The 43731-nt window shown below is 51.1% G+C and carries 45 protein-coding genes and 1 pseudogene (1 of these 46 cut by a window edge); 4 read left to right on the top strand and 42 right to left on the bottom strand.

Annotated elements, in window-relative coordinates; all coding sequences use genetic code 11:
- Positions 1-286: 286 nt before the first annotated feature.
- The 3 genes from H569_RS0108480 to H569_RS0108470 all read right to left on the bottom strand — a co-directional run bounded on the left by H569_RS0108480 (position 287) and on the right by H569_RS0108470 (position 2115).
- Positions 287-466: a hypothetical protein gene (locus H569_RS0108480; RefSeq protein ID WP_027364651.1), complete on the bottom strand. Its 180-nt coding sequence runs from the start codon at positions 464-466 to the stop codon at positions 287-289.
- A 60-nt stretch (positions 467-526) separates the two neighbouring features.
- A complete protein-coding gene (locus H569_RS0108475) occupies positions 527-1198 on the bottom strand; it encodes a methyltransferase family protein (protein ID WP_034629990.1) in 672 nt (223 codons plus the stop codon).
- 65 nt (positions 1199-1263) lie between these two features.
- Positions 1264-2115: a MerR family transcriptional regulator gene (locus tag H569_RS0108470; protein WP_027364649.1), complete on the bottom strand. Its 852-nt coding sequence runs from the start codon at positions 2113-2115 to the stop codon at positions 1264-1266.
- Positions 2116-2462: 347 nt separating this feature from the next.
- On the opposite strand from H569_RS0108470, the gene H569_RS0108465 reads away from it, so the two are divergent.
- Positions 2463-2813, top strand: a complete 351-nt coding sequence (locus H569_RS0108465; protein WP_407638050.1) for a helix-turn-helix domain-containing protein — start codon at positions 2463-2465, stop codon at positions 2811-2813.
- A 168-nt stretch (positions 2814-2981) separates the two neighbouring features.
- Here the strand turns inward: H569_RS0108465 and H569_RS19725 are convergent, their stop codons facing one another.
- The 3 genes from H569_RS19725 to H569_RS22190 form a co-directional block, all read right to left on the bottom strand.
- Positions 2982-3680 carry a JAB domain-containing protein gene (locus H569_RS19725; RefSeq protein ID WP_051273466.1) on the bottom strand — a complete coding sequence of 233 codons (699 nt, stop codon included), beginning with the start codon at positions 3678-3680 and terminating at the stop codon, positions 2982-2984.
- A 1-nt stretch (position 3681) separates the two neighbouring features.
- Positions 3682-3918, bottom strand: coding sequence for a hypothetical protein (locus H569_RS0108455; RefSeq protein ID WP_027364647.1), 237 nt, complete (start codon positions 3916-3918; stop codon positions 3682-3684).
- A 127-nt stretch (positions 3919-4045) separates the two neighbouring features.
- Positions 4046-5569, bottom strand: coding sequence for a peptidoglycan DD-metalloendopeptidase family protein (locus H569_RS22190; RefSeq protein ID WP_207637535.1), 1524 nt, complete (start codon positions 5567-5569; stop codon positions 4046-4048).
- Between the two features lie 237 nt (positions 5570-5806).
- Here H569_RS22190 and H569_RS22735 point away from each other — a divergent pair, with 237 nt between their 5' ends.
- A complete protein-coding gene (locus tag H569_RS22735; protein ID WP_169726460.1) occupies positions 5807-6076 on the top strand; it encodes a hypothetical protein in 270 nt (89 codons plus the stop codon).
- 3 nt (positions 6077-6079) lie between these two features.
- Here H569_RS22735 and H569_RS0108445 read toward each other — a convergent pair whose 3' ends face one another.
- The 4 genes from H569_RS0108445 to H569_RS0108430 all read right to left on the bottom strand — a co-directional run bounded on the left by H569_RS0108445 (position 6080) and on the right by H569_RS0108430 (position 9518).
- Positions 6080-6487, bottom strand: a complete 408-nt coding sequence (locus H569_RS0108445) for a DUF6075 family protein (protein WP_027364645.1) — start codon at positions 6485-6487, stop codon at positions 6080-6082.
- Positions 6488-6562: 75 nt separating this feature from the next.
- The gene (locus H569_RS0108440; protein ID WP_027364644.1) at positions 6563-8899 is read right to left on the bottom strand and encodes a VirB4-like conjugal transfer ATPase, CD1110 family; all 2337 of its coding nucleotides are present in this window, start codon (positions 8897-8899) and stop codon (positions 6563-6565) included.
- Entirely contained in the window at positions 8892-9257 is a 366-nt protein-coding gene (locus H569_RS0108435) for a PrgI family protein (RefSeq protein WP_027364643.1), read from the bottom strand. The genes H569_RS0108440 and H569_RS0108435 overlap by 8 nt, the downstream gene beginning before the upstream one ends.
- 63 nt (positions 9258-9320) lie before the next feature.
- Positions 9321-9518, bottom strand: coding sequence for a hypothetical protein (locus H569_RS0108430; RefSeq protein ID WP_027364642.1), 198 nt, complete (start codon positions 9516-9518; stop codon positions 9321-9323).
- Between the two features lie 225 nt (positions 9519-9743).
- Here H569_RS0108430 and H569_RS0108425 point away from each other — a divergent pair, with 225 nt between their 5' ends.
- A complete protein-coding gene (locus tag H569_RS0108425) occupies positions 9744-10154 on the top strand; it encodes a hypothetical protein (protein ID WP_027364641.1) in 411 nt (136 codons plus the stop codon).
- A 31-nt stretch (positions 10155-10185) separates the two neighbouring features.
- Here the strand turns inward: H569_RS0108425 and H569_RS0108420 are convergent, their stop codons facing one another.
- From H569_RS0108420 to H569_RS23105, 6 genes are all read right to left on the bottom strand, one after another.
- On the bottom strand, positions 10186-11025 hold the full coding sequence (locus tag H569_RS0108420; protein WP_027364640.1) for a hypothetical protein: 840 nt from the start codon (positions 11023-11025) through the stop codon (positions 10186-10188).
- A 64-nt stretch (positions 11026-11089) separates the two neighbouring features.
- On the bottom strand, positions 11090-11317 hold the full coding sequence (locus tag H569_RS0108415; RefSeq protein ID WP_027364639.1) for a hypothetical protein: 228 nt from the start codon (positions 11315-11317) through the stop codon (positions 11090-11092).
- 5 nt (positions 11318-11322) lie between these two features.
- A complete protein-coding gene (locus H569_RS0108410; RefSeq protein ID WP_081410934.1) occupies positions 11323-11631 on the bottom strand; it encodes a TrbC/VirB2 family protein in 309 nt (102 codons plus the stop codon).
- Positions 11632-11651: 20 nt separating this feature from the next.
- Positions 11652-13415, bottom strand: coding sequence for a VirD4-like conjugal transfer protein, CD1115 family (locus H569_RS0108405; RefSeq protein WP_027364637.1), 1764 nt, complete (start codon positions 13413-13415; stop codon positions 11652-11654).
- Positions 13402-13593 carry a hypothetical protein gene (locus H569_RS0108400; RefSeq protein ID WP_027364636.1) on the bottom strand — a complete coding sequence of 64 codons (192 nt, stop codon included), beginning with the start codon at positions 13591-13593 and terminating at the stop codon, positions 13402-13404. The genes H569_RS0108405 and H569_RS0108400 overlap by 14 nt, the downstream gene beginning before the upstream one ends.
- Positions 13594-13605: 12 nt before the next feature.
- Entirely contained in the window at positions 13606-14112 is a 507-nt protein-coding gene (locus H569_RS23105; protein ID WP_238492504.1) for a hypothetical protein, read from the bottom strand.
- On the opposite strand from H569_RS23105, the gene H569_RS23590 reads away from it, so the two are divergent.
- Positions 14095-14535, top strand: coding sequence for a hypothetical protein (locus tag H569_RS23590; RefSeq protein WP_238492503.1), 441 nt, complete (start codon positions 14095-14097; stop codon positions 14533-14535). The genes H569_RS23105 and H569_RS23590 overlap by 18 nt on opposite strands.
- Here the strand turns inward: H569_RS23590 and H569_RS0108390 are convergent.
- The 26 genes and pseudogenes from H569_RS0108390 to H569_RS0108255 all read right to left on the bottom strand — a co-directional run.
- Positions 14515-15327: a PcfB family protein gene (locus H569_RS0108390; protein ID WP_027364635.1), complete on the bottom strand. Its 813-nt coding sequence runs from the start codon at positions 15325-15327 to the stop codon at positions 14515-14517. The genes H569_RS23590 and H569_RS0108390 overlap by 21 nt on opposite strands.
- Entirely contained in the window at positions 15278-16672 is a 1395-nt protein-coding gene (locus tag H569_RS0108385; protein ID WP_027364634.1) for a relaxase/mobilization nuclease domain-containing protein, read from the bottom strand. The genes H569_RS0108390 and H569_RS0108385 overlap by 50 nt, the downstream gene beginning before the upstream one ends.
- Positions 16673-16675: 3 nt before the next feature.
- Complete coding sequence (locus H569_RS0108380; protein WP_027364633.1) at positions 16676-17020, bottom strand: hypothetical protein; 345 nt, start codon at positions 17018-17020, stop codon at positions 16676-16678.
- Entirely contained in the window at positions 17013-17348 is a 336-nt protein-coding gene (locus H569_RS0108375; protein ID WP_027364632.1) for a plasmid mobilization protein, read from the bottom strand. The genes H569_RS0108380 and H569_RS0108375 overlap by 8 nt, the downstream gene beginning before the upstream one ends.
- Before the next feature lie 463 nt (positions 17349-17811).
- Positions 17812-19848, bottom strand: coding sequence for a UvrD-helicase domain-containing protein (locus H569_RS0108370; protein ID WP_027364631.1), 2037 nt, complete (start codon positions 19846-19848; stop codon positions 17812-17814).
- The gene (locus H569_RS0108365) at positions 19830-22115 is read right to left on the bottom strand and encodes an AAA family ATPase (protein ID WP_027364630.1); all 2286 of its coding nucleotides are present in this window, start codon (positions 22113-22115) and stop codon (positions 19830-19832) included. The genes H569_RS0108370 and H569_RS0108365 overlap by 19 nt, the downstream gene beginning before the upstream one ends.
- 422 nt (positions 22116-22537) lie before the next feature.
- A complete protein-coding gene (locus tag H569_RS0108355; protein WP_027364629.1) occupies positions 22538-22822 on the bottom strand; it encodes a helix-turn-helix transcriptional regulator in 285 nt (94 codons plus the stop codon).
- On the bottom strand, positions 22815-23171 hold the full coding sequence (locus tag H569_RS0108350) for a type II toxin-antitoxin system RelE/ParE family toxin (protein ID WP_027364628.1): 357 nt from the start codon (positions 23169-23171) through the stop codon (positions 22815-22817). The genes H569_RS0108355 and H569_RS0108350 overlap by 8 nt, the downstream gene beginning before the upstream one ends.
- 105 nt (positions 23172-23276) lie before the next feature.
- Positions 23277-24230: a DUF3991 and TOPRIM domain-containing protein gene (locus tag H569_RS0108345; protein WP_027364627.1), complete on the bottom strand. Its 954-nt coding sequence runs from the start codon at positions 24228-24230 to the stop codon at positions 23277-23279.
- 74 nt (positions 24231-24304) lie between these two features.
- Positions 24305-24634, bottom strand: coding sequence for a DUF6664 family protein (locus tag H569_RS0108340; protein WP_027364626.1), 330 nt, complete (start codon positions 24632-24634; stop codon positions 24305-24307).
- 81 nt (positions 24635-24715) lie between these two features.
- A pseudogene (locus H569_RS19710) lies at positions 24716-25687 on the bottom strand (DEAD/DEAH box helicase family protein); the annotation flags it as partial.
- Between the two features lie 108 nt (positions 25688-25795).
- Positions 25796-27445: a group II intron reverse transcriptase/maturase gene (ltrA, locus tag H569_RS0108330; RefSeq protein ID WP_027364625.1), complete on the bottom strand. Its 1650-nt coding sequence runs from the start codon at positions 27443-27445 to the stop codon at positions 25796-25798.
- A gap of 591 nt (positions 27446-28036) precedes the next feature.
- Positions 28037-34600 carry an N-6 DNA methylase gene (locus tag H569_RS19705; protein ID WP_456072955.1) on the bottom strand — a complete coding sequence of 2188 codons (6564 nt, stop codon included), beginning with the start codon at positions 34598-34600 and terminating at the stop codon, positions 28037-28039.
- Between the two features lie 13 nt (positions 34601-34613).
- Entirely contained in the window at positions 34614-34880 is a 267-nt protein-coding gene (locus tag H569_RS0108320) for a helix-turn-helix domain-containing protein (RefSeq protein ID WP_027364624.1), read from the bottom strand.
- Positions 34881-34911: 31 nt separating this feature from the next.
- Positions 34912-35385: a hypothetical protein gene (locus H569_RS19700; protein ID WP_051273464.1), complete on the bottom strand. Its 474-nt coding sequence runs from the start codon at positions 35383-35385 to the stop codon at positions 34912-34914.
- 10 nt (positions 35386-35395) lie between these two features.
- Positions 35396-35644, bottom strand: a complete 249-nt coding sequence (locus H569_RS19695; RefSeq protein WP_238492499.1) for a hypothetical protein — start codon at positions 35642-35644, stop codon at positions 35396-35398.
- 62 nt (positions 35645-35706) lie between these two features.
- Positions 35707-36321, bottom strand: a complete 615-nt coding sequence (locus H569_RS0108305; RefSeq protein WP_051273462.1) for a hypothetical protein — start codon at positions 36319-36321, stop codon at positions 35707-35709.
- 170 nt (positions 36322-36491) lie between these two features.
- Entirely contained in the window at positions 36492-36905 is a 414-nt protein-coding gene (locus tag H569_RS0108295) for a prepilin peptidase (protein ID WP_027364622.1), read from the bottom strand.
- Between the two features lies 1 nt (position 36906).
- Positions 36907-40056 carry a hypothetical protein gene (locus H569_RS22960; protein WP_027364621.1) on the bottom strand — a complete coding sequence of 1050 codons (3150 nt, stop codon included), beginning with the start codon at positions 40054-40056 and terminating at the stop codon, positions 36907-36909.
- Complete coding sequence (locus H569_RS0108285; protein ID WP_027364620.1) at positions 40049-40537, bottom strand: hypothetical protein; 489 nt, start codon at positions 40535-40537, stop codon at positions 40049-40051. The genes H569_RS22960 and H569_RS0108285 overlap by 8 nt, the downstream gene beginning before the upstream one ends.
- 24 nt (positions 40538-40561) lie before the next feature.
- Positions 40562-41044 (bottom strand): DUF4320 family protein, encoded by a 483-nt coding sequence (locus tag H569_RS0108280; protein ID WP_027364619.1) that lies wholly within the window; start codon positions 41042-41044, stop codon positions 40562-40564.
- Between the two features lie 44 nt (positions 41045-41088).
- Complete coding sequence (locus tag H569_RS0108275) at positions 41089-41298, bottom strand: hypothetical protein (RefSeq protein WP_027364618.1); 210 nt, start codon at positions 41296-41298, stop codon at positions 41089-41091.
- An 80-nt stretch (positions 41299-41378) separates the two neighbouring features.
- A complete protein-coding gene (locus H569_RS0108270) occupies positions 41379-41576 on the bottom strand; it encodes a hypothetical protein (RefSeq protein WP_027364617.1) in 198 nt (65 codons plus the stop codon).
- A gap of 107 nt (positions 41577-41683) precedes the next feature.
- The gene (locus tag H569_RS23085) at positions 41684-42589 is read right to left on the bottom strand and encodes a hypothetical protein (RefSeq protein ID WP_238492497.1); all 906 of its coding nucleotides are present in this window, start codon (positions 42587-42589) and stop codon (positions 41684-41686) included.
- Positions 42590-42605: 16 nt separating this feature from the next.
- On the bottom strand, positions 42606-43520 hold the full coding sequence (locus H569_RS0108260; protein WP_027364615.1) for a hypothetical protein: 915 nt from the start codon (positions 43518-43520) through the stop codon (positions 42606-42608).
- Positions 43517-43731: the 3' portion of an ATPase, T2SS/T4P/T4SS family gene (locus H569_RS0108255; RefSeq protein ID WP_027364614.1), read on the bottom strand. It continues 1180 nt past the right edge of the window; 215 of the gene's 1395 nt are visible here — the last part of the coding sequence; its start codon lies beyond the right edge, outside the window — the gene reads right to left on this strand; its stop codon occupies positions 43517-43519. The genes H569_RS0108260 and H569_RS0108255 overlap by 4 nt, the downstream gene beginning before the upstream one ends.

The raw sequence follows: 43731 nt of genomic DNA, 5'->3' as shown, positions 1-43731 counted from the left end.
AGGCCACGACGGTTTTTTTATGAACGTCAAGACCGCAGCAATGACTATAGACGACTTCCATGTGTTTACTCCTTCTACGGCAGCAAATTAAAGGGCTGGTGCAACAACCAACATTGGTTATTCTGTCCTGCGTGCTTCCCATAGGGAGCAACAATCTGTGGTGCACCTGGTCGTTGGGATCTGTCTAACTCACGGGCTCGCAGCACCAAGTTAAAACGACCTCCCTTCGCCAGCCGTAAGAAAGAGATTCGCTGTTATAAATTTTCATCCTTCTGCTGGTGCCGCGTTAGCGGCATGGGTGTCTAACTGCTTTTTTTAAAACATCTGCATCCAGGTGTTGATCGATTGCAATGACCGCCTGTATTTGTATATTTGAGTGTCCGTACTTATATAAATAATTAATTCGATCAAGTCCGGTTACCGGTTGTATGGTGGGAATTCCATCTTCCAATATACGTGTTTCCATTTTTCTAAAACCCCTTTCTTACTTAAGAACAAAAAGTAATACCTATATAAAGTCAAGATTTTACCAAACCGATGGTATTAAACGGTATGGTGTCTTTGTGCAATAATTCTGGTAGCCGGGGAGGTCTCTTAACAGCAGTTCCTCTTCGTTTTTTATCCTGAGGACCGTCCACGGTATAAATAGAAGACTAGGTATGAAAGCCCAATAGGAACCTAAAGCTAGGGGAGTTGACAACACCATCGTCAACAATCCGGTGTACATGGGATGACGTATTTTGGCGTAGGGGCCGGTTGCTATAACCCGCTGGTCTTCCTCAACCTTTATATTGGCTGAAGCGTAGCTGTTTTCCTTAAAAACCCTGATTATCAAAACATAACCCAGGAAAAATATGAGATTAGCTGCAACCACCACCCAAACAGGTACGTTTGACCAGTGAAAGCGAAAATCAAAACCAGGGATTATATAAGCGAGATAAAACAACTTAAAGAAAGCAGGTATTTTCCTCACCGTTTCCTGGTCTTTAGCCTGCCACCGACTGGCCAATAATTCGGGGTTTCTTTTGAAGAAATAGACGGTAATGAAAAGGGTGGGGATTAAAAATATCGTCCAATAAATCCAGGCCTGCCAGTATCTAAAGGAGCCGGCGGGAAGAAACAAGATCAGTCCAAGCACAATCATCATGATAGTAGGCATTATATACGCTTTTGACTTTGAGATAGCAGCATTCTCCATCATTCTCCTCCTTATAAGTCCCGGTAGCGCAAGACCTTATCCCAAACGTCAATCAGGTTGTTGCATCACTTAAATTTTGTCCTCGTTTTACCACCCGGTTGTTTATCAGATTCGGGATAGAGATACTGTTGGTAAAGCTGCTCAAACTTTTTCCGGGCGGGGGTGAGATTGTCGACAATCATTTTATTTCGTAAGCTGTTAAGAGGTGCGTATTGCGTGTCGAACTCACCGAACTCATCCAACAAACCTATACTTTTGTAAAATTCAGCTGTTTCCCGGGCGAGCTGTTCAATCTCAGGATCATCTTCGGACAGGGAGGCCAGCCTGGCACACCGTGCCGCATAGTCCAAAGCTATTTCATACTGTTCGGGATGTTTTTTCCAAAACTCGGCCAGGATCCGAAAACTATTCTGGTAATGCTCGCTCCATTGGAAATCATCCAGGATGCCATATAATTTTTGATGCTGGTTATAAATTTCCGGGCAGGTTTGCGCATATTTGTCAATTTGATCCGCTCCCAGGATTGCAGCCATCTTTTGAAAAGTGGGTGATTCAAAAGAATCTTGATCAAGGTGTACCGTGCCCTGATTCAGCATTTTATCAATCTTCTCTATGCGCTCTTCAATGTTTTTCTTATCAAGCGTGAGCTCACTTCGCAGCAACTGCAACACTTCCTGCAGGGTTGCATTATTGTTAACACCACCCAGTATCTCTTTGATGCGTTTGAGATCCAGCCCCAGAGATTTTAAATGTTTGATTAAGCGCATACGATTCAACTCTCCCGGTCCGTATAAACGGTATCCCGAGGCTGTTCGCTCCGGTTTAGGCAGCAAACCTATCTTATGGTAATATCTGACGGTTTTAAGTGTGCTTCCGGTTAATTTAACGAAATCGCCGATCTTTATCCGGTTCTCCATTGCCATACCACCTTTTAAGTAAAGTATAAACCAGGCCCCAAGGGCCGAGTCAATTTTATTTTTGAGAGCATAGATTAGGCTAACCCTAAGCAAATTTATCCATCATTCCATACAGTGATAATCATTTCATTGGATTGTAAATGCAATTTTTAGTTCTTCAGCTTATTTTACTTTTTCATTCTAATAATTAAACGGTGGTCTGCCAATCATGTAAACTTCGATAAACTTATGTCGGACACACTGTCGTCTTCATCGTCCCATATGATATTAAAAAGTACTTTATGTAACTTTCCATATCGTTTAGCTTTTGTTGGGTGATTTGTAAAATGATATAGGGTGATATGATAATGCGTAACGAAGGTAAATACGACTTTTCGGCTTTCGGGCAGGCTATAAAAGAAGCGCGGGAAAGTAGAGGCTGGACACGGGAACGGTTGGCGCAGGAAGTAGGACTTGCGCCCCGTTATCTTATGTCCATTGAAAACAAAGGACAGCATCCGAGCTTTCAGGTATTCTATGAGCTTGTCACCTTGTTTCACATATCGGTAGACCAATTCTTTTTTCCAGATACCGGTGCGAAAAAGACAACCCGCCGCCGCCAGCTTGAAAGTCAACTTGACGAATTAGGGGAAGCGGATTTAATTATCATGGCGGCTACCGCAAAGGGAATACAGGAAGCCAAAGGAACGGGGGAATAAAATCTCCCGCTTCCTTTTTAAAGAAATGTAGAAAACGCCGTAACCTTATAGATTGCGGCGTTTTTCCCTCGTATAAAATCAGAAAAACAATTTGTGTTCCTTTTGCCAAAAAGAACCTTCTAGCCCAGGAGAGATATATATTTTGTATCACGTTTTGGATTTCCGTCATTAGCGGGTATCTTGAAATCTATTTCGCTTTTCCGCTATGGGTATTGCGCCTAATGCAATCGGGTCATAATTTGCTTTATCTTTACAGTAGCCAAGCATGTTTCCTGTTTCCGCCATAGAAGAATAGTTTCCGCCGCCCACAATAATATGATCCAGGACTTTGATCTCCAGAGGATGAAAAATATCCACAATCCTCTGGGTCAAGGCTTTATCTTCCGGGGAAAAGTTCCGGGAACCTCCGGGATGGTTATGGGCCAAAATGACCGCATTGCAATCACAGGCCAAGGCGTATTTTAATATTTCCCTTGGATAAACGGCTGTCTGACCAACACTCCCTTCCGACATGGTTTTTATTTCGATTACGTTATTGCCCCTGTCTAAAAAAGCGACCATAAATCGTTCTTTGTCCTTCATCCCGCTTAAGAGGGCGTAAAAATGTTGGCCTGCCGCAGTTGATGAATTGAAGGTAATTTTTTCATTGCTCTCATAGATTTTCAAAAGGTTGTAGGAAGCAATGAACTCATTGAGCAGTCCGATCTTTTCGAGCTGCTTTTCATTTGGTTCCATAATGTGGGGATACTCCAAGATGTTAAAGGGGTTGTTTTGTTTTACATACTGCTGAAGCTTTTTGTAGGGCAGTCCTGTTAAGGTTGTCAGCCCTTTTAGAAATTTTTCGGTATGCAGTGTGTCTGACTTCATGTTATGACCGCCCCCTTTTGTCGTCCAATATCTCAATCAGGGCTTGTATACTTTGCAGTTTCCCGGAAGTCTCAGGGGCTAAGTCTGCCGATTCAAGATGCTGAAAAAAGTTTTTGATTCCCGTGCGTTGAAAGCATTTCAGAATTCTTTCTTCGGTATCCCCGTCCAAACCAAGCAATTCAGCCAGTAAACCCGCGCACTTTTTATATTCCAACTCCCTTAACGCTTCTAAATTCATTCTTTCTTCCACCTTTCGTATAATTTAGCACTAATAAAAAGCACGATGGCATGACAGCCAACCAATCGGCTATCACACCTCCGTTATCTTTTGGGTGGTCGTCGCAACTTTTTTAATCAACCAATACTTACCATGCCGCCGTATAATTGGAGAAATACAGCAGGGGGTCAACCCTGGTGCCGCCGACATAAACCTCAAAGTGCAAATGCGGACCTGTAGACAATCCTGTGCTGCCCACCAAGCCGATGGTCTGACCTTGCTTCACCGTCTGCCCGACACCGGCGCTCATTTGGCTCATATGGGCGTAAAGGGTCATATTGCCGTTGCCGTGATCGATGATGAGATAGTTTCCGTAGCCGCCCGCGTCGTAAGCGGCGGTTGTGACCACGCCGTCCGCGGCAGCCAGTACCGCCGTTCCGTATCCCGCTCCGATGTCAATGCCGGTGTGGGTTTTGTAGACGCCCAGGATGGGGTGCAGCCTGGTGCCAAAAAAGGAAGTTACATAGTCACTGGCGGCGCTGGGCCAGATATAAAGGCCCTCCGCGATAACCTCCGTTCCGTCCCCCAGGTGTCTCAAACCCGTGATCAGGGCTATAAAATACTGGTCGTATGCGCCGCTTAAAAGCTCCTCCAGCACTTCCCTCTGGTCGTCGTTAAAGCCGTAGATTTTCGCCTGCTCCCCTGCGGTTCGCTGGGTGATGACGATATGCAGAATGCGCTCGTACCATGTTCCTCCGTCGCTGTCGGTATGCTTCACGGTTTCTATCCAGTGGTCGATTTCCGTCATATCCCAAAACACTTCCCGGATAAGGTCAACGCGGGTCTGGTCGATGGTGAAGACATCCATGCCCTCGTCGGCCAGGGCGGTTTTGACGGCGAATGCGGCCAGAATGTCTATCCAGATATTGCCCCGGCTGCCTCCGGTGCCCACGTATTGAACATCCAGCGTGTCCCAGGTGTTGTCGTTCTTGATGTCCTCTATCCGCTGGTTGTATTCCTCGTTCACTTCCTGTACCACTACGGAAACGGGCGTTATCTCCGCGTCCTTGTTTTCGTCGGAAAAGAGAATGCCAAAGGGAGACGATAACAAGGCAGCCACGGCGATAATAATCAGGAACAGGGCAAGAACGGCCCCGCCTGAGCCTATAAGAGCAATCAGTCCCTTGGTCAGCACGGCGGCGGCTTTGACGGTCAGTTTTGCCATATGAATAGTGAATTTAGCAGTGGCCCTTGCGGTCTGCGCCGCCCGTTGCGCCGCTTTAGTGGTGGACCGTGCGGTTTTGGCGGCGGCTTTAGCCGCTGTCTGAGAGGTTTTGGCACCGGCCTTGGCGGTTTGCCCGGCGGTCTTGACCGATTTTTGCGCCGTTTTAATCGTGCCCTTGGCAGTTTCCTTGACCGCTTTACTGTCGGACCGGGCAGATTGCCGGACGGTGCGGCCAGTGCCGCCGATGCTGGTTTGGGCGGTACGCCATGTTGTTTTTCCGGTCGATCTAAACACGGGACTTGGGAGAGCCTGGGCGGTTTTGGTTTCCGCCGCCTGAATTTCTCTGTTTAGGGTAAACCGCGCCTTTGCCCGGCTCTGAACAAACCGCCGCTTTGCCAATTCGTTGGGCTTGGCCAGGGTATATTTTCGTTTACCTCTTTCCGTCACTTTGAATAGGACGGCTTTTCGCCGAGCCGATGGGTTGGCCTGCGCGGGAGATTGGGATTGTGCAGGTGCTTTTCCGGCCTTGGACGAGGCAGCTTGCTTTCCTTGAGGGGAAACGGCGCTCCGGCGCGCTTGGGGACGCCCAGTTTCGGAAGGGGAGGAGGTCTGCTCCGTAGCATGGCCGGCGGCAGCATCGGCGTGATGGCTGTATGAAGGGGAATTGCGGCGTTCCTTGATTTTTTGAACCGTCTTTTTGCCCTGACGCCCCATCGTGTGAGTAGCCTCATTGCCGACCGTTTCCACGCTTTCCTTTACCTTATCCTCGGCATACGCCACATAGCTGTCGTGTTCCGGCCCCTGCGTCCGCTCGGCCTGATCCTTGGTGCGGATAAAGGCGTTTTTCGCCCTGCGAGTCACATCGAGGCTTTTGTCCAGCGCCTTAATGTCCTTGACGGCAGCTTTGGTTTTGATGTCTTTCAACGCGCCCAACCTCCTTTCAGGGTTTACTGACTGCTACCGCGCCTTTGCGAAAATATGGGGCGCGGTGCGTTCCAAGCTCCGGCAATATTCGGGATAGCGTAGCCGGATGGCTTCAAAAAAGTAGGGGGCAAAGCCGCAGTCAAACAGCTCGTAAGGCGTGGAACGGTTTTCTTTTCCTTCCTCCGTCCAGCCGTTCCACAGGTTGAAGGCTAGGCGACACAGGCGGCGGGTTCCGCCCGTCTGCCACGCCGCCACAAGGCCCTCTGGTTTGATGCCGTCCTCCTTGAAGTCAAAGAGGGCATAAATATTGCGCCTCGTTTCCGCGCAGATGCCCATTGCGTAAAAAAACGCCTGGTGATAGGCGTCGCGATTGCGGGTTTTGGTCAGCATTTGATTATAAAAAGCCTTGTGTTCCCTGTCTGCAAACCGGATGATTTCCATTGTGTTTTCCTCCTTCAAAGTAAATGAACGGCTGGCCGGAAAATTACGGCCAGCCGTTGGTGCTTGGCAGCTTATTCAGCCCTGGGCCTGTTCGCCCGGCTTGGTGGTCATCAGGTTGTAGAGCTTGGTGTTGCGCGGGAATTGGTCGGTGAAGGGCACCAGGGAGCTGCCCACCTTAATGAGGCCGTTGCCCGCGTCCACGTTGGTGATATAGCTTAATTGCAGATCGGAGATGTTCAGAAGCTTAGCCAGCTCCATCCTGTCCGTAGAAGCCTGGTTGAGCATGACAATGAACTCGCTGTTGGCCAGCATGGTCCGAGCCGTGTGCGATTGCAGCAGGTCGTCCACGTTTTGGGTGATCCCCGTGCAAAACGCGCCGTACTTCCTGACACGCTTCCAGAGGGTGAACAGGAAGTTGGCGCTGTATTCATGTTGAAAGAGCAAATAGATTTCATCAATAATAATGAAGGTGTTTTTTCCTTTGGCCCGGTTCTGGGTGATGCGGTTCAGGATGCTGTCCAGCACCACCAGCATCCCGATGGGCAGGAGTTGCTTGCCCAAATCCAGAATGTCGTAGCAGATCAGGCGGCTGGTCACGTCCACGTTGGTGGCCTTAGCAAAGGTGTTCAGGCTGCCGGAGGTAAAAAGCTCTATCGCCAAAGCGATTTCCTGGGCCTCCGGCTCCGCCTGCTTTAAAAGCTCCCCGTGGAAGTCCTGCAAGGTGGGCGTTTTCCCCTTGAAATTGCTTTGCAGGTATTTTCGGTAGACATTGGCGGTGCAGCGGTCGATCAGGGATTTCTGCTTCGCGCCCAGGTTCTGGCCGCCGATAAGCTGTTCGCAGAGGGACAGGACGAATTCGGATTTCAGGATGACCGGGTTTGCGCCGTCGCCGTAGTCCCGGTTCATATCCATCGCGTTGATGTGGTTTTTCGAGGTGGCGGAGATATGGACGATCTCGCCGCCCAGCGCCTTGACCAACGCCGAATACTCGCGTTCCGGGTCGATGAGGATGATGTCGTCGTCACCGGCCAGCATTTGGTTGACGATTTCCCGCTTGGCCGTGAAGGATTTACCGGAACCGGAAACGCCCAGGATGAAAGAATTCCCGTTCAGCAATAATTTCCGGTTGGCAATAATCATATTTTTAGAGATCACGTTCTGCCCGTAGTAAATGCCGCCGCTGTGGGCAATCTCCTGCGCCCGGAAAGGAATGAACACCGCCGTGCTTTCGGTGGTCAGGGTCCGGATGGCGTGGATTTTGCGCAGGCCGTAGGGCAATACCGTGTTCAGGCCGTCCATCTGCTGCCAGGTCAGGGGGGAGAACTGACACAGGTGCTTTCTGGCCGTGGTCAGCAAGGTTTCCGTGTCGCTGTCAAGCTGCTCCTTGCTGTCCGCCACATGCACCATCGTCAAAACGGCGAACATCATGCGCTGGTCGCGGGTGGTCAGGTCGTCCAGAAACTCCTTGCTTTCCCGGCGCTGCTGCTCCATGTCGTAGGGCACGACGGCGGAAAAGTTATTATTTTGATTCTGTCTTCGTTGCCAGTTGGTGATGTTGGTTTCCACGCCCAGCAGCCGGTTTTCCACCTCCCGCACGGCCTCGTCCGTGGGAATGGGGATGATGTCCAAAGACAGCATCATGCTGCGGTTCAGGTCGCACAGTTCGGCTACCATGCTGTCCTTGATGAAGCTGGCGTATTCCCGCAGGAAGATGACGCGTCCGAACCTGTTACCCATGCGGAAATAATCGCGTTCAAACTCCAGGGTGTCGGGGCAGATGTAGTCCTTGAAATCATGCCCTTTGCGCATGGTTTCGGACAGGTCGAAACGAAAAAACGTTTCCTCCCCGGAGCGGAAAAAGTCGTGCAGGATTCTCAGGCGGTCGGTGGCGTCCAACTCCGCACATTTAGAGCCCAGGTGGGAAAAGTGGGTAATCAGGTCGGTGCCGATGCGGGAAAAATAGTTCCGCGCTTCCTCGATGCTTTTTTTCGCTACCGACACGGTGACGTATTTGTCCTGCACGATGCTGTTCGCGCCGGTGGCCTTCTCTAAAAGCATCCGGTTGTATTCCCGGCGGTACTCGTCCAGCCCGTCCTCCTGGAGGGGGATCAGAATAGAGCTTTCAAAGTCCGTCTTGTTCAGGCGGCGGTTGTTGATGGTGATTTTGGTGGTCGCCCCGCTGTCAAACGAATTCAAAAGCTCCGAATAGGACAGAAACATGGCTTCCTTGTCCTCCTTGGAGGCCACGGCGTAATTGATGTCCGCAAAGCGAAAGGTCCGGGAAAACTTGTTGCCTACCTGAAAAATCCCCTCCGGCCAGATGGCGCGGATGGGGATGGCCTGCTGCACGCCTTTGGGGACGACAAACCTTTCCTTGTCCTGCTTCATGATTTTTTGCAGGGTTTTAATCATGGTGTTTCCAAGCCTCCTTTTCGCGCTTTTCCAGGGCGGGCTTCAGGGCTTCGTAATAGATGTTGGTGGGGTGAAAGGTCAGGCGCTTGGGCAGAAGAAACTCCGACTTGACGTAGGCCCACAAAAACTGCTCCGCCGTCATGCCGTGGTATTGAATAAAGCCGAGGGCGGCGAAGGGGGCGGCCCCCAGAATGCACATCCAGCTTACGGTTTCCGTGCCGAAGAAGCTGCGCAGGCCGAAGTAGATGCCGACGGCCACGATGACGGCAAGGACAGAAAAAATGAACTGCCGCATGGACAGTCCAAAAAACAAGCTCTCGGTATAGTCCCGGATTTCCCGGTTGATCTTGACTTCCAAAATATCATCACCTCCACAAAAAAGATAGCGCCTCTTTCATGAAGCGCCAGCACACCGGTTGCCTTATCGTTCCCGCTGTTTTTTCCTGTTTCGTTCTTTCTCCTTAATTACCTTGACTACCAAAGCGTCAACCTTGCGGTTTTGCGCCATAAACGCCTCATCCTGGGTGAGGGGGATGCCGTTTTTCAAGGCTTCCTCCCCAAGCCTGTTGAGTTTTTCCTTCTCTTTTTCCAGTTCTTCATGGTAATTCACCCGTTTCACATTGAAGCCTCCTTTGCCTCGGTCGCTGCGGCATCCTTTCATTTCTTTTTTCCATGCGTGACAATGGAATCAGGAAGGAGAATTTATTCGTGCTGTACGTATCCATCTTCATTGCTACTGCCAAACTTCATGTTCAAGATCGTCACGGTTTTCCGGTCTTATTTGTATATTTGCGCCGCGTGATATAATGGAAATATATGGACTATGTGGAAAGGAGTGGCCATTATGGCAGCCGCGGCCCTTATTTCTCTTTGCCTTACGGTGGGATTGCTCATTCTTTCTTTCATATTCAAAGCAGCAGGAAAGCTCCGGCTGACGATTCCCGTTCTTTGCTTCCTGCTTTTCAGCACCGTGCTGAACAAGTGGGCGGTGGAACATGAGACTTTAGCGTATATCATCCTTTTCTCATTGCTCGGCCTGACCGTGTTAAGCTGGATTGTGTCTCTGATAAAAGCGATACGGCGCAAACGGGACGAGAAATACTTTGAAGATGACGTCGCGTGGCAGATCCGGCGGGCCAGAGAAATGGGCGTACCGCTTGACAAAGTTCAGTTTAACGAGCAGGGGGATTTGCTTGACCCCAGAACAGGAGAACCTGTTGTTTACGGGGATGGCGTTCAGTTCAAGGATATATGAGGATACCGGATTGTCATTGTCCGGTATCCTTTTATAATCCCATCATCTCTCGCACCACCCGGTCGGCCATCTTCACCGCGCCGACCAGTATCAGCATGTTGAAAACTAACTCTCCGATATAGCTCCACACCATCGTCACGGCGCTGGCGCTGGCGTCCACCACCGGAGGGGCGGCCGCAAAGACGGAAAAGATAACGCAGGCCAGAACGATAATGGCCCCCTCCAGGCAGACGGCGGCATAGCTTTTGAGAAAGGCTTTGCCGATGCTCTGGCTCGGCTCTCCGGCAAAGGAGGCCAGAGGTACGGGGGCAATGGCGGTATATAGGAACAATTTGAAAAAACGGCCGTACACCGACAGGATCATGATGAAGGACAGCACCGTGATAAACAGGCTGCCGATGATCGTCACCGCCCACAGGGGGATGCTCGCCAAGAAGCTGCACTCCTCGACGGCCTGCACGATGGCCTGCGGCAGAACGGCCTCGCTCGTGGTGCCGAAGCCCGCGCTGTACATGATGGTGGAAACGATCCCCTGGGCAATGTTAAAGAGCGCCATCATCAGCTCCAGCCCGTAGGTGACAACGCCTTTGGCCAAAGCGAAGCGGATAAACAGCTTCAGGGCGTGTTCCGGCTTTTTAACCTCCGCAAAGCTGCCGCAGGTTTTCACCACGCCGATGACAAAAAACAATACCAGCAGGGCTAGGCCGATGGCCTGCAACGCGCCGTGGATATCGGCAATGACGTGCCAGATGCCACCACCTCGGAATTCCGTGGGGGACTGGGCGACAAGCTGCCAGATTTCCGCCAGCTTTTCGTTCCAGGTTCCCAGGGCGCTATTCAGGTTCTCAATCACCCAGTTGCCGCTTTCCAAATAAGCTCACCTCGTTTCCAGGGCAAAGCCCGCGCTTGAAGCGCGGGCTTTGCTTCCGTGATCGTTACCGGCATGGTTCATCCCTGCCGGGCTTTTTGTCCTTGATGACGCCATACTTGTCATCCACATAGAAATGATTGACAAAGGGGTTGTAGATGGCATGGCACTTGACGCTGCCATATTCGGCAAGATAATCGTTGTCGCCCAGCCGCCCCAGGATGGTAGCTTTCCGCAGTTCGCCGTCCAGGGAATGAATGTGCATTTTTTCCGTGATGGGGAATTTGTTAAACATAACGATCAACCTCCTGTGATGAGATTAAGGATTTCCTTGGCAAAGGTGATGATGACGCCGCCCGCCAGGGTCAGAAAGCCGTTGGCCCGCTGGCTTGGGTCGTGGCTTTTCAGCGACAGGCCGATCTGCACGATGCCGAAGCCCAGCAGGATCATCCCGATGGCGCGGATCAGCCCGAAGATAAATTCGGACAGGTTGTTGACCACCTGAAGGGGGTCGTTGGCCGCGTATGCGGGGACGGCGAAAAGGGCCAGCATCAGCGCCAGCGCGCAGCAAACGGCAAAAAACCTTTTGGTTTTTCCAGACATATTCATACGTATCATTCCTCCTGTTTTTATGATGGGGATAGGCTTTCGAGTTCTTCCTCGGAAAGCAGCTCGTAATCGCCTCCTTCTTTTAAGACCACGGCTTTCCAGTCCAGGGCGTGTTCCGTGGTGCCGTGCCGGAAGGGTTGGCCGCCGCCGTCAACCGTCAGCTTCAAATTCGGATGCTTGAGAATATCGTACTTGTCGTCCATGACGGCGTGTTCGCCCCGGATGAACAGCAGGGCGTAGCGGTTGTCCAGCATCCGCACCTCGTCGGGGGTCAAAAGCTCCCGGCCTGACAACTGAAAATTGGTCGAGTAACTGCCGTTCCTGCCTGCGCTTTTTCCGTAGGTGTTTAAGTCGATGGTTTCCTTGCCTAAAAGCTCGGATACATACTTGTGGGTGCTTTGCTCGTTGCCGCCTAAATACAAAAACTCGTCGCAGTTGCCGACAATGGACTCCCAAGAATCTTTGAACAGGGCCTTTAGCTGGGCCAGGTTTTGCAGGATGATGGAGACGCTGACCTCCCGGCTGCGCATGGTGGAAAGGAGCTTGTCGAATTCATCCGGCAGGGCGACGTTGCTGAATTCGTCCATCACGATATGGACGTGGAGGGGCAGCCTGCCGCCGTAAACATGGTCGGCCAGGTAGTAAAGCTGCTGAAAAAGCTGGGTGTAGAGCATCCCCACGATGAAATTGAAGCTGCTGTCGTTGTCGGGGATGACGGCAAAGAGCGCCGTCTTTTTCTCCCCGATGGCGGGCAGTTCCATTTCATCCACCGTGGTGATGCCCGCGATGGTGGACAGGTTGAACTTTTCCAGCCGGACGCCCAGGCTGATGAGAATGCTTTTGGCCGTCTTTCCCGCCGCCAGCTTGAAGATGTTGTACTGCTTGACCGCCAGATGCTCCGGTTCCCGCATGGCCAGCCGCTCAAACAGCTCGTCCAGGGGGCTTTGGTAGGTTTCATCCTCTTCCCGCACCTCGGCGGCGGCGATCATCTCCATGACCATCGGGAAGTTTCGCTCATCCTCCGGCGCTTCGTAGAGCAGGTAGAGGATGAGTGCCTCTAAGAGCGCGGTTTCGAAGCGTTCCCAAAAGGGGTCGTTGGTATTGCTGCCCTTGGGGGTGGTGTTGCGGATCAGGTTGGTGACCAGCTTTAAGACATCCTTGTCGTCCTGCAAATAAGTAAAGGGGTTGTAGCAGTGGGAGAGGTGCATGTTGATAAGATCAAGCACCTTGATGTGATAGCCCTTGGCTTTGAGCAGGTTTCCGGTATCCCGCAAAATTTCCCCTTTGGGATCGAGAATCACAAAAGAGGTGTTGGCCTGCATGACATTGGGTTTCGCGTAAAACCTGGTCTTGCCGGAGCCGGAGCCGCCCACCACCAGGACATTCAGGTTGCGCCGGTGCTTCCGGCCGTCCAGCCCGATGCGGACATTCTGTGTCAGGATTTTGTTCTTCTGCGGATTCTTGTCCCGGTATTTCTTATCGACAGCCGCCGCGCCGCCCCAGCGGGCGCTGCCGTGCTCCTCCCTATGGCGGTAATTGCGCTTGGTGGACAGGTAAATCCCGATCCCCATACCGTAGGCGGCGAGAAAGAGCAAAACGCACTTGGGCGAATTATCCACCCATTGGATATGAAACGGATCGTTCAGCGCCGCCGTGAGGTTTTCCAGGATTTCGGGCAGCCCGCCGGAAAGGGAGGGGGCGGTGAGCAACGCCGCCCACACCACCGGAATTAAAAAAACCGCCAAGAGGATGAGATTACTCTTGGCGGTTTCAGCGCGCTTCATCGTGGTCCCTGCGCTTCTGCTTTTTGGTCGGGGCGTCAATGGTTTTCAAAAGCAGTTCATCCACGGCGTCGGTGGGCCGTTGTTCTTGAATCAGGTCGTTTCGCAGTTCGTTCAAGGCGTTCACCACCACGCCGTATTCGTAATCGTCCAGGGTCAGCACCCGTTCTTCTTCCTTCACAGACCATCCCTCCTAACGTTCCGGCTCCTGCCGTTTCTGCTGCCGCTGCTGGTTAAGCATCCGGTTCATCCGTCCGGAGATTTCGCCCGCCGCTTCCTTGATGACGGCAAGCTCGGCGCGGATTTCCTGCGGCTCCAAAGTCTCCAGCCTTTGGGGAACGCCCTCGAAGTGATAAAAACCGTTCGTTTCCACGCCGTACTGCTTGCAGAGCATATATGAAACACAATAGGCATGGAAGCCATACTCGGAACGGTTGTAGCTCCCGTCGCCTTTGTCCATTTCCACCTGGGCCAGCTCTTGAGCGAGAGCGCGGAAAATATGATTGGCGTCCAGGCCGCGCCGGATTTGGATTTCTCGCGTGTCCGGCTGGTACAGGGCGTTCACGCCGCTTGGCAGCGCATCGCTGATACGGACGGGCACGGGGGCGTGAGCCAGCAGCGCCTTGATGCGGGTGCGCTCGTCGGGATAGGCGGGGGTTTCCCGTTTGCGGCTGTTCCCGGTTTGAGAAATGTCAAACATCTTTTTGGGGTTGTAGCTGATGCCGGTGGAACCGTCCTCCCGTTGATATTCCTCCCCCGGCTCGATGATGTAAAAGCCGGTTTCTTTTTTGCGGATGTACGCGCCCTGGTCCTTCCAGGTATCAAAATCTTTAATGACTGTGGCATTGGGCCGCTGCGCAAGGATAAGCAGGGCGTTGGAAACACTGTAGCGGTCAAAGCGGCTCTACACGTCCAGATACTTTTGGAAAACATCACCGTCCTGTGCCACGGTTGTCGCCGTTTCGTCGATCAGGGCGTACACCGTTTCCCGCTGCTCCTACTTTTTCTGCGCCCAGGCCTCCTTGTCAAAAGGCTGGTCGCTTTTGGCCGTGGATGGGCTTTGTTCCTGCCGGAAAAGATCGTCAAAATTGCTCATCTCACTTTACCTCTCTTTCGGTTTTGATTTTTTGGCTTTGGATTTCTGTTGGCCTGATTTGGCAGGCGGCTTGACGGATTTGGCCTGTTCTTTGGCCGCCTCGCGCTTGGGTTCCGCCTGCTCCCTGTGGGTTTCCCGGATTTCCTTCAGTTCCTGGCGGACGGATTTTCGCTCCGGCTCACTCGTACCCTCGGCGGCTTTCCCGCTGCGCTCGTAAGTAGGCTCGGACGGAGGGGATTTCTCCGCCTTCGCCGCCGTAGGGTCCGTCGTGGGGTTTGGGTTGTCGATCCGCTCCTTGTCCGGCTCCGGCTGGTCGGGCTTGGCCATCAGCTCGTCCAGAAAATCGTCCGCGCTTTTTTCAGCGGGGGTTTCCTTTTCGGCGGGCGCTTTTTCCTCCTGCCTGGCGGCCCTGGATTTTTGGATTTCGCTCTTGATGCTGGCGGTGTCCACGGTGGCCAGCTTGAAGCGTTCCACGATGCGGTTGATTTTGGAAGCGTCCTCGGCCCGCACCATGATGTCGCACATGCCGTCCGTGTCCTTTTTGTCACGGAGGGCGCAATAGAGGACGCCGTAGCGTTTGGCCTCCTGGGTGAATTTCTGCAAGTCCTCGTTCCTGACCGCAAAGACTTTCAGTTCCTTGCCGCTGCGCAACAGCCCTTCCAGCCGGATTTTGCCCTTGGTTTTCTTTTGGTCTTTCAAGACGGCGTAGAGATAGACGGCCAGGTTTTTGGCTCCTTCGCCGGAGATTTTGGCTATTACCTCGATCCCCTTAAGACTCATGTTGACGACTTGATCCGCGGCGGCGGCTTCGCTGTTCATAGGCTTTTGCCTCCTTTCGCTGCTGAATTTCTTCCTGCTTGATCCGGGACAGCTTTTCCTGCATTTCCCCGGAACGGGACAGGATGCCCGTGCAGAGCTTCACCTCCTTGCGAAGCTGACTGATTTGCCTGGTCAGCCCGGCGATTTGCTCCCTGCAGGCCGTCACCTGCTCCTCGTCCCCGCACCGGCGTATGCGGTTGTAAAGGGACTTGCGTTCGGCGGACAGGGCGCTCATTTCCTGCTCCAACCCCAACTGATATGCGGCAAGCTGCTCTTTGCTGGAAATATGGTTTTTGCAAAGCAGCTTGGTCTGCGCGGTGAGTTCATTCAAATAGCGGAGGTCCTCACGCAATAAAAAATGCGTCCTTTTGCTGGACGCGCGGGGCTTGGGCAGGATGCCCATTTTATAGAGGTAGTGGAAGTATAACGCTTGCAGGCCGGTGAGCTTTTTTGCTGTCCTGAGGGAACCTTTGAAGGTGCAGCGTTTTCGCCTCGGCTCCGGCAAGGGGGGAGGAGGACGCTTAGGTGCGCGGTTTTGCAGGATGCGTTGCTTGATGGCTTCCTCGGTGTAATCGTCGCCCAGGGTTTTCAGGCGGACAAACCGCTCCTTGCCTAAAGGACGCACCGCCATGTGTTTCACGCCGGTTTTGATTTCATAGCCCTGTTTGCGCAGGGCGGCGATAAATTGCGTGAAGGTCATGGCTGCGGCAATGGCTTGGTCCACGTCCTCCCGGATCAGGCCCCGCCAGGTGGGTTTGCCTTCCTGCTCGGCCTTCCATTCGGCATAGTGCTTGGCCTTGCCGCGCTGTGGGTTTTCAATGACGGAAAGAGCATGTTCCCGGCATAGCCGGTCGGATGCCTGCCGCATGAGGGCGTAGGTGGCGTTGTTGTCGTAATACCGTTTTCCGTCCTTAAAAGATACGGAATTCAGGACGAAATGGTTATGAAGATGCTGCTTGTCAAGGTGGGTGGAAACCACCACCTCAAAGCGGTCGCCCCAAAGCTCTTTTGCCAGCTTCACGCCGATGGCGTGGGCGGTTTCCGGGGTGGCCTCCCCCGGCGCGAAGGCTTGGTAGCCATGAAAGGCCAGGATGCCGTCCTGCTTCTGATATTGCCGTTTTGTGCGGCCCATCTGCTGGTAGGCGGTGGCCGGGTCGCAGTTGATGCCGGTGACGTAAAATTGCTGCTCGGTCTTGCCGTCCTCCTGGGTGTATTCCAGCACCTTGCGTAAGCCCTGAAAGTTGGGAGTGGTAAAATCGGGGTTTTCGGTTTTTTCGGGGTCGGCGGCGTAGTCGATTACCCGGTCAAGCCGGTCCGTCACGTCCCAGATCGCTGTGGTTGCCATCGGTCATCGCTCCGGCTCCCCGTATTTTTTCATCAAGGGGTAATCTCCAAGGCCATCTTGCTTATCACAGATTCTCGCCACGATAAGCTCAAGCATATTTTCCGCATACCGAAATTCTTCCTGATATTGGTCGGTCACAACCTCCAGGGGGTCTTGAAACAGCAGGAGGTAATCCAGTTCCTCCGGTTCATAGCTGCGATTTTCTGTCATATTTCGGTGAACCTGCGTATAGGCGGCGATTTCTTCCGCTTTTTCAAAGATGCCCTGGCCGTCCACTTTGAGCAGCTTTGCCTTGTAGTCCGCAAAGTTCCGGTGGATACGGTTTATTAGTAGTGTTTTCTTATCCATTAGTTCTCCTTTCCGGCGCTGTGACCGCCTCTATAATATCCTGTACCGCTTTTCTGAGCCGGTTGGCTTCATATTGAAATACCGTCTTGTCAATATGCCCGGTGGCATTGGCCTTGGCCGCAATCTGGTTCAGATTGCCGCCGATGGCGTGCAGCTCCCGCGTCATGGAAAAATAGTCGGGAGGGGGCAGCTCCTTGGGCACATAGCCGTTGATGAGGGAACGGAGATAGCCTTCCTGTGAAAGCCCTGATTTCTTCACCTGTTTGACAAGAGATTGCTGTTCTTTGGCGTTCAATCGAAACGTTATTTTGATGTTTCTTTTGAGCATATATAACCTCCTGTTCTGTTAAGGGTTTCAGGGATTATCCCTGACAAGCGAATAATGCTGGCATTATTCAGTGCTTGCTGCAACACAAGACATCGCTGCATCACAAGACCGATGTCTTTTGTTGTGATGGTTACGATTTTTTTCAAATATTACCGGCCGAAAAAAGAAGTCCTTACAATAATGTCGATACTTCTTTTTTTGATTTTGGGTAAAAGAAAAAGCACTGACTTCTCAGTGCACGAACAATTTTGAAAGAATAATTTTATGGATATGGGAAGTTCATTTCATCCAAATAACTAACATAATGATAAGTTCAGAATTCAATGGCCTAAATAATGCTATAGGTCGAGGTTGTATTCTCAACTATCCCCTTAATATAAGTTGGTTCCACTTGCCTTTTCTCTGTTTATGTTTCATAGCCATTTGCCTTCTGAAATCGGCATATAAGTTACCAAAAACTAGTTCATGGTAAAATTTTAAAACCAACAGCAGACATTTTAGCTTTGAAGCCACCATCAAAAGCACTTATTCTTTCTTGATCGACTAATACAATTAATTCGTCTTTAGCTCTCGAACAGCCGACATAGAACAGTTTGTACGCTACCAAAATACGATTTACTATTTCCGGTTTAAAGATAGCTTGAATAGATTTTAAAGTTGGTAGTTTATTTTTTTCTCGCTTCTCCTTATAGTCACACACGCTCTCATGAAAAATATAATTAAAATAGCTATTGCCCTTAAATTCATCAATTAATTGGTCAAACCGACTGATGTTTTCATCAGTGATATTTGGACTTTTCATTTTGCTAACTTTTATCCCTAAGTTCTGCTCTAATGCAGTAATGCAGGACTTAAATACATAGTAAAAATTTTGAAACGATTCTAAGCCGAAATGTTCTAATTGCGTATATATTCTAAAAAAGTCATACATATAAACATACGGCCTATTACTTTTTGAATCTTCGCTCCAAAAACAGACTTTTGGATATCCTTCGCCCTTAACGCCATGCTGAGTAGAAATGCTTTGACTATCTTTATAATCAATTAACCGCTTCATTTCACTCAATTGAATAGCAAGCAACTGCTCATAAACAGCTTTTCCTTCTTCATCTTCAATATGATGAATGTATTCTATGAAATCATCAGTAATTATATTTTGATCTACAAGGTACATTAGAAAATTTTCTAAGCTATATTTGCAATCATTAGAATATTCTTCAAAAACCTTCTTCAAGGCTTTTTGCACCCTCGCTTTGTCATCATGCTCGGAAACTTTCATAGATGGATGAAATACGTTCTTTTTTCGTCCATCTAGTGTAATAAACATTTGGCTGCTAAACAATTGTATAACTTCTGCATAATGTTTCGCATCAAAAGCAGCCTTTAACTGCCCAAAAGCATAAAAGAACTCAACAAGCGGGTCAGGACTATTTTCACCTTCAGGAGGCAGCATAACATCTATAGGTGTTACCTTACTGCCATATGGATATATATTTGAAATTCCATTAAAAATATTTTCCATTGTTTCATTCGGATTGTTTCGAGCAAATCTTGCTCTATTTGCAATTCGAAGAACAAGAAACCCATCAAGCTCGGACATATGTTCAGTATAATACGCCTCTATATTTTGACATATTATTAGTTTTGGTGATACACCATTGTATCCCTTCTTTGATTCTTGTCTGTCAGAATCTTTGCGTCCGTACAAATTATTTAGGACATCGACGATTTCTCCACATGAACGATGGTTAAATTTAAACTCTTTGGATAAAGAAGAGTCAAAATTTCTATATTCATTTTCAAATCCACCATCATAATTTTCGTATATTTCCTGCATCTTGTCGCCGAAATAGTATAGCTCCGTGGATGTACCTTTTACTGCATTGTAGAACAGGCGCAGTATTTTCGCATCAGTATCTTGTACTTCATCAACAAAGATATATTGAAACATCTCCCTAAGACGAAATTGAAGAACAGGGTATTTATCTAAAAATGAGAAAGCAAACTCCAACAGATTATCGTGAGAGAGCCCTCCATAATAGAGTGTATTATAATTCTTTTCGTTGTAATAAATGGACTTAGTGTTTTCTTTTATGAGCTTTATGGACACATCAAGCGAAGGCTCTAATCCTTTAGCAATCAAATACTTGCTATTCCTATTCTGTGGATCATCTATATTTAGCGCTTCGTTTTCTTGGATTCTTTTTTCTATATCGTTTTTATACAATTCGTAGTACAAATCTATAGCTTCAGAGTGGGCATAATAGGGCGATATAAAAAAATTCATGAAGCTGTGAATTGTACTTATGAACGCTTCTTCTGACAGTATTCTGGCTTGAAGTTCTTTCGCAGCTCTCTCTGTGTATGTAATACATAAAATCCGTGCAGAAGGATCTCTGTCTACTATGCTATTTACTTTATCTTGGATAAAATGCGTTTTACCGCTGCCAGCAGGCGCATTTATCAAAAACATATTTGACTCTATTTTTGCGCCAGCCATTCTAGCCCCTCCTTAATATAGTTTGGCATAACAGAATATTGTTTCCCCTTTTTAATAATAGAATACATGAAAGCGGATTTGCTATCTGAAAACCCTTCAACTATCTGTCGTATACACCTTTCAATCGTATCAATAGATTTATTTTGTTTTTTCTCTTTTTTAGTACGATTTGGTAAAATCAAAGAAAAACCGCTGGCCTCTTTAATCTTAGACCAATTTTTTCTTGTTAAGCAAGAAAAAACATTGAACTCTATCTCATTGCCATTATCTTCTAAAAGATCAGTATGATGTTTTTTTATATACTGAAACAAAAGAGCTTCCTCTAATGTCCGGGCGTAACCGTCTATTTCTGACTGAGTTTTTACCAGAATATTTTTCTTCTTATAGCAGGATGATTGCCATTTATAAATATCATTTATGTTTAGTTTGGCATTTTTTGACTGTCGATTATCTCGCCTACAAAAAAAACGAAGTGCTGCGTTGGTTGTCTTAAGTTTAAAGACTTTATTTTTATCCAAGCAGGTTTTAGGGTAGTCAATGTCTGTAAGTATTAGTGTGCTAATTTCAAGTTCATTTAGTAATTCCGCATATTTGTGAGCATATGCTCCACCTGCTTGTGCATAGGTAATATATTTTTGTGAAAGAGTGTCTAAAAATTCTAATTCATCTTTTTCCTCTTGACCACGATTGCCAAAAATAAGCGATTCAATATACATACGCTCAGTGTCACCTTCATAGATAATCGCCTTGTCGGCAAAAATCATGTTCGAAAAATTGATTTTAAAGAAAGTTTCATAAAAATTTTTTTCTGTTTTGTGTTTTTCTAAAAACATGGACATATCACAGATTACATTATTTAAGGGTTCTTTGGGTCGTATGACCTTTATATCTTTGAGATTGGCAGAACGTACAATTTCATCAGAATGGGTCGAAATAATTCCTTGGACATTACATAAACCTTCTTTTCCGGCATATTCGGAGTTTAAATAATTAACAAGCGTTCGCTGCATCTGTAGGTGCATATGCGATTCCGGCTCTTCTATCAGAAAAACGTTGACCAATCTAGGATCTGATTTCAATTTATATCTCATCAACTCAAGAGTAATATAAATAAGATTGCTGATTCCAAGTCCTTGAGATTCTTCTGCCAGCAAAACTTTTTCTGCATTCTGAGTGCCTGTTGGAATTGCATAATTTACCCGGATACTCTCTTTAAGAACCTGATATAGAAAATCCATCCCCATGTCAAGAACCATTGTGATTTCTTGAATATTTGTTTCTCCTACAGTGTTAAGGTTTTGCGAAATATTGTCTAAAAGTGTTTTCGCCTGTTCCACTAAGTAAGTATCAATGTTTTCAGTTGAAATGGCATTGAACATTTTATCAAGAATTTGTCGAATTTTTCCTTTCCATTCATTAGGGGACGTTTCATTCTTTCTTTCAATATTCAATAAATCAACAACGCTAGATGTCAGTGTTCTCTTTCCGCCTTCAGTATTGTCATTTAATTGTCGATCAGCGGAAAGATAGCTATAGTTGAACAAATCTGTGAATTCTTTTTTCTCCATCTTATGCGATAATGAGAAGTCCTCATTGGCATATTTATAAGCTATATCCAAACTATCGCCATAAAGCTCAAACAATTTTTCTATGAGCAATTGCCTGGATTTGGTGGCTTGCAGGTTTATTTTCGGGGACTCAGGCGATTTCGGATCACATGTTTTCTGTTTTTTTACAGCTTCAAAATATCGCTCCAAATAATTTCGTAACGAATCAACATTGACTTCAAGATTACTTTTTAAAGTCTTGGGATTGATCTCTTGTACGATTTCAAAATAAAAATTCCTTTTGTTTTCGTCCAAATCCATTAAATAGCGAGCAAATAGAGAGATATTCTCTTTAGGCTCGTATGTTACTGATATTTGGATGGATACATGATCTTCAATGATTTGCACATCGCCAGTGGTTTTATCAAAAAACAAATCTTGAATGTCTGATAGCAGTTGTTTTATATCAATTGGCAGTGAAGCGCTAAAACGCTTGTCAAACATATCGAATAGTTTATTAATTATTGCACTTTGGCTTATCAATGAGATGTCTTTAGATTTCAAAGTTTTTCTATTACCAAAAACACAGTCTAACAAATGAACAAGTGATGTCTTACCGCTATTATTTGCACCGGCAAGAACTGTTAGTTTGTCAGAAAAACTAATTTCAGTATCCATAAACCTTCTGTAGTTTTTAATTCGCATTTTCTCTATCCGCATAATTATCCTCCTTACCTATGCTCTACCGCTTCAATAACGCCGTCTAAATAGCTGTCCAGTTCCTCCGGCGTAGATCATCCCCCATGCGGCTAGCCAAACGATCTTCCTTTTTACGGAGGGTAAACGCCTCTATACTCATGAGCACAAGATCTCCCGCACCATTTTTGTAAAATATACCATCCCAGCGGACTTTACGGAAAGGCGCAAACCCATTGTAATTCTGTCGAATACTCAATAGTTTCAATCTTATTTTCCTTATAATGACAATCTAATCATATTATACTTCTTCCCCCGAATCAACGAATTACAGTCCTTATTACTAACATTTTCTCAACATAATAGAAAAAGGCGCTGATCTCTCAGTGCCTTAATTATTAATCATCTGTGCTATCACAAACTTCTTTATGATTTTCTCGCATTTTTTATTTCAACGTAACCTGTACCTCTTTGCCGAGGGAGCGGGCAACCTTAGACAGAAAGTCCAGGGATGGATTGTACGTTCCGCTTTCCAGGCGGCTGATATTGGATTTCTGGGTCCCAACCCGAAGCGCCAATTCTTCCTGGGTAATATTTTGGCTGGTGCGTGCTTCAATGATTTGCGAAATCACATCATAGCGCGGTTTCAGCTTTTCGTATTCAGCTTTGAATTCTTCGTCCTTCATCAAAAGCTCTTTCACTTCGGAAAACTTTGCTCCTGCCTTACTCATTGTCACACCTTCTTTCATAATCTTCTTTATAACGCAGTGCCCGTTCAATCTCTCTTTGCGGAGTTTTTTGAGTTTTTTTGGTGAAACCATGAAGCAGCACAAAAGTCTTCTGGCGGTATGTGAAATAGAAAATCCTGCTGATATCCGAGGCGAATTTGATTCTCAGTTCAAAAAGACCTTTGCCTCTTAAGGGCTTTACGTAAGGTTCCCTTAAATCAGGCCCATGCTTTTCCAGCAGTTCTATTTCGCTAAAGGCTTTCGCCCGCATTTTTGCTTCCAATGATAGCAGAAAATCCAGTACGGGAATATCTCCGTTTTCCTTTTTATAGTATTCCACTTGCCAATCCATGATACACCTCTAATCTTAGTGTATGCTTCACCTCACCATCATGTTATCATATACGATAACATAAATCAAGGAATTTGTAGTTTTTGTAAAACATCTAAACAGCAATCATCTTTCCATGCTATTTGACTGCCGTATCCTTAATACAATCCTTAGATAGTCGTTATAATCTTTCCCGCGCTGGGGCGGCTCGTCGGTAATGGTGTACGTGGGGGAAAGAAGGGCCTTGATGGTCTCCGCCGCCAGCCTTCCCGGTGCGTCGTTGTCCAGATGTAGGGCGATTTCGCTTATTTGCGGGTAATCCTTGAGGTACTGCGTCAAAGCGGCGGGCGGGGTGCTTTCCCCGATGTTCTTTTTCGGCTTGTAAATACCCGCCAGGGAGAGGCAGTTTTCCCGCCGCCAATCCCTGCCGGCCAGCAGCTCCAATGTGCCGTAGGACAAAAGGTCGATGGCGCTTTCAAACAGGTGCAGCTTGGTGGGTTTTTCCCTTGCCGGAACGGAGAAGGAGAAGTGCTTGTCGCTGCCGCTTGCGTCCCCCATAAACCTGCTGCCGGATGTGCCCCGGAGCGCGCCGTAGCGGGGAACGCCCTGCGGGTCGAAGCCGACAAAGACCGCGTTGTGGCGGTGGCGGCTTTCATACAGCCGTCCGGTTTGCAGGCAGTAATCAATTAAAGTGCTGTGTATGCCACGCCCTTTGAGATAGGCAGCCACGCGATCATTACTCTTGTTTTTCTCCGGCAACAGCAGCGTTCTCGGCCCGGCGGGTTCCCGTGCCTTTGACGGGACAGGGGGCTCAACAACCGCCTGCCCGTCTATCCGCATGACCGCCTCGGGGAGCGTCATGCCCCGGACCTTGATGAGATAATCCAAGGCGGAGCGCCCGCCGATGCCGCGGGACCACCAGCACCACTTCCCGTTGGATATTTTCAGGCTGTCATGGCTGCGGGTGGTATAGACATTGCCGGAAAAGTGGACCAGTTCCTGCGGTTCGTAATGCTGCAAATAAGTCAGCAGATCCATCTGTTTGACGTGCTTAATCTGTTCCGGGGCCACATAGGGCATAGCGATCACCTCCAAACGTAAAAAAGCACCGGATTTTGTCTTCCGATGCCTTTTAGGAAATTTTTGCAATGCGGCTATATCGCGCCGATTTTTTTGAGATAGGAAAAACCGTCCGTATGCCCGCGAAAATAAAGCTGCATACGCTCCATGTCCTCCATGCGGGTTGCAGTATCCAGGTAGTCCGTAAGGATTTTATGTTCTTCCGCGCTCAGAGCAATCGGCCCTTCGCCCTCCAGGACAGCCGAAATGAAAGGGTGCCGCTCCGTGAGTTCCCCTTTTCTTTGATGGAGTAGGCCATACTCGTAATTGTTGTGCAGCAAGTCAATAGCGGTGTCGCTGTCGATTTCAGGGAACAGCGCCGCAATCCGCTCCGGCAGGGTCTGGAATATAAAAGGTTCGTTCATTACGCGCCTCCTTCCTGGTTTTTTGTTTTACTGTAAGCCTGAGAAAATAGAAAGTCAAAACTGCTAAAGCTTATTCAGCCATTACCGTTCATAGCCTACGGCCTTTTTTTCGGGAATATCCATGTCCTCGTCCGGTCCGTCGTCCATTATCTCGTTTTCCGCCTTGTCCATATTTAGCAGGATGTTCAGTTCATGCAGCCGCGCGGATTTGCTTTGCAACTCCTGCTCCTTTTCAAAGGGGATGTCAATTTCTTTCTTGGCCGTTTCCATCTGCTGGCGGAGGGTTTTTAGCTGTTCCCGGCAATACGCCAGTTTTTTCGGCATTTCGGCCAAAGCATTGTTCAATCTTGTAATGTTGCCGTGCACATCCGCGCCCAAGGCCACCGTATGGCTGAGAGCGCCCTGGAACGTGATTTGATACTTCTTGTTGAAGCTGTCGAAAGAAAACAGCATCGGAAAGCCCAGGTAGCTGCCCATTTCCTGCGGCTCCGGGGAGGTCATCAGATTGCAGGCTTCCAGAATGGCCGCGCCCGCCTTGGCCTTTTCGGGGTAGGAAATGCCTTTGACCGTCATGCCCGCGAATTTGCTTTCCTCGACCTTCTCCCCGGTGGGTTCCTTTGCACTGTACTTTTCATACCGGGCAATGTCCTTCTCATAGCCCGCAATGCGTTCCTCGGTGGCTTTGATCTGCTTCGGTAAATGCTTGAGCAATCTGTCCTCCAGTGCATACCGCTGGTTCAGATGGTTGGCTTTCAGGAGCTTCAGCTTGGAAACCTGGATGTCTAAATCCATCTTTTCCTTGATGAGCGGGTTGCCCGTCGCCAGCGCCTTGACTTCCGCATAGGAAAGCGCCGTTTCATCAATGTCCTCCGCGCTTCTTACGGGGGATTTGCTGGTCATAATCTGTGAGATGAAACGCTGCTTGTTTTCAAGGATTTGATATAAATAGGCGTCGAAGGTGTTTTCTGTGACGTAGCGGAGAATATACACCTCGTCGTTTTTGTTGCCCTGGCGGACAATCCTGCCGCTGCGCTGTTCCAAATCTCTTGGCCGGTCGAGTAGGTCGGCGGCATTACTGCCGCCTTCCCCTCTAAGAACCGTGCATGAGAGTTTCCCCTCACACGGCTCAAGCAACTCAAAGCCTTTTCATAAAAGGCCGGCTCAATCAACATCATAACGGTTTTGTTTGTAGCACTTGTCATGCACTAGGAGCTTGATTGACTTTCCGTCTTGTATCCGTTCCCGTACATTCCATTGCGTATCTTTGGTAATGGGTTCGCCGCATATGGGGCAAAGTCTGTTTTGCTGATTCCAGATATACAGGAGCGATCTTCTGCCCTTTAGTGAAAGCAGCATCTTGTAGGTTTCGCGCTCCTGAAAGTAGTCGTTCCACTCGGTATCAAACGGATTCGCATCCCCGGTAATCTTTTTGTGACGGATGATATTGACATCCGTCATTAATTTCAGTGGAAAGACATCCTTTTTCCCACTTTTGTCGAGTGTGACCGCAAACCGCCAGCTTCTGGTTCTGATTCTCTGAAAATACCGGTTGGCTATCCAGCGCATTCCCTTTTTCGGGTGGCGCCGTTTTGCCCATTGCCATAGTTTGCGGAAAATCTGGTCATCGACACGTTGGAAGGTTTCAGAGGATGCACTGTTTCGGTAATAGTTCGCCCAGCCGATGATTTTCGGATTCAGGAGTCGAATTAACGTTTCCTGTTTGCAGGATTTGTTTTCCTCAATGACAGAACGAATCCCATCCAGGAATTGCTTAACCTTTACTTTGGACGGCTTGGTCAGAAGAAAGCCGTTATACTTGCGGATGTTAAAGCCTAGAAAATCAAAGCCCTCATCAATATGCGTGATAAGCGTCTTTTCCTCGGAGAGAACCAAGCCACGTTCTGTAAGAAAATCTACAAGGAGCGGCTTGACTTCTTTTTCTAAAACATCCCTATCGGCGCTGGTGATGATAAAATCATCCGCATAACGCACAAGATTTACCATAGGCGAAACAAGCTTGCCTTTGATACTTCTGCGCTTGTATCTCTCTGCCAGCATCGGTTGAATGCCGTCTAAAACCATGTTTGCCAACGTAGGGGAGATAATACCGCCCTGGGGCGTACCTTCCTCTGTTGGGAACAACTCCTTTTTGAAGATGAAGCCGCATTTCAGCCATTTTTCCAGCATCACTTTGTCCATGGGAATATGCTTTAAGAGCCAATCATGGCTGATATGGTCAAAGCAGCCCTTGATGTCACCCTCCAAAACCCATTGCGGAGAGTAACCGTGGGATAAAACCGTGTGACACTGGGTAATAGCGTCCTGACAGCACCGTTCTTTCCTGAATCCGTAGGAATGCTGGTCTGCTGTGACTTCCGCAATGGGTTCCAAAGCCATGAGGTATAATGCCTGCATAGCCCTGTCCTTCATCGTAGGAATGCCCAGCGGGCGAAGCTTTCCGTTGCTCTTTTTGATATAGACTCTTTTGAGCGGCTGGGGGGTGTATCCTCTTCTTTTCAGCAAAATAATTGCCTCGAATTTGGCTTTTGGCGTTGTCCATAGCTCATGGTCAACACCGGAGGTTTTACTACCGTCATTTGTTGTCACCCGTTTGACCGCCAATGCTTTGGCATAAAACGAGTGTGTCAGCGTCCACTGCAAGGCTTGCACCTTGCCGTGTCTGCCTTCTTTTTGAGCCTTTACAATACGAGCTTGCAGCTTTTTTACCTCGTACTCGCACCTGTTCCAGTCGATGCTGTCCCAGGCAGCAGCGCGGTCAGAAGTCGCACACGCAGTTTGATTTGCGTTCATTTGCCTTACTCCTTTCAAAAGTTCTGTAAGTTTCTTGTAAAGAGTTACCTACCGCAGAAATCTGCTCACTTTCGTGCGGGGTGACGTTGAAACCCCTATCCGTCCCATTACAGGACGGCCTTCGCTTTTTCTGCAATCCTATACCTGCATCTCTGTCGGCTTTCCTTACGGAATGCTTTCCTGCACAGGGCAGGAGAGGTACAGGCTTACCTTGTTCCGCATAAATAACAATGAATCGCTTAGACCCTATCTACTCCACCGGCAGCGCGAATGTCCGTGCAATCCCACCATGGAGAGGATTGACCGGCTGCTTCCCATTTTGGGCTAGAGCCTGACAGCAACTTTGGCTCCTTGGACGTTACGATGTTTATACGATAGTTCACATATGTTGGTCATACGATTCAAGCCTAGCCCCCCAGCCGTATTGTGCTAACAGCTATTGCGTCCACCTCACGGTTTTCGCTCTTTTGCCACAGGGCAAAAGGGGTACATTGTCATGACAGCTTCACAAAGAACCGTTGCCAGTTCTCCATGTGTCACTAGGCTACCGCTAACGGAATAGCGGGTTTAGTCACAGTGCTAAACAATTATTTATGCGACTTCAAGTCGCACCCAGGGGCAGTCAAGGTCGTGCAACGCAATCAGGCGGTCCTGGACATTAGTGCCTGCCCCCATTTTAAAGGTGCTTCCAACAAGTATGCGCACCTGTCCCGCGCGCACTCTGGCAAACAGCTCTTTTTTCCGGGTTTCCGTGTTGGCGTCGTGGATGAAAGCGATCTCGTCGGCGGGAACGCCGCGGGCCGTTAGCTTTTGGCGAACATCGTCGTAGACGTTGAAATTTCCGTCGTTTTTCGGGGTGGACAGATCGCAGAACACAAGTTGGGTCAGCTTTTGGTCGCGGTGGTCCTGCCAGAAGCGGAAGATATTATCCACGCAAGCATTCACCTTGCTTTCTTCATGGTCGGGCAGCATGGGATTGGCCAGGCGCTGGTCAAGGGCCAGCTTGCGTCCGTCGTTAGTGATTTTCAGCATGTTGTCCTCATAGGGCTCCACCATCCGGTTGCGCACCTTTTCGGCGCGCTTGCCAAGCTCGGCCACCATGTCCTGCTGAAACTCGCTGGGCTTGACCACCACGTTGCGGTAGTTGGCCTTGGGCACGGGGAGGTCCAGCATATCCGCCGTTTTGATGTCCGCGATTTCCTTGAACATGCTCATGAGTTCAGGCAGGTTGTAGAACCGGGCGAAGCGTGTTTTGGCCCGGTAGCCCGTGCCCTCCGGCGCAAGCTCGATGGCGGTCACGGTTTCCCCGAAGGTGGAGGCCCAGCAGTCGAAATGCTGGAGTCCTTGTTTGCGCAGGGCTTCGTATTGCAGGTATCTTTGCATGGTGTACATCTCGGTCATGGAGTTGGAGATGGGCGTGCCCGTGGCAAAAACGATGCCGCGGCCTTCCGTCAGTTCGTCGAGATAGCGGCATTTGGCAAAGAGGTCAGAGGATTTTTTGGCCTCGGTCTGGGCCAGGCCCGCCACGTTGCGCATCTTGGTATATAAAAACAGGTTTTTGTAAAAGTCCGCCTCGTCCACGAAAAGGCGGTCAACGCCCAATTCCTCGAAGGTGACAACATCATCCTTGCGGCTGGTGTCATTGAGCTTTTTCAGCTTCAATTCCAGGTTCTTTTTGGTCCTTTCAAGCTGCTTGATGGCGTAGCGTTCGCCGCGCTCCGCCTTAAGTTCCCGGATGCCGTCGGTAATCTCCCATATTTGTTCCTGCAATTGGCGCTTTTGCCGCTCGGCGGAAATGGGGATTTTCTCGAACTGGCTGTGCCCGATGATCACCGCGTCGTAGTCACCAGTGGCGATGCGGGCGCAGAATTTCTTGCGGTTCTTGGTTTCAAAGTCCTTTTTAGTAGCCACGAGAATGTTGGCCGATGGGTAAAGCTGCAAGAATTCCCCGGCCCATTGCTCCGTCAGGTGGTTGGGCACAACGAACAGGCTCTTGTTGCAAAGTCCCAAATGCTTGCCTTCCATCGCGGCGGCGGCCATCTCGTAGGTCTTGCCTGCCCCCACGCAATGGGCTAGCAGGGTGTTGCCGCCGTAAAGGATATGGGCCACCGCGTCCACCTGATGCTGGCGCAGGGTAATTTCCGGATTCATGCCGGTGAATTTGATATGGCTGCCGTCGTACTCGCGGGGCCGGATGGCGTTGAAGCGGTCGTTGTAGATTCTGGTCAGCCGTTCCCGGCGCTGGGGGTCTTTCCATATCCAATCCCGGAACGCTTCCTTGATGGCCTCCTGCTTCTGCTGGGCGATGGCGGTTTCCTTTTTGTTGAGGACGCGCGTTTCGTTGCCGTCTGCATCGTACCTGGTATCAAAGATACGCACGTCTTTGAGATTCAGAGTTTCTTCGATAATCCTATAGGCGTTGATGCGGCTGGTTCCATAGGTCATGATGGCCTTGATGTTGACGTTGCGATCGTGGTTTTTCCCCTTAATATTCCAGTTGGCGGTATAGCTCGAATAGAGAACATCAATATAGCCCCTGTACATATGGGGAGTTTCCAAAAGCTCAAGGATAAAGTCCTTGATCACATCGGGAGGCAACCAGGTCGCGCCCAGCCGCACGTCGATTTCGGAGGCGGACAGGTCTTTGGGCTGCACCGCTTCCAGCGCTTTGATGTTGACCGCGATCTTTTCCGCCTGTTCGGGAGGCAGGATTTTGGCAAGCCTCTGTACCTGCCTGAGTTTTTCCCGCACATTGCCCGAAAGGTAGGCGTCCGCCGTGACATAGGGGAAAGATTCCACATTAAAGAAGGCGCGGGGGACGTTTTCCGGCTCCACCTTGCCGAAGTCCCGGAAGATCACGCCCTGCAGGTCTGCCGCAAGCTGTTCTTCCAAAAATCCCGTCAAGCTGTGCATGAAACCTAAGTCCACGCAGGCTTTTTCCGCGATGGAGATGGCCAAGGCTTCGGCGGCGGTGTCCACATGGGCCACGCTGGTACGCTGCCGGATGGTGCGCTTGGTAAACATATCCGCCTTGCGCTCCATCTCGCCGTTTTCGTCCAGCACCTCCAAGGAGCAGAGCAGGCAGTAGGCGCTGTCGTCGGCAAAGGCCATGCTGTTGCCCCGGCTGTTGATCAGGCCGTATTTGGCGGTAAAGGCGTCGTAGAGGCGGTTCAGCTTGTGCTGCTGCGCCCGGATGGTTTCGTCGCTGTAATCCTCGGTCTGGTACTCGATCAGTTCACGGACGCAGTCCCGCAGCTCGATCATGCCCTTGATGCGGCCCTGGGCCGTGACGGAGGTTTCCACCCGGTTCATCCGGCTGTTTTCCCGGAAGTAGATTTCGCCGTCCACCAGGCAATAGCTGAAATTACGGACATTGGGGTCCGCCGGGATGGAGGATGTATCGGTGTCCTCGCTGATGTCGTCGATCTCGTAATCATTAATCTCGGGGTGGATGTTTTCCAACGCCTCCCGGAGAATCTCGGCAAGGTCGGCGTCCTCATGGGGCAGGCAAGCTGTCTCGGATTCGTTGCCGTACATGCTCTTGTCAAAGACCATCGTGCCCAGCACCATGTCCGGGTTGTCGGCAAAATATTGGTTAACGGGCACGCCGTCCTCGGTAGTGGAGAGATGCACCCAGTCCAGTTCCACGTCCATCACGCGGTCGCGCTTCTGCAAAAAGAGGATGTCAGTGGTAACCTCGGTTCCGGCGTTGGCCAGAAACGCATTGTTGGGCAATCTGACCGCCCCTAAAAGCTCGGCCCGCTGCGCGATGTATTTGCGCACCTCGGGGTTTTGTTTATCCATTGTGCCTTTGGACGTGATGAAGGCGATAATCCCGCCGGGCCGCACCTTGTCCAAGGTCTTGGCAAAGAAATAGTCGTGGATGTAAAACTTGTGTTTGTCGTATTTCTTGTCTGACACACTGTAAGAACCGAAAGGCACGTTGCCGACAGCCAGGTCGAAAAAGCTGTCGGGCAGGTTGGTTTCCTCAAAGCCCTGCACCGCGATATTGGCCTGCTGATAAAGCTGCTTGGCGATCCGGCCCGTGACGCCGTCCAGCTCCACTCCGTAAAGCCTGGAGTCTTTCATGCTCTCGGGCACCAGGCCGAAGAAGTTGCCGCTGCCGCAGGCGGGCTCCAAGATGTTGCCGGTCTGAAAGCCCATGTTTTCCAAACAGGTGTAGATGGCTTTAATCACGACGGGCGACGTGTAGTGGGCATTAAGGGTGGAGGCCCGCGCGGAATTGTATTCGTCCTCGTCCAGCAGCTCCTTCAGCTCCGCGTATTCCTTTGCCCACTGGGGGTTGTCTTTGTCAAAGACTTGCGGCAGGCTGCCCCAGCCAACGTATTTTGACAGGATCTCCTGTTCTTGCGGGGTGGCCAGTCGGTTTTCTTCCTCTAACTGGTTGACCAGGCAGACGGCCGCGACATTCCAGGCGTACTTGGTCTTTTGGCCGCCTACGCCCAGGTTGTCGTCGGTGATCCGGAAATTGACGCGGGGCTGCTTCGCTGGTTCCGGCACAAGGTGCAGGCGGGCTTTGGCAGCCTCGCCGCCCTGTGCCTTCTGCCGGACGGGGTCCGTCTGCTGTTCCAAAACGCGGCGCACGAAGCCGACGCTCTCTCGGCGGAAGATGGGGAAGCCTACACCGTTTTGGAAGGTGATGTCCCGCAGGCTGACCGTGCCGGTTTCCTCGTCAATCGTGTCAATGGCAAAGCGGCGGCCGTCGATGGACAATTCCAGGCCCGCGGCTATTTCTTTTTCGGCTGGTTGTTTTCCCGTTTCCCCGGCTTGGCCGTCCGGTAACTCCAAGTCAAGTTCCACAGAGGATTTTTCATCTTCACTGCTGTCGCTGTCGAAGGTAATGGTATCCTCTTGGCGGGGGACGGTCGCATCCCCGGTTTGCCGCACCCACTCTGGCGCGTCGGGGTCGTCGCCGTGAAGAGTCGCCAGGTCGCGGGTTTCCGTCAGGTAATCCTGATAGGTCCGCTGGAACACGTCCTCGGCAAGCCATTCCCGAAACTGCGGCAGGGTGGCGTAGGCTTCGTAAAAGTCCTGGTGTTCCTCCCGCATGGAAAGGGCAATCCGGTCAAGGGCCTCGTCCAGCTCCCGCTTGGCGCTGTCGGGATCGGTGTCCCGATCACGCAGGTAGGGGTAAATCTCATCTGCTCGCACCCTGTCGATAACCTGGGACAGATATTCCCGGTATAGCGCACGGGGCAGCGACTTTTCCGTTTTTTCTTCGGCTGGTTGTTCCGGTGCTTCCTCGGTTATAAGGTGGTCGTTGAGGGAATTTTCCCGCAGCATCCGTTCAAAGTCGCTTCGCGCAAGCTCCTTGCTGAAAAGCGGAAAGCTCACGTCCCGGAGCTGCACGGTGCTGTTGTCGAAAGCCAAAACTTCATATTCGTCCGTGCCGATATAGACCGTGCTGCCAAGGGAAAAGGCGTAATGCGCGTTTTCCTGCGACGGCGGCGTTGCCTCGGCGGAGGCGGGCTCCCGGTTCAGGATTTCGCGGGCGTAGGCTTCCTCGGCAAGCTGCTGGCGGCGTTCCTCCATCTGCTGCCGGTAGGCGGGCAATTGCTCTTTCTCCTTGTCGCTCAAATAGCGGTCGGCGGCAATCAACTCGCCGATTCGCTTCTGCACCTTCATCCAGGGCAGAAGGATTTTTACCTCCGGACCGGTGTGCCTTCTCCTGGTGAAGGTGATGCCTTTGCCATCGTGCCATTCGTCAATTTCCAGGTCGGGCAGGGCAGGGGCGCGTCCGCCAGTGCTGTACTCCTTTTTCAGAAAGTCGGCGTTTTCTTTGGCGGAGGCGTTTTGCTGGAAGTAGAGATAAATCCGGTATTTGCCGCCCTGGACACCGCTGCCTTGCCGTAAAACCACGTCGATGTCTTCCTGTGCCATAGAAAAAGCGGAGGATTTTTCGTCCTCCGCCTGTTCTATGGCCTCTATTTGCTGTTCTTCGGTTGGCAGCAGGGTTAGCTGTAAATAAGCTCCGCCAGTACGCTTTCCTCGGCCTGGTGCTTGAGGCTGTTCATGTGCCCCGTCCAGCCCAGCGGGTCGGTCACCTTGTCCGGGGCGGGGCTCTTTTCCAGGAGTTGCGCCGTGATCCGCTCGACGCGCTCCCGCGCCGTCCGGTCGATCTCCGCCAGGTGGCTGTTCAGGTCCCCGGACAGCATCAGGCTGGCGTACATTCCTTTCCGGTGGTTTTTCAGGTATGTTCTGCGCAACATCCCATATTTGCCGATGTGCGTTTGTTCTTCCGGCAGGGCCAGGTCGGGTATCAGATAATCGCCCTGCTGCGTGTAGGTCAGTTCCATGCTCACCGCTCCTTTCATCACTTTGCTTTACGGTTTTATTGTGCGCTTCGCCTCGACTTTTGGCAAATGTGCGTCTTTGGTTTCGCTCCGCTTTTTGCATGTCCTTGACCGTGGCTTCGATTTCCCGCAGGAGCATTTCCGCTATGTCGCTGGTGGCCGCGCCCAGGCGGGAAACGGTGTCGAGGGTATTGAAATTAAGGACGCTCTGAAAATCCTCAAAGGTCGGGTATTCGTCGGCATTGTAGCCGCAACGGGTTAAGAGCATATAGGCCACGGAGCTTTTCAGGGCGTCCTTGAAAAACACCTCGACGTTCAGCTTGTCCAGTGCTTCCAAAAAGCTGCTTTCCCGGAAAGAAAGCAGCTCGGACAGGTAATCCGTGCAATTGTCGTCCACCGCGTTTGCGGCGGCACTAAGCAGGGCATGGGGCAGGCTGCTTTTTTCGGCTAACTCCCCAAAGGTATTTTCCAGGGATTCCGTCACCGCCTCGGCGTATCGGTCTCGCATTTCCCACAGCGGGACGGGACGGTTGTAGCGGCTGTTGGTGTCGCTCACGTCGAACACATGACGGAGCCTTAAGCGGCTGCCACTGTCGTCGATGAGGGCAATGCCCTTTACGCCTTTGTTTACCCACCGTCCCAGTTTCCCGTTCCACACTTCAATGGGAGCGCAGGCCGTCGCGTCGGGCCGCTGGGCGTAAATCAAAAGCTGGTCTTGAAACGGATATTTGTAGCTCCAGGCCGCGGTTTTCAGGAAGGAAGTCCAGTTGGCATGGCTTCTGGTAAGGCTGCGGGCCGTCCTTTCGGAAAGCTCTGTGATCAGTTGCAGCTTGGTTGCCAATGCGCATCCCTCCTTACTTCAATATATATTGGTTGGACAGCCTGCCGCCGTCCTCGGAGTACCGGGGAGCAATGCCGATCATGTCCAACCGCCGCAAGCGGTTCAGATTGCGGCTGGTGGCTGAACGGGACAGGCCCACGCTTTTGCCAAGGTTTTTAATGGATATGGCCACGTTGTTGTGGCGGCCTCCCGCCATGTCCAGCAGGTAGCAGTAGAGGAGCTTTGCCGACGCAGGGGCGTGGAGGCCCGCGCACAGCCTGTATCTGGTCAGATCGTTCATGCTTTCCCTCCCTCCTTAAAAGCACGGGGCCTCACCGTTCCGGTTCGTGCTTTTTCTTATGGATTGGTTTGCTCTGTGCTTGCTCGCGCAGTCGTTCCTTTTCGTTTATATAGCAGTATATATAGAAGTTGTAATCGCCCCCATGCGGAAAGCAGCGGATATAGTAGCGGTGTCTGCCGGTATCCACCCGAAAGCCGTAAACGTCGGGATGCCACGCGCCCGGAATCCTGGCTTCCGGGTGTGCATGGCAAAATTCCGCCATGCTGCCGCGGTCCTTCAATAGCCCCTGTTTCCGCAGGGAATTGATAAGTACATCAAATTCGTCCTTAAACGCCGGTGTCTTCAGGTCCCCTTGATGCTCCCACCAGGTGCTCCAAAACTCCTTGCCACCGTGCCCGAAGTCGCCGCGCAGATGGCCGATGCAGCCAAGCTCCTTGTCCCTTTCGGCGTTGGAGTAGAACAGGGCGGCTTCCTCCGGGGCGGCAACATTGATTACAAATGCCATTTTGCTCACCTCACCGTTCCGGCTCGCGCCGTTTTTTTACCCGCTGCTCCGGTTTTTCCCCGGTGTCCCTTTGGGGCTGGAAGGAGCGCAAATACTCGATTTCTTCCAGGGCGCGCTTGCATAAATCCTCGACTGCGGCCAGCCGGTCGCCCAGGTAATGGCCCCAAAAGTATTCCTTTTCGCCCTTTCTGCATTTCCAGGTGACAAACTGCGCGGGCGCTTTCTCGCTGTGCCCGATGACGAATTCCGCGTCGCCCACGGCCAGCCGGTCGGTAATGACCTACCCGGCGTTGATCTCTTTTTCCATATCCTGAAAGCCTCCTAACGCTCCTGTACTTGTTTTTTGTGTTTGGCCTGCCGCTCGGCCAGTATCTGTTTTAGCCGCTCCTTTGCCCAATCGGGCATATATTCGGTTTTCAGAACGCCCAGGATATCCTCCCGATTCCAGCGGGACTCCTTGCCGGAATAGAGATTGACGGTGTAGACCGCCCGGCCCCTGGCTTTGGCATGAGTGCCAAAGCCGCCCACGGCCAGCACAAGCTGCCTGTCGGCGGTGCGGTATTCTGGACGCAGGCGCTTCGTCCTAATGACCACCACCTTATTTTCAACGCTTTCGCCGTAATCGTTTGGCGTGCAATGTTCCAGCGTGAAGGGCGACAACGGGACGGTGATTTTATCCCGTTCCGCTTTGACCGCCTCAAGCTGCGCTTGCACCCGGTTGGTAAACTCGGTCATCATTTCCAGGTAGTCGTCGCTTCCGGCAGGATCAAAAAATTGGTCGATGCCCAACGGGTTATCCCAGTTGCAGTCGCATACCATGTACGGACAATCGGTTTTCCCGTCGTCAACCGCAAAAAGGATTTCTCTATCACCAACATGGATGGCGTGTATTACCTCGTAGGTATCCACCATGCGTTTTTCTTCAGCCATTTTCATGCTCACGCTCCTTGCGGGCGGCGGAAAGGAGACGGTTATTCGCCCCTTTTCCGCATGTCCGTTATTTTTCTTTCCGTTTGTGCAGGTAAACCGCGCCGCCTGCAATTACGAGGCAAAGCACGACGGCTAAAATCGTCTTTAACTCCACAAAAACACCTCCCTGTATTCAATCAGCAGGTTAGTCCGTATATAAAAAGAACACCGGCGTAAATAAAAAAGCCGATGCACAAAAAGACGGCCAGCGGCACGTTCCTTTGCCGGGTTGCCTTTGCATAGATACAGGCGGGGGGCAAAGCGAAAAAGAGGATGGCCGCCAGCGCGTTCAGGCTAAAGCAAAACCCCATCGCCGCCGTCAGCTTTATATCACCCCCGCCCACGCCTCCGTATATCAGGGCAAGGAGCAGCAGGCAGATACCCGGCAGCAGAAATCCCGCAATCCGCTCGGGCAAGGCCGGTTCTGGAAACAAGAAAGCGGACACGCCGCCGATGGCAAGAATTGTTATCCATGTCCAATCGGGGATGATCCGCTTTTTCCAATCCATGAAAGCCGCCCACAGGAGAGGGATAACACAAAGCAGCAGCATATCAATTTCCCACGGTGGTATCATCGTCGTACATGCTGTCCACTACATAGATTTTCAGCGCCCCACCGGTGAGCCACTTCGACAGCGTTCCTCCAGGGGTATGCACGTCGGTGACCAGGAGTTGCACGATGTAGTCCCGATTGTCAGGGAACCAGATGGGGACGTACTGCTTCCGGTATTTGAAGGGGGAGGCGGGATTCTCCCGGAAAACAAATTGTCCGCCTTCCTTTTCTAAGGGAATGGCGGTCTCATAGCGATGTTCGGGCAGATAAACTTCCGCCGTCTGCGGGGCGGTAATCAGTTCCGGCCTGTCGTAGTTGGTATTCACGGTGGCGGTGACACGGATGGCATAGCCGTAGCCCGACTTGAGATAGCCGCGAGATTTGGTGTCGTAGTCCAATACGGCAGCAACTTTCAGCTCCGCGTAAAACTGCCGCCACACAAATTGGCCGTTTTCGTAGCGTTGCTCCCACCATGTCACCCTGGACTGTTCGCTTCTTAGCGGCGGGTCGGGAAGCGCCCGGCTTTCCTCCGGTTCCGTATAGGTTACATTTTTAATGACGGCCTGTTGGGTATAGGTGTTGTTGCTTGTAGAAGTTTCATTATCCAAAACCTCATCGGGGTTGATGGTAGCAATCAGTGTAATACCCTTATCGGCCTGCACATTGGGGGTATCCCATTTGACCGGCACGATATTCCAGGTATTCTGCGCCATGACTACCGCGTCCACGCGCTTTTTCAGCGAAAGCTCCGGGATTTGAAACAGCACGGAAACCCTCTGTCCGGGTGTAAAATCCATGCTTCCTTGGTTGGATACCCGGATGGTGCTGATTACCGTCTGGTTTTCCTTATACCGGTCGGGCGTAATGCGCTGCACGTCCAGATCATAGGGGCGCTCCAACACCATGATTTCCGCCGCCGCCTGGTTGTTGCCCGTGTTGGAATCCGTGTAATCCGCCGGGGGCGACACCTGCGCCGCAAGCCGTATGGTTGTGCCTTTTTCGCCTGCCGTGCCGGTGACAAGGTAGGATTTTTTCTCATAAGCCCCGAAATTGGCCGTGGCGGGCACGGCGGAAACCGCCTGGCCGTCGATGGCAACGTTCAGGCCCACATCAGTCAATGCCTTGCCGCTAGAGTTGGCAAAGTATACGGTGAAGCTGTATTCCTCCCGCTGGTAGGCTATGGGCGGCGAGGACAAATTCACCCATACGTCGCACAACAGGTTATCCGGGTTATCAGGATTATTGGGATTGTCCGGGTCGTCTGGATCGTCTGGATCGTCTGGATTGTCGGGTTCTTCTGGATTATCCGGGTTGTCAGGGTCCGGGGGGTTATGCGGGTCCTCCGGACTGCCGGCAGCTCTTTCCACTACCGTGACGCTTGAAACGGCGGTGTTATTGTTAAGATTTCTGTCAATAAAGCCCTCCGGCGCTTGCACGTTGGCCCACAAATGATATATCTCGCCTGCTTTCCCCGCCGTGTCCTCAATCGTAAAGGACTTGGTTTCGCCCGGCTGGAAGTCGGTTGTTTGCGGAATTTGCAACAGCGCATTTTCATTGCTTTTCCCTTCCAAGGGTACAGCGGTCAGCTCCCTGCCGGAATGATTGGTGAAACTCACGGTATAGGCATATTTTTCGTATTCGTAAACAGTTGGCGGGGCAAGAATGGCCGCCGACAGGTCGCAGGTTTCCTTCAGACCGGGCGGTTCATCCGGGGGATTGTCAGGGTTGCCGGGGTTATCCGGCGTGTCCGGCTCGTCAGGCGTATCATTGTTGCCGGGCGTCGGTTCCGGCGCGGGATCAACCACCTTGATAATGGCCGTGGCTGTATTGTTATCAGGGTTGCCGTCGATAAAGCCCTCGGGCACGCCGATATGCGCCCAAAGACGGATTTCGTCGGCGGTGGTGTTGGCGCTGCGCTTCACTTCATAGGCTTTGCTGGTATTGGCAGGGAAGTCCTGCATGACCGGTATTTCTTCAATGGTTGCGCCGTCCACCGTACCCTTTAAGGGCACGTCATAGGCCGGGCTGCTTCCGCTGTTCAGGTAAATCACGGTAAAAGAATAGCTGTCGCCCCGGCTCACCGTGGCGGGGGCGCGGATGGAAACCGACAGGTCGTTGCCGTCACATGCTTTGAATTTAAAGTAAAAATTGGCAATGGGGATTTGATAATGGATTTTCTGCGTAATTTCGGTCTGCGTTTTGTTCTCCCCATCAGTGTATTCGGCGGTTTCCGGGGTGTAATCCCATTCCAGTCCCATGTATTGAAAGTTGCGGGACAGCTTGATATCATCCTTGTGGAAGGTGACGGAGGTGGTTTGATAGGGATAAAGCAGTTCCGGCACACCTTTGTCCTGTGCGGTGAGCTTCCCGAAAATCTCCCGCTTGCTTTCGTCGCACCATGTAGCAGCCACGTTTATCCTGACCGGAGCCTGGTAGGTTATTTCCGCGCTCCTCATGGTTTCAAAGGCAATGAGCGCCTTTTCCGTCCAGCCGTAACGGGTGGTCAGCGGTTCAAAATCGGTATCCGTGTCATAGACTCCGTACAGCTTACCGGAGGCGAAGCTGTAGATTTCCACCACCAGGCTGCCTTTCAGAGTGTAGGTTCCGCCGTCACAGCGATTGATCCAGGCGGCGATCCGCTTCTGTTCATGGTCGGCCACGGTGTTGGCGCTGACGAGGTCGATGCGCTGTGGCTCCGGGAAGGCTTTCAGCAGCGTTTCGCCCTCGTAGATTTCTTTCACGTTCATGCCGATGGTGCGGTATCGGGTGTCATATATGGCCGGGACTTGAAACACCACATTGGCCGTAACGACAAGGACGGCTCCTTCCTCTGTCTGGGCGGTGACGGTGCAGGGGCCGCAAGCCTCCTTGTTCTCAATCGTCAGCGTGTAATTTGGGGTTATTGCTTGGCTTTGGCCACCGTACTCCAGCCGGACCTCTGTGAGGCTGCCGGTTTTGGCCGTGGTATTTATAGAAATTTGGGCCGGGAATTGTTCCACGGCGATCACTCCGCTTTCACTGGCCAGGCTGTCTATGGGGGAAGCGATATTGATGGCAATGTCGCTCTCCGACAGGGCGAAGGCTTGTGCCGACATCAGCAGGCAGCAGACCAGCACAAGCGGAATGGCAAGGATGAGCTTTTTAATCATGGGAACCTCCTTCCTCAATGCGGATGTTGACGCTGGATATGGTAAAAGGAAGCCGGATCGTACCGCTCAGAAAGTTAAAAACACTGCGGGTTTTCAGCGCCCCGGTCAGCGTCAGGCAGGGGGGGCTGTCGGTGGCGTCGATGCGCTCAATTTCAAGCTGGTAAACCCACTGATTCCCGGCATACTTGTTTAATCCAGAATCCAGCCCCATATTTTCATAGAAATAGGCGTACAGCGTCTCTTGGGCCAGGGCGCTGTCCATCCGGGAATAGCCGTCCCGACGGTAATCGTCCCGCATGGCGTATTCCACGGAGCTGTTTACGCCCCGTTGAATGACGTACTCCGCTTGCTGGTAGAGACTTTCTATACGGAAGTATTCGCTTAGGATCACGGAAAGGGTCAGAATGAAAAAGACGAGGATCAGGATAAACAAAAAAACGTCGCCCTTCCGGTTGTTCATCATTCGCTTGAAATAATCCACGGCTTTCCTCCTTTCCGGCGATTATTAGGGCAGCTTCCAGTATTTTTCCGACATGCCGGTGATACTTTCGCGCATGGGAATATGGATTTGAATGGGGGCCGTAAAGGACGGCCTGAAAAGGGTAAAGGCGTGGCTGTATACCATTGTGATGGTAAAGGTGTCCCTTAACTGGATTTTTTGGTTTTGCTCGTCACAATACGCCACATCCTCGACGGTCATTTCCGGCGACAGGCCGGTTTGTTGCTTCAACCGATAAAACACGTCATAGACGGGTTCGGCTATTTGCCCTTCCAGTTCAACCACGCGCACAACGCGGCGGCACATGTGATTTAAATTCAAATAGGTCGTGAAAACGCCCAAAAAACTGATCACCGTGGCCATGAGCGTAATCACCACCAGAGTCTTGATGATTAAATCGACATAACTGCTGCCTTCTTTGTTCAGCAGTTTTTGAAAAGGCCGGGGGAGAGAAGCTCTCACCCATAAACCCCGGTGCTGGTTGTTCATTGCTCTTGCACCTCCCGCATCCGCGGATATGCTTTCGGCTTTCATCAGTTCAACAGGTTGGTGATTTTGGCAACGATGCTGTTCCAGATAGTGGTGATGGAGCCTTGATAGAGCGTCATAAAGACTGCGCCCACGACCACGACGATGAGCACCACGATGAGCCAACCGGTCATTTGGTCCCCGGAGGGGTTTGCCAGTACGTTCCGGGCTTTCAGGCCCACCATTTTGATTTTGTTTTTTAAAGCAGTCATCATGATAGATACCTCCATATTTTTTAGATTTGGTTGGAAAGGGGAAGCAATGCCTCCCCTGGACGGCCGCCTTTTGGCTGCAATTAGTTCAAAAGACTGGTAATTTTGGTGACGATGCTGTTCCAGATGTCGGTGATGGAACCCTGATACAGGGTCATGAAGATTGCGCCCACCACCACGACAACCAGCACCACAATCAACCAGCCGGTCATTTGGTCGCCGTCGCGCTTTGTCAGCACGTTTCCGGCTTTCACCAGAGCGGTTGTCAGTCTTTTTCTCATGGATTTTCCTCCTTTCTGCGGTAATGGACAGGATCTGCGGTTTTTGTTTTACATGCTCTACCTCCTGTAGATGATTATTTGAAAGGGGTTTTCCCCGTTTCAGCGCACTAAAATAGGCCCCCCATTGATCGGGTCATGTGGGAGCCGATGACGTAGAGCAGGGTAGACAGGGTCACGGCCACCAGCGGGATGGACGCGATCTTGACCCTGCGGGGCAGCAGATTCAGTTTTGTCTTGAGGGTTTCCCTGGCTTTGATGTCCATGTCCCGGGCAAGATAGGCCAAGGCGTCCCCCTGGCGCTCGCCCCGGTGCAGCCCGATGAGGGCGTTGACGAGAAAGGAAATATCGGTCAGGCCGAGACGCGCGTTGAAGTTGCGCAGCGCTGCTTCGATGCTGATGGACTTCATCTCCAGAACCAGGATGGAGATGTCGTCATAGAACACCTCGCTGGCAACGCGCAGGTAATCTTCAAATATTTGCACCAGGTCTGCCTGGACGACGGTTTTTTGACTGCCCTCCCGCATGTCGTCCAGCTTGTACAGGATGGAACGGATGAAGCTCGGCATTTCCATTTCAATGCGCTTCTTTTTCGCTTTCAGTTGGTCTTTCAAGTCGGACATGAAATGAAAATAGACGACCACCGCAAAAATGATAATGATAGGCGTGAGGCTGGTGGCACCGATTAGCAAAAGCGGAATCAGGAGCAGCAGGGTGAACGCGGCGCAGATAAGCGCCCTGGCCTGGTATTCCTGGGGTGTGAGAGCCAGCCCCCCGCGCCGCAGCATGGAGAACATTCTTGCTTCCTGGACGGGGTCGAGCCGGATCAGCCGGGCAACCGGCTTGACCAGGGGCATGACAAAGCGGTTTAGCAGTCGTTTGCCCGGCTTCTCTTTTTCGGTCTGCAAATTTCTAAGGTTTTTCTTCATGTTGGCCCTGGGTATTTTCAAAAGCTCCCGGCAAATAAGAAATCCTGCCGCAAGCAGCAGGATGAAAACGACGGTTTGGTAAAACAACGGTGAACCTCCTTTGCTATCTGTTGGCCGGTTTCGTCGCCCGCAGCACGTAAAAGGCCGTGCCAAGGGCGGTCAGCAGCATGAGGACAACCAGCAGCTTGCCGACGGCGGTTGCGGTCAGGATGGAAAACCATTCGGCGTTGGAGAAGCGCATGAGGGGAATTACGCTGAACATCAGGCCCGCGGTCAATAAATAGTCCCGCCAGACACGGACCATTATGCCGTCGCTCTCCACTTGCATGGTTTTGGCGTCGTTCATGGCCTTTACCACCGGGAACAGGGCGAACTTCAGCCGCCGGTCGTGATGACACAGAATAAGCATTTTTGTCCACTCGGCGAAATAGCGGTTGCGTATCTTGGCCGACAGACGATGCAGCCCGTGTTCGATGTTGGGGTTGATGTATCTTATTTCCGAAACAAACTCGTCAAAGGGCGTGATGGTTCTCAGATGGGGTGGAAGGTAACGGTTTTTTTCTTCAACGTACAGCTCGATGGCTTTGACAATATCGTCGCAGGAGGCATAGGCGTTGGTGATGACGGACATGGTGTTCTCCAATCCTTCTATTTCCTCCCGCGCCACCGTCGCGCTTTTTACGGTCAGGTAGATGTAGGGGGCGGGAAGCAGACATGCCGCCGCTGCCGCCGCCAGGTCGGGGCTGTTAAACAGCAGCATTCCGGCCAGAAAACCGCCTGCCGCCGCTGCCAGCATCATTATAAGGAATTTCTTGCGCGTGCAGCGGGTCTGCCGGAACAGGGTTTGCAAGCGGATGGCGATCCGCTCGGCGGTTTTCAGCTTGGCGCCTGCCAGACGGAGGCGGCGTTTTTGCAGCGGGTTCTGCTCCACCGCAAAAGGATTCAGCTTCAGCAGCAGGAACAGGGCCAGGCTCACAAGTAAAAACACCAGCATCAGAGATGTATGAATGGGGCTCATGCGGCAGGCCCTCCTTCCGCAAAGCGGCGGATTTCCTTTTGCGGGACGCCGCCCACCAAGAGCTTTTCGGCCAGCGCCGGGGAGATGTTTCCCAAACGCTGGTGGCTTCCCGCTACTTTGGTAATTCTCCCGGATTTGTCATGCTCATAGTGGTCCACTGCATATCGGTAAAGGGTGGTGCCGGTGACTTCGCCGTTCTGCACGCCGGTGG

Origin of the sequence: Desulfotruncus alcoholivorax DSM 16058 (assembly GCF_000430885.1) — a bacterium.
Taxonomy (GTDB): domain Bacteria; phylum Bacillota; class Desulfotomaculia; order Desulfotomaculales; family Desulfallaceae; genus Desulfotruncus; species Desulfotruncus alcoholivorax.
The sequence above is the reverse complement of the archived record's forward strand: the minus strand, read 5'-3'. Positions and strand labels throughout refer to the sequence as shown.

What these genes read in the sequence shown, in the direction of transcription:
- H569_RS0108480 (WP_027364651.1), bottom strand. Translation starts at nt 466, where the DNA reads ATGGAAACACGTATATTGGAAGATGGAATTCCCACCATACAACCGGTA.
- H569_RS0108475 (WP_034629990.1), bottom strand. Translation starts at nt 1,198, where the DNA reads ATGGAGAATGCTGCTATCTCAAAGTCAAAAGCGTATATAATGCCTACT.
- H569_RS0108470 (WP_027364649.1), bottom strand. Translation starts at nt 2,115, where the DNA reads ATGGAGAACCGGATAAAGATCGGCGATTTCGTTAAATTAACCGGAAGC.
- H569_RS0108465 (WP_407638050.1), top strand. Translation starts at nt 2,463, where the DNA reads ATGCGTAACGAAGGTAAATACGACTTTTCGGCTTTCGGGCAGGCTATA.
- H569_RS19725 (WP_051273466.1), bottom strand. Translation starts at nt 3,680, where the DNA reads ATGAAGTCAGACACACTGCATACCGAAAAATTTCTAAAAGGGCTGACA.
- H569_RS0108455 (WP_027364647.1), bottom strand. Translation starts at nt 3,918, where the DNA reads ATGAATTTAGAAGCGTTAAGGGAGTTGGAATATAAAAAGTGCGCGGGT.
- H569_RS0108445 (WP_027364645.1), bottom strand. Translation starts at nt 6,487, where the DNA reads ATGGAAATCATCCGGTTTGCAGACAGGGAACACAAGGCTTTTTATAAT.
- H569_RS0108440 (WP_027364644.1), bottom strand. Translation starts at nt 8,899, where the DNA reads ATGATTAAAACCCTGCAAAAAATCATGAAGCAGGACAAGGAAAGGTTT.
- H569_RS0108425 (WP_027364641.1), top strand. Translation starts at nt 9,744, where the DNA reads ATGGCAGCCGCGGCCCTTATTTCTCTTTGCCTTACGGTGGGATTGCTC.
- H569_RS0108415 (WP_027364639.1), bottom strand. Translation starts at nt 11,317, where the DNA reads ATGTTTAACAAATTCCCCATCACGGAAAAAATGCACATTCATTCCCTG.
- H569_RS0108410 (WP_081410934.1), bottom strand. Translation starts at nt 11,631, where the DNA reads ATGAATATGTCTGGAAAAACCAAAAGGTTTTTTGCCGTTTGCTGCGCG.
- H569_RS0108405 (WP_027364637.1), bottom strand. Translation starts at nt 13,415, where the DNA reads ATGAAGCGCGCTGAAACCGCCAAGAGTAATCTCATCCTCTTGGCGGTT.
- H569_RS23105 (WP_238492504.1), bottom strand. Translation starts at nt 14,112, where the DNA reads ATGTTTGACATTTCTCAAACCGGGAACAGCCGCAAACGGGAAACCCCC.
- H569_RS0108390 (WP_027364635.1), bottom strand. Translation starts at nt 15,327, where the DNA reads ATGAACAGCGAAGCCGCCGCCGCGGATCAAGTCGTCAACATGAGTCTT.
- H569_RS0108385 (WP_027364634.1), bottom strand. Translation starts at nt 16,672, where the DNA reads ATGGCAACCACAGCGATCTGGGACGTGACGGACCGGCTTGACCGGGTA.
- H569_RS0108380 (WP_027364633.1), bottom strand. Translation starts at nt 17,020, where the DNA reads ATGGATAAGAAAACACTACTAATAAACCGTATCCACCGGAACTTTGCG.
- H569_RS0108375 (WP_027364632.1), bottom strand. Translation starts at nt 17,348, where the DNA reads ATGCTCAAAAGAAACATCAAAATAACGTTTCGATTGAACGCCAAAGAA.
- H569_RS0108370 (WP_027364631.1), bottom strand. Translation starts at nt 19,848, where the DNA reads ATGGCTGGCGCAAAAATAGAGTCAAATATGTTTTTGATAAATGCGCCT.
- H569_RS0108365 (WP_027364630.1), bottom strand. Translation starts at nt 22,115, where the DNA reads ATGCGGATAGAGAAAATGCGAATTAAAAACTACAGAAGGTTTATGGAT.
- H569_RS0108355 (WP_027364629.1), bottom strand. Translation starts at nt 22,822, where the DNA reads ATGAGTAAGGCAGGAGCAAAGTTTTCCGAAGTGAAAGAGCTTTTGATG.
- H569_RS0108350 (WP_027364628.1), bottom strand. Translation starts at nt 23,171, where the DNA reads ATGGATTGGCAAGTGGAATACTATAAAAAGGAAAACGGAGATATTCCC.
- H569_RS0108345 (WP_027364627.1), bottom strand. Translation starts at nt 24,230, where the DNA reads ATGCCCTATGTGGCCCCGGAACAGATTAAGCACGTCAAACAGATGGAT.
- H569_RS0108340 (WP_027364626.1), bottom strand. Translation starts at nt 24,634, where the DNA reads ATGAACGAACCTTTTATATTCCAGACCCTGCCGGAGCGGATTGCGGCG.
- ltrA (WP_027364625.1), bottom strand. Translation starts at nt 27,445, where the DNA reads ATGAACGCAAATCAAACTGCGTGTGCGACTTCTGACCGCGCTGCTGCC.
- H569_RS0108320 (WP_027364624.1), bottom strand. Translation starts at nt 34,880, where the DNA reads ATGAACGATCTGACCAGATACAGGCTGTGCGCGGGCCTCCACGCCCCT.
- H569_RS19700 (WP_051273464.1), bottom strand. Translation starts at nt 35,385, where the DNA reads ATGGCATTTGTAATCAATGTTGCCGCCCCGGAGGAAGCCGCCCTGTTC.
- H569_RS0108305 (WP_051273462.1), bottom strand. Translation starts at nt 36,321, where the DNA reads ATGAAAATGGCTGAAGAAAAACGCATGGTGGATACCTACGAGGTAATA.
- H569_RS0108295 (WP_027364622.1), bottom strand. Translation starts at nt 36,905, where the DNA reads ATGCTGCTGCTTTGTGTTATCCCTCTCCTGTGGGCGGCTTTCATGGAT.
- H569_RS22960 (WP_027364621.1), bottom strand. Translation starts at nt 40,056, where the DNA reads ATGATTAAAAAGCTCATCCTTGCCATTCCGCTTGTGCTGGTCTGCTGC.
- H569_RS0108280 (WP_027364619.1), bottom strand. Translation starts at nt 41,044, where the DNA reads ATGAACAACCAGCACCGGGGTTTATGGGTGAGAGCTTCTCTCCCCCGG.
- H569_RS0108275 (WP_027364618.1), bottom strand. Translation starts at nt 41,298, where the DNA reads ATGATGACTGCTTTAAAAAACAAAATCAAAATGGTGGGCCTGAAAGCC.
- H569_RS0108270 (WP_027364617.1), bottom strand. Translation starts at nt 41,576, where the DNA reads ATGAGAAAAAGACTGACAACCGCTCTGGTGAAAGCCGGAAACGTGCTG.
- H569_RS0108260 (WP_027364615.1), bottom strand. Translation starts at nt 43,520, where the DNA reads ATGAGCCCCATTCATACATCTCTGATGCTGGTGTTTTTACTTGTGAGC.